We start from the raw sequence: 56,159 nt of genomic DNA on the forward strand, positions 1-56,159 counted from the left end.
GCAGCAGAAGGTCCAGAAGTCCAGGAGGAGGACCTTGCCGCGGAAGTCACCGAGGTGCAGGTCCTTGCCACCGGTGTTGAGCCAACCGCGACCGATCAACTCGGGAGCACGCGACAGGCGACGGGGTTGTGCTGTGGTCACGTGAGAAGTGAACAGCGTCCCGGGTGCGGCCTGTTCCCGGGCCCACCATGTGAGCGAACCACCCTTTCGTTTTGTTCGTTTCCCGCTAGAATGGGGCAATGACAGCGATCGCGGGAGAGCGGACCGTGCTACCACCGGACAGCCCGGAGGTCCTGTCGCCGTGGGTCCGTGCGCTGACGCAGGCCGCCGGGGGTCGTGCGACCCTCGTCGCGCCCGATGGATCAGCGCTGGAACTGCCCGCCGAGGTGTTCGAAGTCCTGCGCGATGTGGTCATGGCCATGTCGCAGGGGCTGGCGATCACCGTCGCGCCACAGCACACCGTGCTGACCACGAGCGAGGCCGCGCACCTGCTGGGGATCTCGCGGCCTACCCTCGTTCGGCTGTTGGAAGCGGGCGAGATCCCCTACGAGCAGCCGAACCGGCATCGCAGATTGCGCTTGGCGGATGTGCTCGCCTACCAAGACCGCGCACGGCGAGCACGGGCATCCGGCCTGGACGAGATGGTCCGCAGCGGCGAGGACAGCGGGATCTACGACCTGCCGTTAGACACCCCGTTCGAACGGACCCCACCGGACGACGACACCCAAGAGTGAGCTTTGTACCCCGCGTTCATCGACACCTGCGTGCTGCTGAAGCCCTACCTCTGTGACACGTTGCTGAGCATCGCCGAAGCTGGGCTCTACCGTCCACTGTGGTCTGCGGGCGTCCTGGAAGAACTAGCGAGGAACCTCAGCAGACGGGGGCTGTCGGACGTCCAGGTCGCGCACCGGCTCGACCAGATGAACCGGCACTTCCCGGACGCCGAGGTATCCGGCTACGCGGATCTCATCCCCGCGATGACGAACCACCCGAAGGACAGACACGTCCTCGCGGCGGCCGTCCGGGGTGGCGCCGCCTCGCTCGTGACCGAGAACCTGAAGGACTTCCCCCGTGGTGCGCTGACCCCGTACGGCGTCGCGGCTCTCCACCAGGACGAGTTCCTCCAAGATCAGCTGGACCTGGCCCCGTGGCGGGTTGTCGAGGCTCTCCGGCGGCAGGCATCCCGGTACCGCAGGGATCCGCGGTCGGTCGAGGACCTCCTCGGCATTCTGGGCGATGACAACCACAGGTGCACCGGCTTCACAGAGGAGGTCCGGCGCCTGATGGGCGTCGGCTCGTGATGCCGGCTCCGCGCTAAATCAGCTGAAGGCACGGCGGTGTCGGGGCTAGGTTCCGAGCGTGATCGACCACGGCATCAAGTACCACACGTTTCGGGTGAACCTCGTTCCTTCCGTGATCTCGCTGGCCAACCCGCCGTGGCAGCGGGAGGTGTGGGGGCGGCCGAGTGAGTTCGAGACCCTCGATGAAGTGGTGCACGTGTTGTTCGACGACTTCTGTGATGCGTGTGCGCCGGAGAAGTACCTGGGCGTGAGTCTGCGGACGGAGCGGGAAGTCGAGTTGATGCGGCAGGTCGGCGTCACCTACACGGCCGTTCAGGATGAGGTTGGTGGGTTGGCGCCGGATGAGGATTTCCTCGCGGATCCGGGGTGGCCGGAGGTGGTGGCCGCGGCGGGGAGGCTTGCGCCGGAGTTGGTCAAGAACGACATGCACGCGTTGATGTCGCTGCGCGAGGCGGGGCACCAGTGGCCGCCGGAGGTTGGGGCTGGTCGCGCACGCGTTGTGCCTGCTGTGGTCTTGTTGGCTTGCCCGACGTGGCAGCGGGAGGTGTGGGGTGCGTCCGCGAACCTCGATGAGCTGTTCGACTCGCCTGAGCGGTTTCTGGGCGACAGCCTGCGCACCGGGGAAGAGGTCGAGCTGACGAGGCAGTTGGGGGTGGCGTACTCGGCGGTGCGGGACGCGGCGTACCTCGACTCCGACGGGTGGACGGAGGTCGTGGCCGCGGCGGGGCGGTTGGCGCAGGTGATGGTGACCAGTGACCTGCAGGCGTTGGCGATGCTCGACGACTCGGGCCACCCGTGGCCGCCGGAGGTCAGCGGCGGGTGAGGTAGAGGTGATAGGTGCTGCCGTCGAGGCGGGAGCGGGTGGCGGACTCTTCGAGGAGGTCGTTGGTGGCTTCGTCGCCGATTTCGCCTCGTAGGGCCTGTTCGTTGGCGTCCCAGAGGTCGAACAGGCGGAGCCAGCGGTCGCCGGTGCCGGGATGTGGGGTGGCTGATTCGAGGGTCAGCCCCGCCTCCGCCAGAACGGCGGGCCAGTCGGCGGTGGTGTCCCGGGCGGTGAAGGCGAAGGGGGCTCCCGGGCGCAGGACGCGGTGGACTTCGGCGAAGGCGGCCGCGTGGTCGGGGGCGAAGTAGATCGCGTCGACGCTGAAGGCGGCGTCGGCTGATCCCGTTGGTAGGCCGAGGTTGTCGAATGCGACCTGGTGGAAGGACGCGGGAACGCCGAACGACGGGGCGCGGTCGGTGGCGTCGGCGACCGCGACGGCGCTGAAGTCGACGCCGACGAGGCGGCAGGAGAAGGCGCGGGCCAGCCACAGGCCGGGGCCGCCGCGGCCGCAGCCGAGGTCGACCAGGGTGCCCTCCGGTGGCAGGCGCAGCGAGCCGACCAGGTTGCCCGCCAGCCACCAGCCGAACGAGCTGGTGGCCTCCACCCCGGGCACCCACTCGGACCCGAACGCTTCCGCGAACAACCGTTGCGGCAGCGGGGAACGCGCCGCGGTGTGGAACCTGTCGTAGGTCATGACGATCTCCGCAACATCCGGGTGATGCCCGCGGCGACGGTGGTGGCGAGAATCCAGCCGAGGGCGATGAACACAGCCGATATCCACTGCGACGGCCCGTCGACCGTCCACTTGTTCTTGTGGCCGAAGTCGACGATCGGCACCAGCAGGTCCAGTGTGTACAGAACCGGGTTCCACACCAGGTGGTCGTCGGCGTTGGCCTCGTGCGGCACCGGGATCACCGAGAACCACAGCGTCCCGGCGATCAGGAACCCGAACAGCCACGCCAGCGCCCGCGTCGGCCGGTAGCCGTACCCGACCATCCAGCGCTGCAGCCAGCTCCACACCCGGATCCCCGGCGCGGCAAGCCTTGCGCCGTCGGCGAGGGCGCCGTAGCGGCGGCGTTGCTTCTCCACCAGGGCGGTCGCCGCGTGTTCCTCGTTGCCCGCCGCGCGCAGCATGTGCGCGAACTGCTCGTACGGGCCGGGCCGGTACACCTCGCGCATGCCGTGGCGCAGCCAGCGGAGCCTGCGTTCGACTTCGGCGTCGTCGTCGAGTTCGACCGGTGTCGCCAGGGCGTCGTAGCGGAAGTCCTCGAGCTCGATGCGGCCGCGCGCCTGCCAGAACACCTCGTTGTCGGCGAGGAAGGCGCAGCGGGCGTGCCGCAGGTCGACCTGGCCGTCGGGAGGACCGGCGACGTCGAGCCGCAGTTCCTGGGTCTGGATGCCGAAGGCGTTGAGCGCCACCGGGTTGCGGCCGTCACCCAGGTGCGAGCCGTGGAAGTTGGTCTCCCGCAGGATCTCCGCGCGCCGCATCCGGATCTCGCCGTGCGCCGCGAACGGCACGTCCCCGTCGGCGCAGATCAGGTCGCGGCCGATGTGCGACACGCGCAGGTCCAGCGAGGGCTTCGGCGACGAGTCGCGCGCGTAGCTGCCCGGCGCGAGCAGCCTGCTGCCGCGCAGGTCCAGGTTCGCCCCGACCTTCGCCCCCGGCAGCAGCACCGACCCGAACACCAGCAGCGACCGCCCGTCGAGGTTGCCGCCGACGGAGAACCGGCGGCCCTCCACGGCGTCGCCGTCGCGGTTGCTCAGCACGGCCCTGTCGAACAGCACACTGCCCTGCACCTGCACGTCCACCAGCCGGATCTGACCGGCGACCCGCGCGTCCCGCGCGTCGATCCCGCCGCGGACCTCGGTGCCGTCCAGGTGCAGCGCCCGGTCCGGGTACGGCCCCGGCGCCGGTCCCGGCCGCTCGGCGAACGGCTCGCGCCCGCCGGAGAGGTCGACCCTGGCGTGCGACAACCGCAGCGACCCGCCGATGTGCGCGTTGACGATGCGCACGGTCCCGGTGCTGGTGAAGTCCCGGTCCAGGTTCACGTTGCCGTCCACCCGGGACCGGTCGGCGACCAGGGTGGCGTTGGGGTCGAAGAACGGGTCGTCCGGCGGGACCGGGCGGGAGTGCTCGGTGCGCGGGGTGAGCCGGGCGCCGCGCAGGGAGAAGTCGCTGTCGACGCGGGCGCTGGGCAGGAACAGCTGGCCGTCGCAGCGGAACGGGGTGCCGGTGCGCGGGTCGGGTGTCAGGTGCAGGTTGCCGCCGACCTGCAGGCCGTTGCCGTTCATCGCGATGCCGCGCGGGTTGTCCAGGTGGGCGCCCGCGAAGTTGAGGTTGCCGCCGCTGCGCAGGCCGGGGATGCGGACCTCGCCGCGCGCGACCAGGTTCGGCGCCAGCAGCGCGCCCGCCAGGTGCAGCCGGTCGCCGTGCAGGGCGGGCCCGGTGCGCGGGGCGAGGGTGGTGCCGGACAGGACGAGGGTTCCGTGGATCTCGCCGTCGGTCAGGTCGAGGGTGCCCGCGATGACGGTGCCGCCGATGAACTGCAGGTCGTTGTCGCTGCGCAGGTTGCGGCCCTGCAGGCCGGGTAACCAGCAGTCGCGGAACTCGACGCCCGCGAGCCGGGCCTGGCGCATGTCCGGCGGTTGTTCGAACCGGCAGCGGACGAACTCCAGCAGGTACGGGAACTCCACCGCGCGCAGGTCGAGCGGTCCGACCAGGTACCGGTCGCTGACGCTGACCACCGGGACCGTCGTCGGCCGACGCCGCCGCAGGACCCCGCCGTTCTCCGGGTCGACCCGGCGCACGACCTCGGCGGCCTGCATGAGCGCCCACGCCGGGGGGTCGGGGGAGTGCGGGTCCAGCACACCCCCGACCTCGTCGGTCTCGCGTCCGGCCACGGCGCCCCCTTACCCCAGGGGGTCAACGAGCACCGGTGACGCTTGGTTCCCGCCGGATTACTCCGAGCGGTTGATCGGGTCCAACACCCGGGCGAGGAACGTCTTCGTCCGCTCCTGCGTCGGCGCCGCGATGACCTGCGACGGCGGGCCCTGCTCGACCACGACGCCGCCGTCCATGAACAGGACCTTGTCGGCGACCTCGCGGGCGAACTGCATCTCGTGCGTGACCACCAGCATCGTCATGCCCTCGTCGGCGAGCGTGCGCATCACCCCGAGCACCTCCCCGACCAGTTCGGGGTCCAGCGCGGAGGTGGGCTCGTCGAACAGCATCACCTCGGGGCCCATGGACAGCGCGCGGGCGATGGCCACCCGCTGCTGCTGGCCGCCGGAGAGCTGCGCGGGGTACGACCGGGCCTTGTCGGCCACGCCCACCTTCCGCAGGTTCTCCAGCGCCACCCGCTCGGCCTCGGCCTTGTCGCGCTTGAGCACCTTGCGCTGGGCGATGGTGAGGTTGTCGAGCACGCTCAGGTGCTGGAACAGGTTGAACTGCTGGAACACCATGCCGACCCGGCGGCGGGCGGCGTCGATGTCGCAGTCGGGGTCGGTGATCTCCACCCCGTTGACCACGATCGTGCCGCTGTTGGGCTGCTCGAGCAGGTTGACGCAGCGCAGCAGGGTGGACTTGCCCGAGCCGGAGGGCCCGATCACGCAGACGACCTCGCCCGGTTCGACCACCGCGTCGATGCCCTTGAGCACCTCGAGGTCGCCGAACGACTTGTGCAGGTCGCTGATCTGGACGGCGCTCACCTGGTCACCTGGCCTTCTGTTGCTTGGCTTCCAGCCGCCGCACCACGTACCCGAGCGGCAGGGTGATCACCAGGTAGGCGGCACCGGCCAGGACCAGCGGGGTGGAGTCGGCGTACTCGGTGGCCAGGTCGCCGCCGAACTTCGACAGCTCGGTGGTCAGCGAGGTCACGCCGAGCACGAACACCAGCGAGGAGTCCTTGAACAGCAGGATCAGCTCGTTGGTCAGCGGCGGGATCACGATCCGCAGCGCCTGCGGGATGATGATCGACACCATCGCCCTGGTGTGCGACATGCCCAGCGAGCGGGCCGCTTCCATCTGCCCGCGCGGGACGGCCTGGATGCCCGCGCGGAAGGTCTCGGCCATGTAGGCCGAGGCGACCAGCCCGAGCGCGACGGCGACCGTGCCGTACTGGTCGAACGGGAACTTCATGCCGGGGAAGGCGACCGGCAGGCCGAAGCCGAAGATGAGGAAGACGACCAGGGCGGGCAGGCCGCGGAAGACCTCGATGTAGGCCAGCGCCACGCCGCGGTACACCGCGATCGACGACAACCGCATCAGCGCCACGACCAGGCCGAGCACGAAGCCGACCACGTAGGCCGACAGCGTGTAGATGACCGTGTTCTTGAGCGCGATGGTGATCAGCTCGGGGAAGGCTTCCTTCGCCACGTCCAGGTCGGCGAAGTTCTCGGCCACCGCCTTCCAGTCGGCGGCGAAGACGACCAGGAGCACCAGGACGGCGAAGACGGCGTACTGCACGCCCCGGCTGATCCGCTGCCGCTTGCGCGGGCTGAGGCGGGCCCGGGTGACCGGGCCCACCTCCTGGCCGTGGCTCACTTGCCCGACGGGGTCGACTTGGGCTTGGAGCCCATCCACTGCTCGTACGACTTGGCCCAGGTGCCGTCCTTGATGGCGGCGTCGAGCGCCTCGTTGAGGGTCTTGAGCAGCTCGGGGTTGCCGCCCTTCTTCACCGCGATGCCGTACTGCGCGCCGGTCTCGATCTCGGCGCCGACCTCGTACTTGTCGCCGAGGCCCTGCTTCTTGAGCCACTCGTTGACCACGGGCAGGTCCTGCAGCACCGCGTCGACCTGACCGGCCTGGTAGGCCTGCAGCTGCTTGCCGGAGTCCTCGAACTCGACCGGGGTGAAGCCCTTCTCGGTGGCGTAGTCGAGGCTGGTGGTGCCGCGCTGCACGCCGAGCTTCTTGTCCTTGAGCTGGTCGAGGCTGGTGATGCCGGAGCCCTTGGGCACCATCAGCGCGATGACCTCGTCGAAGTACGGGTTGGTGAAGTCGAGGTTCTGCTTGCGCTCGTCGGTGATGGTCATACCGGCGGCGGCGACGTCGCACTTGCCCGAGTTCAGCGCGGCACCGCTCTTGATGACGTCGAACTGGATGTCGACGATCTCCTGGGTGACGCCGAGCTTCTTGGCGGCGAGGTCGACCATGTCGACGTCGAATCCGACCGTCTTGTCGCCCTGCTTGAACTGGAACGGCGGGTACGGCAGGTTCGTGCAGGTCTTGATCTTGCCTGCCTCGACGAGCTTGACCCCGTTGGCCGCGGTGTTGCCGCCGCTGGAACCGGTGGAGCCGCCGTCGGAGCTGCCGCAGGCCACGACCGCGAGTGCGAACGCGGGCAGCAGGGCGAGCACCTTCAGCTTGGATCGACGCGCCACGGTGTCACTCCTCATTCATCTCAGGTGCGAGGTGGGACGCATACTGCCATCCAGTGTCGGAACTGTGCACTACTCGTCGGTTTGTCACATGTACGCATCCTATTTGTTGCGTAGACGAGACACCGGACGCAATTCTTCCCGCTTCCACTGTTCCGAACCGCAAGATGCACGCCGATCACGCTGTCGAACCCCGGCCGGGGCGGCAGTGTGAGATCACCGGTTGAGTCCTCATCGCAACAGATCGCGAACAGTGGGCGCCAGGGGTGTTCGTCACCGGTTGCCACTACTCTTCCCGTACGTGGACGGTGATCTGCCCTACGAGCGCGTGGTTCCCGCCGACCGGTGGCTCGGCTCCCTCCTGGCTGGCGCGGTCGGCGACGCGTTAGGAGCGCCCGTCGAGTTCCTCTCCATAGACGAGATCCGCGCCCGCTTCGGCGAGGCGGGGGCGACCGGCTACGAAGAGGCCTACGGCGGCCGCGGCCGGATCACCGACGACACGCAGATGACGCTGTTCACGCTCGAGGCGATGATCCGCGGTCACCTCGGTCGACGCCTCATGTTCTTCGAGCAGCAGCCCGCGTCCGTCATCCAGCACGCCTACCAGCGCTGGTACCACACGCAGGGCACCCCCTGGCACCAAGCGGGCGGCTCTTACGCGATGGAGGCCGAGCCCGACGGGTGGCTCATCCGCGAGCGCGGGCTCTACCACCGCCGGGCTCCTGGGGCGACGGTTCTTACCGCCCTCAAGGGCTTCGCGGCAGGGGCTGACCGGGGCACGCTGTCGCACCGCATCAACGACTCGAAGGGCTGTGGCGCGGTCATGCGTGCGGCCCCGTGCGCGCTGTGGTCCGAAGACCCTCTAGACGCGTTCGTCGTCGCGGCCCAGTCCGGGGCTCTTACTCACGGACACCCCAGCGGCTACCTCACCGCAGGTGCGCTCGCCTTCATGGTGCACCGGCTGCTCGACGGCACCGACCTGCCGACCGCGATCGCCGAGGTCCGCGCCGAGCTGGTCACGTGGGAGGAGTCTGCGGAGACCGTGGCCGCCCTCGACGACGCGGTCGACATGGCCGGGCGGGGGCGCCCGAGCCCGGAGACGCTGGCCAAGCTCGGCGGCGGTTGGGTCGGCGAGGAGGCACTGGCCATCGGGGTGTGCGCCGCGCTGGTGTCCGACACGCTCCCCGAGGGGCTGCTGCTGGCGGTCAACCACTCCGGCGACAGCGACTCGACCGGCGCGATCTGCGGCAACCTGCTGGGCGCCGTGCACGGCGTCGACCAACTGCCCGACCAGTGGCTGGCCGGGCTGGAGCTGCGCGACGTGATCGAGGAACTCGGCCGCGACGCGCTGATCGAGTTCAGCCCGACCAACTCGCTGGCGGAGCCCGGCTGGCGGGAGCGCTACCCGGCCTGGTGAGTGGCGGCAATGGACTGACAAGCGGGGCTCCTTCGTGGACACTGGCCGCGCACCAGGACCGAGTGAGCGGGGAGCACGCGTGAGCCAGCCGGCGTTCGGCGGGGACGGATTCCAGACCGAGCAGGAGCTGCGCCGCTGGTCGGCCGATGTCGCGGCCAGAGCGGAGCGCTACCAGGTGATGCAGGCGGAGGTGGCCAGGGTTTCGGTCACCGAGACCTCGCGCGAGGACCTGGTGTCGGTGACCGTCGACGCCACCGGCGCGGTCACCGACCTGGTGATCAACGACCGGGCCGGTGAGCTGCCCGGCGCCGAGCTCTCGGCGTTGGTGCTCACCACCATGCGCACCGCCCAGTCCCGGATCACCGAGCGGGTCGCCGAGGTCATGGAGCGCACCGTCGGGGACGACCCGCAGACGGTCGCGGCGGTGGTCGGGTCCTACCGCGAGAGGTTCCCGGAACCGGAGCCGGACCCGGGGCGTCCAACCGCGAGCACCGTCGACGAGATGCGCCTGGGGCGGGTCGACGACGGTGAGGAGGCCCTCCGACCACCACCGACCCGCACGAACCGCCCAAGCCGTCCTGACGACGACCCGGATGACGACTGGGGCGGGTCCTCCATCCTGCGCTGAGAAGGAGTCCCACGGTGCCCGACGGATACGGCGTACTCATCGATGAACTCGGCGCGCACGCCGGTCGCCTCGACGCCCTCAACGACCGGTTGGACCAGGCGCTCGACGCCGCCAACCAGGTGCACCTCGGCAGCGACGCGTACGGGGTGATCTGCCAGTTCTTCGTGCCGATCGTGCAGGCGGTCAGCCAGCCTGCCGTCGACTCGGTCCGAGAGGCCGCCACCACCATGGACGCCACCGCGAGCGGCGTGCGCGAGACCGCCGGGTCCTACGGCAACACCGAGCGCGCCAACACCCAGCCCTTCTCTGGCGGTGCCCGGTGACCAACCCCTTAGTCGCCGCGCGCGAGGACTCCACCAAGAGCTACACCGGCATCGGGCTCGTCGAGTCCGCCGCCGACATCTACAACGGCGTGCAGAACGGGTCGTGGGTCGAGGGCGGTCTCGGCGCGCTCGGCGGCGGCCTGGAGGTGCTCTCGCTCGCGCTCGACCCGATCGGCACCCTCGGCCAGTACGCGATCTCCTGGGTCATCGAGCACGTCAAGCCCTTGCGCGACGCGCTGAACTGGCTCGCCGGTGACGCCGACCAGATCGCCGCGTACGCCCAGACCTGGAAGAATGTGTCCCAGGCGGTCGGCGCGGTGGCGACGGACTTCGGTACTGAGGTCAAGAACGGCACTTCAGCGTGGACGGGTCCGGCTGCGGACACCTATAGGTCGAACACCGCCGCCCAAGGCGAGCACATCACCGCTGCGGCGAGTGGCGCCGGGACGATCGGCACGGTCGTCGAGGTTGTTGGCGCGCTGGTCGGCGTAGTGCGCGGGATCGTGCGTGACCTGGTCGCCGAGTGCATCTCCACGCTGCTGATCCGCCTGCCGCAGTGGCTGGCGGAGGCCGGTCTGACGCTGGGCCTGGCGACCCCGCACATCGTGGCCTCGGTCGGGGCGCTGATCGCGAAGTGGGTCGGGCGGATCACCGACGTGATCACCAAGCTGGTCCGGTCGGTGGAGAAGCTGCGGCCGATCCTGGCGAAGCTGGGCGAGATCTGGGAGGCGATCAAGTCCGGGCTGCGCGGTCTGCGCACCACCCCGCGCGGTGCCGACACGCCTAACGCGCCCGACATGGTCCGCAACACCCCTGCGCCAGTAGACCCGCCGTCGACCACTGGGCAACCGGACCTGCCTACGCAGGCGACGCCCGACGCGCCGTCGACCTCAACTGCTCCGAGTGGATCGTCCACTCCGACCACCAGCACCAGCAGCGCGCCTCCCACGCCTTCCACTACTACGGCGCCCAGCGGCTCCACGGTCCCCAGCGGCTCCACCGTGCCTAGCGGTTCGACCGTGCCTAGCGGCTCCACGGTGCCCAGCGGTTCTTCGGCCACGCCGACCACCGGTGGTGGCGGGGGCGGCACGCCGCCGGTCAAGCCGACGACGCCGGGATCGTCCGGCCCGCACTGGACCGACACCGTGCGCGGCAAGTTCACCGACGCCGAGTGGGCCGACTTCAAGAAGGCGATGGACAAGCTCGGCGCCGACCCGAAGGCGGGCGACGTGCCCGGGTCGGGACAGCTGACACCGCACGAGCGGGACCTGATGGCGCGCGCGATGAAGGAGGTCGAGGTCACCAACGGCACGCTGATGCAGAAGGTGATCCCGGACGCCGACGTCGCCAACTACCTCAGCGGCAAGTACACCGAGGTGGGCGGCTTCGTCGCCCGCAACCAGGACGCCGGTGTGCTCAACACGCCAGCCGACCTGATCAACGGCAACCGGCTCGACTACGCGGGCACGCCCTACGACGTCTCGCAGCCCACCATCCACACCATCGAGTTCCCCGCGTCGGACGCCTCGCTCTACCGGACGCCGATCGGCGCGCCGTCGATGGACCCGTCGGTGCCCGGCGGTCTCGGCGCCACCGACCCGAGGGTGCTCGCCGCGCGCGACGACATGGTCAACGCGGTGGAGAACGCGGGCGTGAACCCCGACCGGTACAGCCCGTCGATCAACCAGTGGCCCTACACCGGCGCTGGCGTCACCGCGCACCCGACGATGGGGGTGCCGGAGTTCCAGATGAGCAGCCGGATGCCGATCCCCGACGGGGCGACCATCAACCAGTTCGACGCGGCGGGCAACAAGACGGTCGTGGCCGTGTATGACAGTGTGCTCGGGTGGGTGAAGCCCTGATGAGGTACACCGGACCGCGCTCCGGGGAGTTCGCGGTGGTGCGCGGCGTGACGCACCCGTGCACGTTCTCGCCGAACAACGACCGGGTCGTGCTCAAGACCAAGCAGGCGGACAACCCGGACGCGACGCTGTTCTCCTGGCACGACCGCTACGGCGGCTGGGTCGCCGACCTGACCGCCGCCGACTGCGACCGGGTGTACTCGGCCAGGTCCTACGGGAAGTGGCAGGGCCACCGGGTCGCCATCGAGTCCGTTGTGGACGGTGTGGCGGCGGTGACCTACGCCGACTCCAACGGCGGCTGGGCGGTCGAGCACGGCTTCACCGAGGTCGACCGGTACGAGTACCGCAGGGACGTGCCCGCCGCCGAACTCGGTGACGTGCACGAGGAGCAGCGGGACCTCGGGTTCGCCGGGTGGCGGGAGCGGACGTTCGGGTGACCGGGAGCTTGAGCGACCACGAGCGGGCCTTGACCGCGCGGGTCCACGCCGTCATCGCGCTGGCGCCGGACACCCCGCTGGTCAAGGTCCTGCCCCCGTGGGCCGTCGACCGCTACCTGCGCCACGAGGTGTCGGCAGGTGCGGTCGGTTCGCAGCCGCCCTTCGACTACCGCATCGTCGGCGGCACGGTCGGCAGGCTGCAGGACTGCGCGAACCTGCGGACCCCGCGCGACTTCCACCAGGCGTTCCGGCTGGACTACGCGGGCAGCCCGTTCCACCCGGACATGCCGGTGCTGCACACCATGGAGTTCATCGCCGAGCACCCGGACCGCTACGTCGTGCCGTTCGGCGCGCCCACCGGCACCCGCGAGCCCGGCTACGCGATGACCGAGGCTGCCCTGGCCGCGGGCGTCGACCCCAACACCGTCCGCACCGAGTTCGCCCCCTGGCCCTTCACCGGAACCGGCATCACCGGCGGCGGCCCGCTGGCCCTGCCCGAGTGGTGGCGGCAGCCCGGCCTCATCCCCGCAGGCAGCCGCATCACGGCCCACACCGCGAACGGCCCGCACCCCGTCGCCGTCTGGACCGCGTCGACCTGGACCCCCTTCCGCAAGGACTCGCGATGACCTACCAACGCCCCCGCACCGGAATCATCGCCACCCTCGACGGCCGCGAATACCCCGCCACCCTGGCCGAACAGGGCCAGGTCACGCTGCTGTCGACCGCGGACCCGGCCGACCCCCGCTTCACCCACACCCCCTCGGGCTGGCACAGCACGGTCCCCGCGGACACCCTGGACCGCCTGGACGAGGTCTCCACCCGAGCCGATCACCTGGGCCACCCGTGCCTGGTGGTCGGCATCTCCGCCCAGGGCTCCGCCGGCCTCTACTACCTGGGCCCCGACAAGTCCAAGGCCTCCGCCGACGGTTTCGTCCAGATCGACCCGGGCACGTGGGCCAAGAACGCCCCCGTCGCCGAGCTCACCAACTTCCGCGAACACCACGCCGACCTGCTCTTCACCACCTGGCTGACCCACCCTTGATGCGGGAGCGGTGGACGGAGGCCGAGGCGGTCGAGGAGCAGGAGCGGCTGCGGCACCAGGTCGTGGCCGTCGGCCCGACGGGGTTCGAGCCTGCGACAGCGACCGGGCTCGATGTGCACTACACCGAGAAAGCCCTGGTCGCGGCAGTCTGCACGATCGATCTCAAGACCGGTGAGCTCACCGAGTCGGCCACCTGCACCGGACCGGAGACCTTCCCCTACATCCCCGGCCTCTTCGCCTTCCGAGAGCTGCCTCTTCTCCTAAGAGCCCTCGACAAACTGACCACGGCCCCAGAGGTACTCGTCTGCGACGGGCAAGGCCTCGCCCACCCGCGCCGCTTCGGGTTGGCCTGCCACGCGGGGGTTCTTACCGGCATCCCGTCTCTAGGCGTCGGCAAGAACGCTCTAGGCGAGTTCAGCGCGCCTGGGCCGCTTAGAGGCGACTGGTCACCGCTGATCGACGCTGAAGAAACCGTGGGGCGCGCCTTGCGCACGCAGCCCAACGTCAAGCCGGTGTTCGTGTCCATTGGCCATCTGATGGACCTCGACACCGCCACCGACCTCGTGCTCACGCTGACGCCGAGGTACCGCCTGCCGGAGACGACCCGGCAGGCGGACCAACTGTCGCGGCGCTAGGCCTTCGCGTGCGCGTCGAGGATGTGCGCGACGGCCTCGGTGACCCGCTCGGCTTGTTTCACGTGAAGCCATTCGTCCGGGACGTGGGCGTTGCTGTCCGCGCCCAGGGCACCGGTGATCACGAACTGGGCCTCCGGGTACAGGTGCGCGAGCAGGCCCATGAACGGGATCGAGCCGCCCAGGCCCACCGTGCCCCAGGGGTTGCCGAAGATCTCGCCGGACAGGGCGTCGAGGGCGGACCGCAGCCAGGGCGCCAGCGGCGGGGCGTTCCAGCCGTTCGCGGCCTCGGTCCTGGTCAGCTCCACCGTGGCGCCGTAGGGCACGTCCGAGGTCAGCGCGTCGCGCACGGCCTCGAGGGCGGCCAGGGAGTCCGCGGTCGGCGGCAGCCGGAAGCTCAGCGTCAGCGTCGTGAACGGCCGCAGCACGTTGCCCGCGTCGACCGGCTCGGGGAAGCCGCTGGCGCCGATGACCGACAGGGTCGGCCGCCAGCCGTTGTTCAGGACCAGCTCGACCTCGTCGTCGTCCACCGGCCGGGTGTCACCGTGCAGGGGGAACAGGGTGCGGATCGTGCCGGGCGCGGCGGCCACCGAGCGCTGCGCCTCGGCCGCCCGGTCGTCCGGGATGTCGACGTGCATCTCCTTGAGCAGGACCTCGCCGGACTCGGCGTCCTCGATCCGGTCGAGCAGCCTGCGGATCACCCGGAACGAGCTCGGCACGACACCGCTGGCCAGACCGGAGTGCTGACCGGCGTCCAGCACGCGCACGGTCAGGTCCACCGACGCGAGGCCGCGCAGCGAGGTTGTCAGCCACAGACGCTCGTAGTCGTTGCCACCGGAGTCCAGGCACACGACCAGCGACACCCGGCCGAGCTGGTCCGCGAGGTGCTCGAGGTAGGCGGGCAGGTCGGGGCTGCCCGACTCCTCACCGGTCTCCAGCAGCACGACGCACCGGGCGTGGGAGCCACCGGCGGCGCGGACGGCCTCGATCGCCGCCGTGGCCGCGTAACCCGCGTAGCCGTCGTCCGCGGCACCGCGCCCGAAGAGCTTGCCGTCCCGCAGGACCGGCTTCCACGGGCCGAGGCCCTCGCCCCAACCACCCACGGGCGGCTGCTTGTCGAGGTGGCCGTAGAGCAGCACGGTGCCCTTGTCATCGCTGCTGGTGGCGGGCACGTCGAGCAGCAACACAGGGGTGCGGTCCGGCAGTTTCACCACATCGACTCGCGCGCCCTGGATGTCGCGCGCGGTGATCCACGCGCGCAGGTGCTCGATGGCACCGTCGAGGTGCCCGTTGGCGGCCCAGTTCTCGTCGAAGTTCGGGGAGAGGGCGGGTATGGCGACGAAGTCCGACAGGCTGGGCAGGATCTCTGCCTCCCACAACTCCCGGACGGTCTGCTGAGCTGCTGTCTTGTCCACGACCCGATACTGCCACCCATGGGCACCGGCGACCCCACCCGCTCGTCCCTCCTTAGGGGTTCATCAGGCGGGGGAGGGCAGGGTCGGAGTCGGCGCGCGGCCGGCCACAGTTCCCGCACCGCGCCGCGCGCCGCCCCTCGAATGTGACGCAGCTCACCGGCAGGTGGAGCAGTGGCCGCACCCGCGTTCGCCCGGTCCACTTGAGCTGCTCCGAACCCCGGCCACTGGGACCCCCTACCGTCGGTTGTCCGAGCGTTTTCGCAGCTCAACCCCACCCTGTGGACAAGTCGAGGCGCCGCGGGGCTCACTGCTGCACACTCTCCCGTGTCAGGATGTGAGAGCAACGCCGTCAGCGCCGACGGTGGCCAACGCCCCAACCCCATGGCGGTGGAATCGGCGGCGCGCCCGCATGCCGTCGCCACAAGCGACTGCGCGGCACAGACACGAGGAGAACGCGCATGTCGTCCCCAGAACAGTGGACGCACCCGGAACCCCGGGAGGGGCCCGCGGCCACGGCCGCCGCCCCCACAGCAGAGCAGGTGATCGCGGGTTTGCGTGCGACCAGTGAGGGTGGGCCAGAGTTGGTCCAACTGCTGACGCCAGAGGGCGAGCGGATCGAGAACCCCGAGTTCGACCGGTACGTCGCCGACGTCACCGCCGAGGACCTGCGCGCGCTCTACCGCGACATGGTCTTGGTGCGCCGGGCCGACCGCGAGGCCAACGCGCTGCAGCGGCAGGGCCAGCTCGGCATCTGGGTGCCGCTGCTGGGCCAGGAAGCCGCGCAGATCGGCGCGGGCCGCGCGCTGCGCGACACCGACATGGTGTTCCCGAGCTACCGCGAGCACGGCGTCGCCTGGTGCCGGGGCATCAGCCCCAAGGAGATCCTGGGGATCTTCCGCGGCACCGACCACGGCAGCTGGGACTCCAACGCCAAGCGCTTCCACCCCTACACCATCGTGATCGGCAACCAGGTGCTCAACGCCGCCGGTTACGCCATGGGGCAGCGGTTCGAGGGCAAGGTCGGCGACGGCGACAGCGAAGCGACCATGTGTTTCTTCGGCGACGGTGCCACCAGCCAGGGCGACGTGCACGAGGGCTTCGTGTGGGCGGCGGTGTACGACGCACCGCTGGTGTTCTTCTGCCAGAACAACCAGTGGGCGATCTCGGAGCCGACCGAGCGCCAGTCGCGGTTGCCGCTCTACCACCGCGCGCGCGGCTACGGCTTCCCCGGCATCCGGGTCGACGGCAACGACGTGCTCGCCACCCTCGCGGTGTCGCGGTGGGCGCTCGACGAGTGCAGGCACGGCAACGGCCCGGTGCTCATCGAGGCGTTCACCTACCGGATGGACGCGCACACCACGACCGACGACCCCACCCGCTACCGGCACTCCGACGAGTTGGAGGCCTGGAAGCTCAAGGACCCGATCGAGCGGGTCCGGGTGCACCTGGTCCGGCACGAGCACGCCGACCAGGACTTCTTCGACTCGGTCCAGGCCGACGCCGACGAACTGGCCGCCGACCTGCGCGAGTTCTGCTTCAGCATGCCGCACCCGCCGGTGAACCAGATGTTCGACCACGTCTACGCCGAGGCCAGCCCGTTCGTCGACGCCCAGCGCGACGAGTTCCTGGCCTACCAGGCCAACTTCGCCGGAGGTGAGCACTGATGGCCGCGCCCGTGTTGAACAAGAAGCCGGGGGCCGCCACGGCCACCCAGTCGCTGACCCTGGGCAAGGCGCTCAACCAGGGCCTGCGGGCGGCGATGGAGGCCGACCCCAAGGTGATCGTGATGGGTGAGGACGTCGGCAAGCTCGGCGGCGTCTTCCGCATCACCGACGGCCTGCAGAAGGACTTCGGCGAGCACCGCGTGCTGGACACGCCGCTGTCGGAGTCGGGCATCATCGGCGCCGCGGTGGGTCTGGCCGTGCGCGGGTTCCGCCCGGTCTGCGAGATCCAGTTCGACGGGTTCATCTTCCCGGGCTTCGACCAGATCGTGTCCCAGGTGGCGAAGCTGCACGCGCGCACCCTGGGCCGGGTGAAGGTGCCGCTGGTGATCCGGGTGCCCTTCGGCGGTGGCATCGGCGCGGTCGAGCACCACTCCGAGTCCCCCGAGTCGTACTTCGCGCACACCGCGGGTCTCAAGGTCGTGTCCTGCTCCAACGCCGTCGACGCCTACTGGATGATCCAGCAGGCCATCCAGTGCGACGACCCGGTGCTGTTCTTCGAGCCCAAGCGGTACTACCACTCCGGGTTCATGAAGGCCGAGGTCGACACCACCGTCGCGCCCGACCCCCTGTTCGCCTCCCGCGTGGTGCGCGCGGGCAGCACGGCCACCGTGGTCGCCTACGGCCCGTCGGTGAAGGTCGCGCTGGACGCGGCGACCGCGGCCGAGGAGGAGGGCCGCTCGCTGGAGGTCATCGACCTGCGCTCGCTGTCCCCGCTCGACCTGGGGCCGGTGTTCGAGTCCGTCCGCCGCACCGGTCGGCTCGTCGTGGTCAGCGAGGCGCCCTCGGAGGCGTCGCTGACCTCGGAGATCGCCGCGCGGGTGCAGCAGGAGTGCTTCTACTCGCTGGAGGCGCCGGTGCTGCGGGTGACCGGGTTCGACACCCCGTACCCCCCGGCCAAGCTCGAGGAGGAGTTCCTGCCGGACCTCGACCGGGTGCTCGACGCCGTCGACCGATCGCTGGCGTGGTGACCGATGCCTGAGTACAAGAGCTTCCCGCTGCCCGACACCGCCGAGGGCCTCACCGAGGCCGAGATCCTGAGCTGGCACGTGCAGCCGGGGGACACGGTGACGGTCAACCAGATCATCGTCGAGATCGAGACCGCGAAGGCCGCCGTCGAGCTGCCCTGCCCGTGGGCGGGGGTGGTCACCGAGCTGCACGTCCAGCCCGGCCAGACCGTCGAGGTGGGCACGCCGATCCTCACCGTCGACGTCGACCCGGGTGGCGCCGCGGCACCCACGCCCGCTCCGGCCGTCGCGGCGCCTGCCGCCGCCGACGGCGAGGAGGAGATGAAGCCGCTGGTCGGCTACGGCGCGAAGACGGTCACCGCCAAGCGGCGGGCCCGCAAGGGTCCGGCCGTCCCGGCGGAGCCCGCGGCCGCCGCGGCGCAGAGCACGGTCGCCGCCGCCTTCGAGCACCACCAGGGTCCGCTGCCGGACAGCCCCCCGCCCGCACTGCCGACGTTGCCGAAGGTGCCCGACACCCCGGCCGCGCTGGTGGACCTGCCGGGTGGATACGTGCCGCTGGCCAAGCCGCCGGTGCGCAAGCTGGCCAAGGACCTCGGCATCGACCTTCGGTCCCTCGCCGGTTCCGGCGACAGCGGCGTGATCACCCGCGCCGACGTCGAGCGGGCGGCGCAGGCCGCGGTGGCACCGGAGCCCACGCCCTCGACCAACGGGGTCGCGGTCCCGGCGCGCGGTGAGCGGCGGGTGCCGATCAAGGGCGTCCGCAAGGTCACCGCGCAGGCCATGGTCAGCAGCGCCTTCACCGCGCCGCACGTCACGGAGTTCCTGACCGTGGACGTCACGCCGATGATGGAGCTGCGGGCCAGGCTCAAGGACCACCCGGAGTTCCGCGGCGTCAAGGTCACCCCGCTGGTGTTCTGCGCCAAGGCCCTGGTGACCGCGATCAAGCGGACCCCGGAGGTCAACAGCGCCTGGGACGAGGCGGCGCAGGAGATCGTCTTCAAGGACTACGTGCACCTGGGCATCGCGGCAGCGACACCGCGCGGCCTGATCGTGCCCAAGATCCGCGACGCGGACACCCTGTCGCTGCGCGAGCTCGCGGTGGCCCTGGAGGCGCTGACCAGCACCGCCCGCGAGGGCAAGACCGCACCGGCGGACATGGTCAACGGCACCATCACGATCACCAACGTCGGCGTCTTCGGCGTCGACACCGGCACCCCGATCATCAACCCCGGCGAGTCGGCGATCCTGGCCTTCGGCGCCATCCGGGACACGCCGTGGGTGGTCGACGGGGAGATCAAGATCCGCAAGGTGTGCCAGCTGGCGTTGAGCTTCGACCACCGGTTGATCGACGGTCAGCAGGGTTCGGAGTTCCTGGCGGCGATCGGTGCACTGCTGGCCGACCCGGCGCTGGCGATCACGTACTGAACGAGGTCGTGACGGCCGTGGGGAGCTGGCTCCCCACGGCCGTTTCGCGTCTTCGGGAAGTTTCTCCTGCCGCGATGTCGAGAACCCGTGGCCCGCTCCGTCCCCGCGGTGACTGTGACCAGAATGGGTCGCACCAGCGTCGAGGAGAACCACGATGGCCAAGTACCTACTGCTCAAGCACTACCGCGGCGCACCGGCTCCGGCCAACGACGTGCCCATGGACCAGTGGACGCAGGAGGAGATCACCGCGCACGTGCAGTACATGCGCGATTTCGCCGAGCGCCTCGAGGCGACCGGTGAGTACGTCGACGGGCAGGCGCTGGCCCCCGAGGGCACGTTCGTCCGCTACGACGGCGAGGGCCGCCCTCCGGTCACCGACGGTCCGTTCGCCGAGACCAAGGACCTCATCGCGGGCTGGATGGTGATCGACGTCGACAGCTACGAGCGGGCCGTCGAGCTGGCGGGCGAGCTGTCGGCCGCGCCGGGTGCCGGTGGCAGGCCGATCCACGAGTGGCTTGAGCTGCGCCCGTTCCTGGCCGAGCCGCCCACCGTCACGGAATGAACGAGGCGCTGCTGCGCAGCCTGACGCCGAGCGTCATCGGGGTCCTCGTCCGCCGCGGAGCTGACTTCGCGGCGGCCGAGGACGCCGTGCAAGACGCCTTGGTGCAGGCTGTCCGCCTCTGGCCGAGCGACCCACCCCGCGACGCCAAGGGCTGGCTCATCACGGTCGCCTGGAACCGGTTCCTCGACGCCACCCGCGCCGACAACGCCCGACGTCGACGCGAGGACCAGGTCGAGCCCGCTCCCGAACCCGCCCCGGCGGTGGACGACACCCTGCAGCTCTACTTCCTCTGCGCCCATCCGTCCCTGACCCCGTCCTCCGCGGTGGCCCTCACGCTGCGCGCGGTCGGCGGCCTGACCACGCGGCAGATCGCCCAGGCCTACCTGGTCCCCGAAGCGACCATGGCCCAACGCATCAGCCGCGCCAAGCGCACGGTCTCCGCCGTCCGCTTGGACCAGCCCGGTGACGTGGCCACGGTTCTGCGCGTGCTCTACCTGGTCTTCAACGAGGGCTACTCCGGTGACGTCGACCTCGCGGCCGAGGCCATCCGCCTGGTCCGGCAACTGGCGGACGCGATCGACCACCCCGAGGTGGCCGGGCTGCTTGCGCTGATGCTGCTGCACCACGCCCGCCGCGCGGGCCGGACCGCCGCGGACGGGAGCCTGGTGCCGCTGGCCGCACAAGATCGCGGTCGGTGGGACACGGGCTTGATCGCCGAGGGCGTCGAGGTCCTGCAGGCGGCCCTGGCCAGGGACCGGCTGGGCGAGTTCCAGGCACAGGCGGCCATCGCGGCCCTGCACGCGGACGCGCTCACCGCCGACGAGACGGACTGGGTGCAGATCGTCGAGTGGTACGACGAGCTGCTGCGGTTGACCGACAGCCCGGTGGTGCGGCTCAACCGCGCGGTCGCGGTGGGTGAGGCCGACGGGGCACGCGCGGGACTCGCCGCGGTGGCCGGGCTGGAGTCGGTCCCGAGGTATGAGGCGGTGGCGGCCTACTTGCACGAGCGGGACGGGGACGCAGCCTTGGCGGCGCGGTTGTACGCGGAGGCCGCGCGGAATGCGTCGAGCTTGGCCGAACGGGAGTACCTGGTGCGGCAGGCAGCGCGGCTCAACGCAGGCTGAGTTATTCCTCGGTCGGGGTCCAGACGGCGCCGTCGACGAGGTTGCCCAGTCCCATCCAGACCAGGTTCATCAGCCAGGAGGCGACGACCTTCTCGGGGACGCCCGGGTGGTCGAGCCACCAGTCGGCCAGGGATTCGCCCGCGCCGACGAGGGCCGCGGCCAGTGCCTCGGTCGACTTGGTCGCGGACTCGTCGAGGCCGCGGCTGGTGGCCGAGCGCACGAGCAGGGCGTCGACCAGGGTGATCGCCCTGGACCGCATGGCCAGCAGCTCCTCGCTGAACGGCCCGCCCTGCGAGGTGGCCTGCCGGTGCAGCACCCGCCAGCTCTCGCGCTGGTCGCCGACGAAGCGGAAGAAGGCGCGCAGGCCGTGCCAGAGCTGCATGTCCGGGGGGAGCTCGGCGCGGACGCCGCCCGCGATGGCCTCCATCAGCAGCGAGGCCTCGCGCCGGATGCAGGCGGCGAACAGGTCTTCCTTGTGCCCGAGGTAGGCGTAGATCATCGGCTTGGAGACCCCGGCGACGTCGGAGATCTCGTCCATCGACGCGTTGTGGTAGCCGTGCTGGGAGAACACCCGGACGGCGGCGTCGAGGATCTGCCGCTCCCGGACCTCCCTGGGCAGCCGCTTCACGCGCGCCGGTCGACGCTGCTCGTCGACGCTCACGCCGTACCTCCCGCTCCGTCTTGCCCGGCAACCTACCCACCCGTAGCCTACCGTCCAGTAGGTACAGGAGGTGCCCATGCCCGACCTCGGTGCGCTCACGCCGACCGCACTCGTCGAACTCCTCGAACGGCTGACCCCCGAGGACGTCGCCGCGCTGGACATCGACGTCGATGCTATCGGTCGAGCGGTCGACCCGCGCCGACTTGGCCGCGACGACCTCACCGCCCTGCTGCGCACCCTCGGCCGGTTCCCCGAGTTCGCCCTGCCCCGGCCGTGAGCAAGCGACGGCGGTGGCACCGTCTGCCGCCCGCGACCGTGGTCGACCTCGACGGCCTCGCCGATGCCGTCGATCCCGGCAAGCTCACCGCCGGGCAGTTCGTGCAGCTCATGGAGGTCCTGCACATGCTGGGCGATGCCGGGACGGGCGTGGAGCTGTCGGGGATGCGCACCGAGACGTTCCTGCGCTTCCTAGGCCGGGCTTCTCGGGACCAGCTAGATGAGCTGACCGCGCATCTTGAGCTAAGACCCGTCGTGTTCGACGAGCTGTTTCGCCGGATGGCCGACCACCTGTCGTTGGAACGGGCAGGCGGGATCCGCGCTGTCATCCACTGGCGCTTCACCGGCCGCGACGGCGAAGACCGGTTCGAAACGGTGATCTCTGGCGGCCGCTGCACCACCGGGCCCGAACCGACCGCTGACCCCCGCGTCACCATCACCATCGACCCGGTCGACTTCCTCCGCGCCCTCACCGGCGCGGCCACCCTCCCGATGCTGTTCCTCTCCGGCCGGGTCAAGGTCAAAGGCGACATCGCCTTCGCTTCCGGTCTGATCAGCTACTTCGACTTACCTGACCTATAGGAGCGCCGTGATGGTTCCGGTGAGGTGGGGTTTGTCGTTGCGGGGGTTTCGTAGTTGGAAGTGGGTGCCATCGGTGTGGAGGGTGGGGGTGGCGGGGAGGAGTAGGGGGAGTTGGAAGCGGACGTCCACTTCGTAGGTTGGGGGGAGTTTGCCTTCGAGGGCGGCCAAACAGCGCGCTTTGGTCCACATGCCGTGGGCGATGGCTCGGGGGAAGCCGAAGGGGCGGGCGGTGAGCGGGTGTAGGTGGATGGGGTTCCGGTCGCCGGAGACTTGGGCGTAGCGGCGGCCGGTGTCGGCGGGGACCTGCCAGTGGGCAGTGGGGGGCAGGGGAGTGTCGTCGCGGGGGTGGGGGGTGCCGGAGCCTGGGCCGCGGCGGAGGTAGGTGCTGGTGGAGTTCCAGACCAGGGTGCCGCCGGTGTGGGCTTGGGCGATCATGTCGAACTGCGTGCCCTTGGGGTGTGGGCGGCGGTTCTCGACGTGCACGCTCAGGTCCAGGGTGTCCGTGACGAGCAACGGGCGGTGCTGGGTGATCCGGTTGGCGACGTGGACCGTGCCGATAAGCGGGTACGGGAAGTCGGCGTCGGTCATCAGCTTCACCTGCAGTGGGAACGCCAGCACGTGCGGGTAGGTCACGGGCAGCTCATCGGCTAACCGGAAACCGCATACCCGATTGTACTCAGCCAAGTGCTGCGCATCGACGCCTACGCGCAAACGTTCGTAAGAGCGGGTAGGAAGCTCGCCGCCCTTCTTAGTGAGCCCTGCCAACGCCTTCAAGTACAGCGAAGCCAACCGTGGCTCTTCCGCTAAGACCGGCATTCACGCCCCCAGGAGGCTCTGGCCGCACACCCGGACCACGTTGCCGTTGACCGCGCCCGACGCCGGGTTGGCATACCAGGCAATGGTTTCCGCGACGTCCACCGGCAGCCCTCCCTGCGACAGGCTGTTCATCCGCCTGCCCGCCTCGCGGATGAACAACGGCACGGCGGCGGTCATCTTCGTTTCGATGAAGCCGGGCGCGACGGCGTTGATGGTGATCCCACGAGAAGCCAGCACGGGCGCGTAGGCGTTCACCATCCCGATCACGCCTGCCTTGCTGGTGGCGTAGTTCGTCTGCCCGGTGTTACCCGCGATACCGGCGATAGAAGACACCCCGATGATTCGCCCGCCTTCACGCAAGACCCCGTCCGCGAGCAAGGCGTCGTTCACGCGCAACTGGCTGGACAAGTTCACTGCGAGCACGGCATCCCACGCGCCGTCCTTCATGTTGGCCAGCTTCTTGTCGCGGGTGATGCCAGCGTTGTGCACAACAATGTCGACACCACCGTGTCGGTTGCGTAGGTGGTCGACCAGCCGGGCCGGGGCATCCGCTGCCGTTATGTCGAGTTGCAACGTCGAGCCGCCAACGCGGTTCGCGACCGCGGCGAGTTCGTCCCCCTGGGCGGGGATGTCGAGGGCGACCACGTGCGCACCATCGCGACCCAGCACCTCGGCAATGGCAGCGCCGATGCCGCGGGACGCCCCAGTCACCAGGGCGACCTTGCCCGCCAATGGCGCCGCCCAGTCCTCTGGTTCAACCGCGTTTCCGCCGTGGGCACCAACCCGGATCACCTGCGCGTCAACGTAAGCGGACTTGCCAGACAGCAGGAAGCGCAAGGTAGACGCGATGTGCTCCTCAGCACCTGGCTCTACATAGACGAGCTGAGCCGTTGCCCCCCGCACGAGCTCTTTGCCCACCGACCGCACAAACCCCTCTAGAGCGCGCTGGGCGATGAGCTCGTCGGCACTGGCGGTCCGCTCCGGAGGCGTGCCCAGGACGACCACCCGCCCGCAGGTGCCTACCGCGCGCAGCACCGGGTGGAAGAAGTCGTACAGCTCGCGTAGTTGCGAGACGGAGTCGATACCCGTCGCGTCGAACACCAGCGCGCTATAGGTCTTGGGGCCAGCGGTTGTCAGCACCTCGATCCCGGCGGCCTTGCACACCGCACCGATCGGCTCGACCAGCCGCCCACCGGGCGCGGACCCGAGCAGCACCGGGCCGTCGAGCGCCGGGTCGCCCGCCCGGTGGCGGCGCAGCGGCGTCGGGTTCGGCAGGCCGAGCCGCTTGACCAGCACCCGACCGGGGCCGGAGTTGCTGAAGCGCTGGTAGCGGTCGGTCATCTGGCGCACCTCCACAATCTACTCCCGAGTAGGTTACGATGGTAGCGCAGCTGAGACCCCGCGTTCAGGAGGATGCGAATGGCCCCGAGTCGCGTGCGCCCAGTGGCGGTCCTTGGCGGGAACCGCATCCCCTTCGCCCGGTCGAACGGTCCTTACGCGCAGGCGTCCAACCAGGACATGTTCACCGCGGCGCTCGACGGGCTGGTCGCCAGGTTCGGGCTGCGCGGCCAGCGGCTCGGCGAAGTCGCGGCGGGCGCGGTCCTCAAGCACAGCCGCGATTTCAACCTCACCCGCGAGTGCGTGCTCGGCAGCAGCCTGTCCGCCGACACCCCGGCCTACGACGTCCAGCAGGCCTGCGGCACCGGCCTGCAGGCGATCATCCAGGTGGCGAACAAGATCGCGCTCGGGCAGATCGACTCGGCCGTCGCAGGCGGCGTCGACACCACCAGCGACGCGCCGTTGCAGGTCAACGAGGACCTCCGGCGGATCCTGATCTCGCTCAACAACGCCAAGACCGTCGGCCAGCGGCTGCGGCTGATCGCCAAGATCCGACCGGGCCACATCGTGCCGGACATCCCGCGCAACGCCGAGCCGCGCACCGGGTTGTCGATGGGCGAGCACGCCGCGCTGACCGCCAAGCGGTGGGGGATCAGCCGGGAGGCGCAGGACGAACTCGCCGCGGCCAGCCACCAGAAGTTGGCCGCCGCCTACGACCGCGGCTTCTTCGACGACCTGCTCACCCCGTTCCAGCGCCTGAACCGCGACCAGAACCTGCGCCCCGACTCGACGGCCGACAAGCTCGCCAAGCTGAAGCCCGTCTTCGGCGGCGAGGGTGCCACGATGACCGCGGGCAACTCCACCCCGCTCTCCGACGGCGCCTCGGCGGTGCTGCTGGCCAGCGAGCAGTGGGCCAAGGAGCACCGCATCCCGGTGCTGGCCCACCTGACCTTCACCGAGACCGCCGCCGTCGACTACGTCCACGGAGACGAGGGCCTGCTCATGGCCCCCGCCTACGCCGTGCCGCGGCTGCTGGCCCGCGCCGGGCTCGCCCTGGGAGACTTCGACTTCTACGAGATCCACGAGGCCTTCGCGTCCCAGGTCCTGGCGACGCTGGCCGCGTGGGAGGACGTCGAGTTCGCCAAGGACCGCCTCGGTCTGGCCGAACCGCTCGGCTCGATCGACCGGTCGAAGCTCAACGTCAACGGCTCCTCCCTGGCGGCAGGGCACCCCTTCGCCGCGACCGGCGGCCGGATCGTGGCGACCCTGGCCAAGCTGCTCGACGAGCGGGGGTCCGGCCGCGGCCTGATCTCGATCTGCGCGGCGGGCGGCCAGGGCGTCACCGCGATCCTGGAGAAGTAGCCTCCTCTACGCCTTTCTACTTCCAGCTCTAGAGAGACGTAGACCGACGAATCGCCGGGGCAAATATCGGGCTGGCCCTAGACGCGCCGATACGGTCGCGGGATGGACCCGGTGCGCAACCCCTTCGCCCCCGGCGCCGGGCAGCGCCCCCCGGAGTTGGCGGGCCGGGAGCGGGAGCTGCAGGCGTTCGAGGTCGTGCTCGAACGGGTCGCCAGGGGCAGGCCGGAGCGCAGTCTCGTGCTCACCGGGCTGCGCGGTGTCGGCAAGACGGTCCTGCTCGGCGAGCTGCGCTCGATGGCGGTCCGCCGGGGCTGGGGCGCGGGCAAGATCGAAGCCCGGCCGGACGCCGACCTGCGGCGCCCGCTCTCGGCCGCGCTGCACCGGGCGATCCGCGACCTGGCCGTGCGGCACCGGGCGCCGGAGCGGGTCGAGCAGGTGCTCGGCGTGCTCAAGGCGTTCGCGCTGAAGGCGAGCCCGGACGGCGCCAAGCTGCGCGAGCGCTGGCAGCCGGGCATCGATGTGCCCGCCGCCCAGGGCAGGGCTGACTCCGGCGACATCGAGATCGACCTGGTCGAGCTGTTCACCGAGGTCGCGGAGCTGGCCCAGGACGTCGGCACCGGTGTCGCGGTGCTGATCGACGAGATGCAGGACATCGGCGCCGACGACATCTCCGCCCTGTGCGCCGCCTGCCACGAGCTGTCCCAGTCCGGCGCGCCGCTGGTCGTGGTCGGCGCCGGGCTGCCGCACCTGCCCGCGGTGCTCTCGGCGAGCAAGTCCTATTCCGAGCGGCTGTTCCGCTACGTGCGCATCGACCGGCTCGACCGCGAGGACGCCGACCAGGCCGTGCTGGTGCCGGTCGACCGGGAGCGGGCCGAGATCACCCCGGACGCCCTGGCCGCGCTGTTCGAGCGCTCCGGCGGGTACCCGTACTTCATCCAGGCCTTCGGCAAGGCCGCGTGGGACGCAGCGCCAGCCGACCCGATCACCGCCGAGGACGTGCTGGTCGCCGCGCCGGAGGCCGAGGCGGAGTTGGCGGTGGGGTTCTTCGGCTCCCGCTACGAGCGCGCGACGCCCGCCGAGCGGGAGTACCTGCGGGCGATGGCCGAGCTGACCGACGGCAAGGACGAGAGCTCCGGGACCTCCGACATCGCGGTGTTCCTCGGCCGCAAGCCCTCGTCCCTCTCGCCCGCGCGCGACAGCCTGATCAAGAAGGGCCTGGTCTACTCCGCCGAGCGCGGCCGGATCGCCTTCACCGTGCCGCACTTCGGCCGCTACCTGCTGGGGATGGAGGAGTGACGCCGGTTCTGGCGCACTCTTCTCCTATCTAGCCGATTCCCTAGAAAGACCACTACACCGCGATCGGTGATCGCGGTGCGCCCGCGCGCGTTAGCACAGTGTTCGCCAGGTCACAAGAAACCGGACACTATCCGGTGAGCTTCAGGTCACCGCCGATGATTCGTCGGTGTGTGCCCCAGTTCACCGGACAGACGCGTGCAATCTCGGCCCCTAGCGTGCATACTTAGGTCATGCCACTCAGCCAGAGCGGCTACCGAGGTCCTTAGAGGGGATGCAAGAGCAATGAACGTGACCGCGAAGATCCGTGCCCGCCGCGCCGAGGCCCGGACGCGCAAGGCCGTGAACCGCGCGATCGACCAGGCCGCCACGCCGGCGATGCGCCACGAGCTGATCGCCCTGGCGCAGACCCAGAACGTCTGGCGCTGACCCACGAGCTGGGGCTGGAGATGTGATGCAGGGCACATCTCCAGCCCGTTGTAACACCACCGGGGCTCTTCACGATGTTCCGGTTGACCCCGTAGCGCTGGCGGACCCCCGACCTGGCAGCGCTACGGGGTTTCCTTATTTCCCAGGGCTTTCGCCCATTCCCGCCAGGCGGACCCCACCGCCGCCGCCACCGGTCCACCCCGCGCTCGGCCGCCGGGTGAAGTGGCCCGGTTCGACGGGCAGCGAACGGCACCCGATCCGCGCCAGGGCATCGCCCGCGCCGCCGAGCGCACCGGCCCGCGGTCGATCATTGGTCGCCCTAGAGCGACCAACGGAGAGTGACCGTATTTCGCCAATCACCATGGGATTGCTCTGTGCGGATGAACCGGACACCGGCACCGAGCGTCGTCGCACTGCTCCGCCTGGATTGCCTGGTCCGTGCCGGATTGGGCCAAGTGCGCCACCACTACTCCACCCGTTCAGTTCTACAGCCGACGGATGGCGGTTGTCGTAGGCCATCCGCAGTAGCAGTGGGTCATGACATCACCCGATAGGTGAGGCGGATCACAAGGATGCCGCTCACCGACGAACACGCTCCGCTTACCGTCTACTACCCAGTAGTTACCTGCCCGGCACCGTTCGACCGGGAAACTGATCGGTAATCGCAGTACCACGAAGGAGCCTGACACCTTGGCCGTGACAGGAACGGAGTCCGTGGGCACGGACGTCCGCCGCACCCTGCACCTCACCTTCGAAGACCCGGCACTGCAGGTGCCGCCCATGCCACACCACTACGTGGACCGGGCCACCAGTGCCGACGCCGCCGAACCGCACGCGCGCCGCACCCGCCTGCACGACAGAGCGCTGGTGCTCGCCGAACGGTTGCTCGGCGGCTGGGCGCCGACGCTGCACCGGGCGATGTTGCTGGTCGCCTGCGTCGTCGTGGCGCTCGGCGTGCTCGCCGTCGTCGCCGGGGTCGTGCCAGCACTGCTGAGCGCGGCGCTGCTGGTGCTGATGACCGTCCTGCGCCAGCGCTGATCGATGCCGGAAGGGGCGGGTCCGCGCCGGGACCCGCCCCTTCCCCACCTCAGGGCAGCCGCTCGGGTCAGTGCGCGCCGACCGGCCGCAGCTTCGCCGAGTCCTCGTCGACGTGGTAGTCGGCGGGCTCGGTCTGGTCGATGCCGTTGAACACCTTGAGCTTGCGGGCCAGCAGGGTGATCAGCACCGCCACCACCAGGTTTGCCACCAGCGCAACGAACCCGACGTAGATCTGCACCGTCGTGCCACCGAACGGGTGCCAGCCGAACAGGTTCAGCTCACCGAGCTTGAGCGCGGACGCGCCGAAGTGCTTTCGCTTGCCGTCGGCGCTGGGGATGGTGAAGAGCATGATCATTCCCCAGCCCATCCCGGCGATCCACCCGCCGACCAGGCCCCAGATGTGGAACCAGCGGGTGTAGAGCGCGATCGCCACCGCTGGCAGCGTCTGCAGGATCATCACGCCGCCGATGAGCTGCAGGTCGATGGAGAACTGCGGATCGATGAACAGCACGAAGGCCACCGCGCCGAACTTGACCACCAGCGAGGCGAACTTGGCCTGCTTGGCCTCGTCCTTCGGGGTGGCGTCGCGGCGGATGTACTCCTTGTAGATGTTGCGGGTCCACAGGTTCGCCGCCGCGATGGACATGATCGCCGCGGGCACCAGGGCGCCGATGCCGATCGCGGCGAAGGCGACGCCCGCGAACCAGGACGGGAACTGCCCGGCGAACAGGTTCGGGATGATCGTGTTCGTGTCCGGGTTGCCGGTCGCCTGGTTCACCAGCGGCTTGGTCCCCGCGGCGATGGCCACGAAACCCAGCAGTGCCAACAGGCCCAGCAGCAACGAGTACGCGGGCAGCGCGGACATGTTGCGCTTGATCACGTTGCGGCCGCGCGAGGCGAGCACGCCGGTGAGCGAGTGCGGGTAGAGGAACAGCGCCAGCGCCGAACCGAGGGCCAGCGTCGCGTACTGCAACTGGTTGTTGGCGTTGAGCAGCAGCCCGTCGCCTGGGGCAGGCGTCGCCTTGAACTTCTCGTCGGCCGCCTGGAAGATCTCGCCCCACCCGCCGAGCTTGATCGGCAGGTACACCACGGCGACGACGATCACGACGTAGACCAGGATGTCCTTGACGAAGGCGATCAGCGCGGGCGCCCGCAGGCCGGACTGGTAGGTGTAGACCGCCAGGATGACGAACGCGATCAGCAGCGGCAGGTGCCCGACGATGCCGGACCCGTTGAGCCCCAACGTGCGCAGCACCGCCTCCAGCCCGACCAGCTGCAGCGCGATGTAGGGCATGGTCGCCACGATGCCGGTGATCGCCACCAGCAGCGCGAGCACCGAGGAGCCGTAGCGGCCGCGGACGAAGTCGGCGGGTGTCACGTACCCGCGGGCGCGCGACACCGACCAGATCCGCAGCAACGGCATGAACGCCAGCGGGTAGAGGATCACGGTGTAGGGCAGGGCGAAGAAGCCTGCCGCCCCGGCGCTGAACATCAGCGCCGGCACCGCGACGAAGGTGTAGGCCGTGTAGACGTCACCGCCGATGAGGAACCAGGTGATCCACGACCCGAACTTGCGCCCGCCGAGGCCCCACTCGTCGAGGTGGTCGAGGGTGGTGCCCGCCTTCCACTTGGCCGCGACGAAGCCGAGCACGGTCACCAGGCCGAACAGGACGACGAAGACGATCAGCTCGGTCCACTTCATCGGCCCGCTCCCTCGTCCAGGGTGTCCACGTCGCGGTCGGTGCCGCGCGCCGGGACCGTCGGCTTGTCCTTGGTCTTGGCGAACACGATCGCGGTCGCCAGCACGCCGAGCGCGACGCCCGCGAGCTGGAACCAGTAGAAGAACGGCAGGCCCAGCAGCGCGGGCCCGGTCCGGTTGAAGATCGGGGTGATCAGCAGGGCGAGTGGGATCAGCAGCAGCAGGTTCCAGTTGCTCCAGCGGATGCCGGAGCGGCCGGGTTGTGTCATCGGGGCCTCGCTCTCCGTGACGGGGTGATGCCGCGACACCCTATGGCCAGACACCGGGTCCCGTCACCAGGTAACTCGGTGTGGGTCCATTTGGCCCTTTGTTGGCGACCGATCGCCGTTGTCCACCGCCGCTCTCCACAGGCTGTGCACAACCCTGTCCACAGCTTGTGGACAACTCTGCGGCGGCTGTGACATGTGGGACTGGTGGGTAGGACCAGGGGATGGCTCAGTTGTCCCCAGGGTGTTCCCAGGTCAGTCCACAGCCGAGGCGACCCGGGCGGCGAGCTCGTCGCCGACGATCAGCAGGCACGGCAGGCACCGGGTGCCTTCATGCGAGCGGGTGACCCTGGCGTAGGGGACGGTGTGCTGGCAGGCCGCCTCGATGAAGCTCGCGGGCCGCTCACCAGCGGGGAAGGCGTGCACGCGGTCGTCGTACCCGGAGCGCTGCCAGCGCCACCCGCGCACGGCGTGCTGTTCGACCACTGGCCCTCCCCTCCTCGGTGTGCGCACACCATCCCAGAACGGACACCGGCGTGCTGTGACCCACCGAACACGCACACGAAAAATCGGCCCCCACCACGCACGTGGTGAGGGCCGATTTCTGTGTATTGAGGACTAGCCCAAGCGCTGCTTGAGGGACTCGAGCTCGTCCCGAAGCGGGGTGGGCAGCTTGTCGCCGATCTTGTCGAACCACTCCTCGATCAGCGGCAGCTCCGCGCGCCACTCCTCGGCCGAGACCTCGAGCGCGGCCTCGATGTCGGCGCGGTCGCCGTCGACACCGTCCAGGTCGAGCTCGTCGGCGGTGGGCACCCAGCCGATCGGGGTCTCCCGCGCGGCGGCCTTGCCCTCGATCCGCTCGATGGCCCACTTCAGGATCCGGCTGTTCTCGCCGAACCCGGGCCACAGGAAGCGCTTGTCGTCGCCGCGGCGGAACCAGTTGACGTAGAAGATCTTCGGCAGCTTGGTCGCGTCGGCGCGCTTGCCGGTCTCGATCCAGTGGTTGAAGTAGTCACCGGCGTTGTAGCCGATGAACGGCAGCATCGCCATCGGGTCGCGGCGCACGACGCCGACCGCGCCGACCGCGGCGGCGGTGGTCTCGCTGGAGAGCGTGGCGCCCATGAAGGTGCCGTGCTGCCAGTCGCGGGACTCGGTCACCAGCGGGATGGTCGTGGCCCGGCGGCCGCCGAAGAAGATCGCCGAGATCGGCACGCCCTGCGGGTCGTCCCACTCGGCGGCCTTGGTGTCGCACTGGTCGATCGGGGTGCAGTAGCGCGAGTTCGGGTGCGCCGCCTTCTCCTCCGACCCCGGGGTCCAGTCGGCCTTCTTCCACGACGTGAGGTGCTCCGGCGCCTCGCCGATGCCCTCCCACCAGATGTCACCGTCGTCGGTCAGGGCGACGTTGGTGAACAGGGAGTTGCCCTTGGCGATGGTGCGCATCGCGTTCGGGTTGGTGTGGTAGTCGGTACCCGGTGCCACGCCGAAGAAACCGTTCTCCGGGTTGACCGCGTAGAGGCGGCCGTCGGCGCCGAAGCGCATCCAGGCGATGTCGTCGCCGATGGTCTCGACCTTCCACCCCGGGATGGTCGGCTCCAGCATGGCGAGGTTGGTCTTGCCGCAGGCGCTGGGGAAGGCCGCGGCGACGAAGTAGACCTTGTCCTCCGGCGAGGTCAGCTTCAGGATCAGCATGTGCTCGGCGAGCCAGCCCTCGTCGCGGCCGATGACCGAGGCGATGCGCAGCGAGTAGCACTTCTTGCCCAGCAGCGCGTTGCCGCCGTACCCGGAGCCGTAGCTCCAGATCAGCCGCTCCTCCGGGAAGTGCACGATGTACTTGGTGTCGTTGCACGGCCACGCGACGTCGGCCTGGCCCGGCTCGAGCGGGGCGCCGATGGAGTGCAGCGCGGGCACGAAGTCGCGCTCGGTGCCGTCGGCGTCGATGAAGCGGTCGAGCGCCTTGGTGCCCATCCGGGTCATGATCTTCATCGAGACCACGACGTACTCGGAATCGGTGATCTCCACGCCCAGCATCGGGTTCTCCGCGTTGAGCGGTCCCATGCAGAACGGGATCACGTACATGGTGCGACCGCGCATCGACCCGCGGTAGAGCTCGGTCATGACCGACTTCATCTCGGCCGGGTCCATCCAGTTGTTGGTGGGACCGGCGTCGGCTTCGTCGACCGAGCAGATGTAGGTGCGCTCCTCGACCCGAGCGACGTCGTTGGGGTCGGAGGCCGCGTAGAACGAGTTCGGCTTCTTGTCCAGGCGGGTGAACGTGCCCGCGTCGACCAGCTTGTCGGTGAGCCGGGTCCACTCGTCCTCGGACCCGTCGACCCACACCACCTGCTCGGGGGCGGTCAGCTCGGCGACCTCGCGCACCCACGCCAGGAGTCGTTTGTGCGTCGTCGGTGCCTGGTCAACGCCAGGGATTGTCACTGCCGTCATCTCGCCTCGTCTCCTGACTGAACGCCGAAATGCCGATCAGGACACCACCGACCTGACCGGGGACGGCGGCGTCCTAACCGAATGGCTGAGCCCCCGCCCATGTCGAGCGGGTGCGTGCCGTGAAGGAATGCATATGAGGCTAGCGGGGTGACGGCGAGGTAACCGATACCTTGCCTGTCGGTTCTCTCACAAGAACGATAAGGGAATCGATTCAGTACCCACTTGCGAGGCCGCAAATCGACCAATCGGACGTTCGGATACCGGACAGTCGTGACTCACAGTGAGATCACCCCCGACTGACCTGGGCAAACGGGGCTGAACAAGCGAGATCCCGGCACGGAGAGCCGTGCCGGGATCTCACTGAGCGTGGTTCAGATTACAGGGTGGGCAGCGTCTCGCCGCACCCCGGTAACGCGCGGGCTCAGCCCTGCCAGGCGGCGTCCGAGCCGGAGGCGGTGGGCGCGGCACCGGCCGAGTCGGACTCGTAGGAACCGTCGGCGTTGATGTGCCCGGTCTCCACGGTGGTCCACTCCTCGTCACCGGTGTGCTGCGCGACGGTCACGTCACCGTCGGCCTCGATGACGACGGCCTCGTCGGCCGAGCCGTCACCGTCGTTGTCGGTGAACGCGTAGGTGTTGCCCTGCTCGTCGGTGACCACGGCGGTGTCGTTGGTGCCGTCGCCGTCCGCGTCGTACTGGGCCGCGCCCGCGGTCACCTCGCCGGACTGGGTGTCGACGGTGATCTCGCCGCCGGAGCCGGAGTTGACCGGGGTGGCGGCGTCGTCGCCGGAGTCGTGCGAGGGGGACTTCGAGCCGTGGTCGTCGGCGCCGTCGCCGCCGGGGGCGTTGACCGAGTCGGCGTCGGACTCGGTCCACTCGCCGGAGGTCTCGTTGTACTCGGCCGCGGCGAGCACGTTGCCCTGCTCGTCGAGCTGCACCGCGGTGTCGGCGGTGCCGTCGCCGTCGGTGTCGGCGAAGGCGATGTAGCCGTCTTCGGTCTGGACCACGGCGGTGTCGTTGTCGCCGTCCTGGTCGTAGTCGAAGTTCTCCTGGACCTCGTACTCCTCGCCACCGACCTCGACGGTCAACTCGTCGTGGCCCGCGTCTGCGGCGGTGTCGGTCGCGGTGTCATCGGCGCCGGTCTCGTCAACGTACACGGGTAGCCCCCTCTGGCTGATCCCTTGGCGGGATGGTCAATGGCTTGTTGTTGGCGGTATGACTGACGCTTCGCCCCGCTGGTTCCCGGCGTTACGACGTTAGTTCTTGTCGCGAACGGACCGGATACCGGCAAGGAGCCTCTCCGCCCGTTCCTGCCCGGCGACCACGTCTGTCAGGCGCTTGTTTACCACGGTGACGCGCTTCTGCCGCTCGCTCACGTCAAGTCGTAATGCTTTGTCGACCTCGCGCAGCTGCTCCTCGATCCCGGTGATCCGCTTGCCGAGCGCCTCGTCGAGGGCAAGGGAGAGCTGGGATTCCGCGTCGATCAGCTGCTCGGACACCAACTGGTCCAATGTGGACCGGGCGTCGGCGATGGAATCGTTGAGCCACAGCTTCATGTGCTGCTTGTCCGCGGTGTGCTTGCGGGTGCGGGCGATCCACCAGCCCGCGCCGAGGCCGATGACGATGGTCGGCACCAGCAGGATCGGCGCGGCGATCGCGCCAGCCAGCGGGATGACCGCCATCTTGCCCGCGCCGATGCCGCCGGAGACGCCCATGAACACCAGCAGCTTGTCCTCGGCGGTCGGCAACCGCTTCTCCGCGGCGCGCAGCACCACTTGCGACGTTCCGCTGCGGGCGAACTGGGCCCGGATGACGGCGAGCTCGTCCTCGCTGAACAGTTCACTGAGGACGGAGTCGGCGACCTGGTTGAGCCGGGCGCTCACCGACTCGGAGACCTTGCCGCTGACCATCTGCATCGCGGCGTCGACCTGTCCCGGCAGCTCCTTGAGCCGGTCGCGGTCGGCCACATCGATCGCTTGGCGGAACCAGGCCTGCACGTCGCGCATCTGCCTGCTCACGTCGTGCGCGTTCTCCAGCCGGGCCCGCTGCACCTCACCGCGCAGCTTCACCTGCCAGCCGCGGGTGGAGGAGCGGCGTTCTGCGGTGAGCTCGTCCTTGCGCGCCCGCAACGCCTCCGCCTCGGCCTCCCCGGTGGTCAGCGCCCGGCGCTCGTTCTCCAGGTTGACCTTCAGCTCACCGAGCGCGGACGACAGGGCACGCAGGGTGTTCGCCTCGCCCAGCATCGCCGAGCGGCCCACCAGCAGCGACTGCAACGACTCGACCAACTGCGGGATCCCGGAGCGCTCCTTGAGCATGTCGGCGGAATCCGGGTTGGGCGCTTTGGCCGCCATCTCGAACATGCGCGAGGACACCGGGTGGAAGGTGGCGTCCTTGAAGCGCGGAGCGTGTTCGGCCAGCAACGCCTGGTTGGCCTCGAGCACCTGCCGCCAGCCCCGGTATGCGTCCACTTTGGACAGGACGAAGACCACCGTCTCGACCCGGTCGCCGACCCCGGCCAGGAAGCTGAGCTCGCCGACGGTGAACGGCGCGGAGGCGTCCACGACGAACAGCAGCGCGGTGGCCGACGCGGCCGCCTCGACGGCGAGCTCGCCGTGCACCGAGTCCAGCCCGCCGACCCCGGGGGTGTCGACCACGACCAGCTTCTCCAGCAGCGGCACCGGCCCGTCCACCTCGACGTAGCGCGGCGGCAGCTCCCCGTCCGGCAGCTCGTGCGCCGCCGACACCCAGTTGACCAGCTTGGCCAGGTCCACCGGCACCGGCGCCAGCTGACCGGGGTAGCAGGCCCGCGCCGACCACTCCTCGGCGTGGCCGAACACCAGGTAGGTCGCCGTCGCGACGTCCGCGTCGACCGGGGACAGCCCCGTCGTCTCGATCATGGCGTTGACCAGCGAGCTCTTGCCCCGGTTGGTCTCACCGACGACCACAACCGACGGCTTCTTGCGGCGCCGGGCGCGGATCTGCTCGACCCACTGCGCCGACTCGGGCGCGACCTCGCGCAGCAGGGTGAGCAGCTGCTCCCTGGTCTGCGCGACCTGCTTGGGCAGCGACAGCTTCGGCTGGGTCATGCGGTGGCGGCCTTGCCGGTGTAGACGGTCACGATCGGCGGCCGCAGCACCTGCCCGCGATCGCTGAACCCCACCACCTCGGTCTCCGCGACCGTCCCCTGCAGACCCTCGTCCTCGGTCACCAGCGTGCCCCCCGCCTCGTGGTGCGCCGGGTCGAACCGGTCCCCGTCCGGCCGCAACGCCACCACCCCGACGTCGGCCAGCCCCTCCTCGATCCGCTCGGCCACCCCGGAACTGCGGGCCCGGTCGTGGGCGTAGAGGGCCAGCGAGACCAGCGCCAGCCGCTCGGCGATCGCCTGGTCGTACACCTCCGGCGCGATGCTCACCAGCGCGGGCTCCACCCGGAAGTCGTCACTGAGCTCCTCCTGCGCCACCACGTCGACAACCTCCCGATCCACCTCGGCGATCACCGCGGCCCGCACCTCGATCGTCGAGTCCTCGTCTTTGCGCTTGCCCTTGAACCAGGACGCCATTCCGCCTCACCCAGCCTGTCCGCACCCGTGTAGCGCCGAATCGTATAGCCAGCCGACGCCCCGTCCCGGCTGTTCCGGACACCGGCCAGGAGCCGATCCGGGCCGTGACCTGGGTCACCAAGATCCAGATCGGCGGGCAGCCGGACGTTGAACGGGGTGGGGGGCGGAGGCGTCCGCTCCCCGTGCTCCACCAGCTCGCTCGAACACCGAATCGAGCCCGGAAGAACGGAGCCGGCATGACCGGCAGCGTTTCACGCCGAGGCGCCTGGCCCGAGTCCCCACTCGGGCGGGCAGGCCGGGCAGTCCCAGCCGGGACCGTGCGCCCACCCGCACCCGAGCCCCACCCGCGACCGCTGGAGGAGGAGTTCGAGGGTTTCGTCGCGAGCACTTACGACACCGTCTTCCGAACGGCGTGGCGCAAGAGCGGAGATCGCGACCAGAGCCAGGACTTCACCCAAGAAGCGTTCCTGCGGCTGTGGAAGCACCGGGTGGATACCGGTAACCACGTTTGGACCGCGCCCTACGCGATCCAGACCGTCAAGAACATCGTGCTCGACCACCATCGGCGACAGCGCGGCACTGTCGTCCCAATAGTGGCCGAGCACCTCAGCGACCACCCCAGCAACGAGGACACCTACGACTGGGAGTTGTCGCTGAGCAACGCGGTTCGCAACGCTTTCGACCACTTGCCCGCCCGGCAAAGACAGGTCGTCGAATCGGTTGTCCTGCACGGGGTCACGCCCGGCGAACTGGCGCGGACGATGGGCCTGGACCGGCAGACCGTGTACGACTACAAGCGGATGGGCTTGCGGAAACTCGCGAGGTTGCTCTCCGGAAGAACAGAATAGGCGAAAGAGAAGAGGAGCCATGGGCGTTGACCAGCGGTCAGGCCGCCCGCCCCTCACCGAGCACGAGCGCGGGGACCAGGTGCGCGAAGTAGTCGCAGCGGTCCGGGCGCTCGCCGAACTCGGCCGCGTTGGGCAGGTCGGCAGCCGCGCCGACCTGCCCTGCGCAGGGGCTGCTCGCGGTGTCGAGCAGTGGGTGGACGAAGAACTCGTCCGCGCGGAACTCGCGGACGCCGAGCGCGCGGCGCTCGCGGGCGACGGTTGTAGCGCCCGCCGGGTCGCCGAGCTCTACCAAACACTCCACGAGTTCGACCGGTCGATCGCCTGGTGGCGAACGGCAGCCGAACTCGGCGACGAGGACGCCGCCGACTACGTGCGGTACACCCTCGACTGACCCGAGCGACCGGAGCACAACGCACCGAATGCGGTTGTCGGGACCGCAATCACCCCCCGAGATCACCGGGGCACCAGACCATGGGTGGCTTTCGCTTTCTCCCGCGAAAGCCACCCATTTTGTTTCCCCGAATCGTCCAGATCGCCGACCGGATTTCGTTGAGAGGAGTAGTTGCTCCCCCAGCGAGAGGACCAGGATGACCCGACCGGCACCCACCTCGACCATGTCGGACGATCGCGAGTGGACGATGGTCGCCGAACGGTTCGTGGTCGTGTTGTGAACCGGTCAGCCCCCGGTTTGGGCCTTGAGTTGTTGCCAGATGAGGAAGTACGCGCGGTGCACGACGTGGGCCACGCGGCTCTGGGCGGGGGTGGCGCCGAAGGAGGCGAAGGAGCGCCACCACCCCGCGCGCTCCAGGGCGTACGCGGAGTGCTCGTTGTGCGGGCGGCCTTTCATGCCCAGCTGCTCGCCGATGTCGGCGTTGCTGCCGACCCGCAGCACCTCCTCCGCCAGGTCCTCCGGCATGTTCACCGCGCCAGAGGTCACCAGCGTCAGCGCCTCCAGCAGCCGCAGCTGGTGGGCCTCGGGCTTGGCCAGCAGGACCTCGATGGCGTCGTGCACGCGTTGGCGCTCGCCGGGGTCGCCTGAGGCGTGGGCGAGGGCGGTGACCGAGGCCAGGGCCGCGGCCGCCTTGATGCCGTCGGCGCGGGCGCGGAAGACGGCGTCGAGGCGGGAGCGGACGCCCGCTAGGCCGGAGGCGTCGAGGAGGGTGCGGCGCAGGGCTCCCGCGGTGAGGTCGGGGGCGGCGCGCAGGGCGTCGACGGCGCGGCGGATGCCGTAGAGGTCGAGGGTCTCCAGCAGCCGGACGCGGGTGCCGGTCGGGACGTCGCACTCCCAGGTGGTGAAGATGTCCGCCGAGATCAGCATGGTCTCCCAGGTCGCGTCGTCGAGCTGGGCGAGCTGGCGCAGGGCGTCGGCGTCGGCCGAGGTGAAGCCGCCGGATTCGGCGGACTCGGCGATCAGGCCGATGACCGGGATGACGTCGGCGACCCGGGGCTTGAGGGTGGCGGCCTGCTTCTCGGCGAGCAGGGTGGCCGCCTTCCACACGTCGCCGTCGCTGCCGGTGACCGACTCCGGGGTGATCGTGTCGGCCTTGTTCAGCACGGCGATCGCGTTGACCGGACCGGCCTCGCGGCTGGCGGTGGCGGCGGTGAACGCGGCGAGGGCCTGCTGGTCGTCGGCGCGCACGCCCTGGGTCACCACGTACAGCACCGCCTCGGCACCGGCGACGGCGTTGCGGGAGGTCTCGTCGAGGTCGTCGTCGGAGTCCTCATCGGAGTCCGCGCCGTCCTCGGCGTCCTTGCTGTGCTTGGCCGCGCCGAGCAGCTGCTCGGTGCGCTTGACCGAGGCCAGGTCGAGCGAGCCCAGCCCGGGGGTGTCGATCACCGTGAGGTCGCGCAGCACGGCGTTGGTCAGGTAGGCCTCCAGGTGCGAGACCTTGTCGAAGTCGACCTCGAGGTCGTTGGGGATCATGCCGCCGATGTCGAAGGGCAGCACCTGCTTGGTGCCGTCGAAGAACACCAGCTCCACCCGGTCGACCGTGCCGTACTGGAACCGGGTGACCAACCGGGTGCACTCGCCGACGTCGGTCGGCGCGACCCGGCGGCCGATCAGCGCGTTGACCAGCGTCGACTTGCCCGACTTGATCCGGCCCGCGACCGCGACCTGCAGCGGGGCGGAGAGCCTGCGCAGCACCTCCCGGAACCCGGCCGCGGTGCGCGCGGACACCTGCGGCTGCAGGCGCTGGCACAGGTTGGCCACCGCGGCCGACAGCGGCCCGGCGAGGTGCTGCTCGGTCGTGCTCGACAAATCCCCGTCCTCCCTCACTCGCCCGGGGAATCGTGCCATGCGCGGCGGCCGGGCGTGGTCGAACGCCCCGCTCAGCCTGCGGGCGGACGCGCCAATGCGACGGCGGGCGGACGCGGCCCGGCACCGGGAGTGCTTACGCTCGCACCGTGCGGAGGCTCAGTCTGTGGATGAAGGCGCACCCCATCGCCGGGGACAGCGTCATCGCCGCGCTGCTCGCCGCCCTGGAGCTGGTCTCGCTGTTCGCCATGCCCGGCGGCGTGCACCCGGCGGTGTTCTGGCTGGTCGGGGCCGCCCTGCTGGGGCCGCTGGTGATCCGCAGGCGCGACCCGCTGCTGGCCGCGTACCTCATCCTGGCCGCCGGGTTCGCCCAGCTGGTGACCCACGGCCCCAACCCGCAGGGGTTCGACGCGCGGATCCGGGTGGCCGACATCGCCCTGGGCATCGCGCTGTACACGACCGTGGCCTACGTCGGGCGCAAGCAGGGCGCGCTGTACGTGCTGTGGCTGGCGATCGGCATCGCGGCCTGGGCGACGTGGCGGATGGACCTGCCGGAGTCGATCCTGCCGACCCTGGTCATCGTGGTGATCTTCGCGTTCTGCTGGGTGCTCGGCGAGTTCTCCGGGGCGCGGCGGGCCTACCACCTGGAGGTCGAGCGGCGGCTGGCCCTGCTGGAGACCGAACGCGACCAGCAGGCCAGGATCGCCGTCGGCCAGGAGCGGGCCCGCATCGCCCGCGAGCTGCACGACGTGGTGGCGCACGCGGTGAGTGTGATCGTGGTGCACGCCGACGGCGCCGCCTACGCGGTGCGCTCCCAACCGGAGGTGGCCGAGCGGGCCATCCGCACCATCTCCGCGACCGGCCGCGAGGCGCTCACCGAGCTGCGCCGCCTGCTCGGCGTCCTGCGCAGCGAGGACAGCGAGACCGACCGCACCCCGCAGCCGGGCACCCAGTCCATCTCGGACCTGGCCGAACGGGTCCGCACGATCGGCGTCCCCGTCCTGCTCGACCTCACCGGCGAGCTCGACGACCTGCCTGCCGGGGTCGGCCTCGGCATCTACCGGATCGTGCAGGAAGCGCTCACCAACACGATCAAGCACGCGGGCCCCGGCGCCACCGCCGCCGTCCACGTCCGCCGGGTGGGCGACCGGGTGGAACTCGACATCACCGACCGCGGCCCGGGCAGCCCCCGGCACGGGCTCACCCCGGGCGGCAACGGACTCATCGGCATGCGCGAACGCGCCAACGTCTTCGGCGGAACGCTCCAGGCGGGCCCGCACACCGAGGGCGGTTGGCGGGTGCGCGCGGTGCTGCCGGTAACGACCGCGTGAGGAAGGGCTACGTTGGGTCGCGTGATCAGGGTTGTGCTGGTGGACGACCAGGAGCTGATGCGGGTCGGGTTCCGCATGGTGCTCGGCGCGCAGGAGGACATGGAGGTCGTCGGCGAGGCGGGTAACGGCCGAGTCGCGATCCAACTGGCCGAACAGCTGCGCCCCGACGTCGTCCTCATGGACGTCCGCATGCCCGTGCTCGACGGCGTCGAGGCGACCAAGGTCATCACCGAGGCGGGCACCTCGAAGGTGCTGGTCATGACCACCTTCGACCTCGACGAGTACGCGCTCTCCGCCCTGCGCAACGGCGCCAGCGGCTTCCTGCTCAAGGACACACCCCCCGACCACCTGGTTTCGGCACTGCGATCAGTGGCCAGCGGCGACGCCGTCGTGTCGCCGAGCGTGACCCGCCGGTTGCTCGACCGGTTCCTGGGCCCCGGCGGCGGTGAACTGCGCGACGCCTCGGTGCTCGACGTGCTGACCGAGCGGGAACGGGAGGTGCTGGTGCTGATGGCCCAGGGCCTGTCGAACACCGAGATCGCCCGCAAGCTGTTCCTGTCCGAAGCAACGGTGAAGACCCACGTCGGCCGCGTACTGGCCAAACTAGAACTCCGCGACCGAGTACAGGCGGTGGTCCTGGCCTACGAAACCGGCCTAGTCCGCCCCGGCGACGTCTGACCCGCTGCCCGATCGGCTGACCCCCAGCCACCCGCCTGCCCTCGACCTGGGCCTCCAGTTGTCCACAACCCACCCCGCCATCCACAGCTTGTCGCCACCCCCTCCCGCGGCCCCGACCCCGGGTAGACTGGCACCGGGGACGCCCCCCAGAGGTGCGGTGGGGGATCGGACTCGCGGGGAGGATCTCCGCTTGCGGGTGGGCGGTCAGGGGTCGGGTCCACTCCGGGCAGACCCGCCCACACTCGCGCCCCGCCTGACCCTGGCTGCACTTCCATGGGACCACCGCCGGGCTGCCCACCCCAGCCGCACGTCTGCCGGGGCTCCCAACTACCGGCCCATCCGTCCCTGGCAGTCACCCGACCAGCTGATCCTCGCCCGCCGATCGCCCTCGACCTGGGCGCCCAGTTGTCCACAACCCACCCCGCCATCCACAGCTTGTCGCCACCCCCCTCCGCGGCCCCGACCCCGGGTAGACTGGCACCGGGGACGCCCCCCAGAGGTGCGGTGGGGGACCGGACTCGCGGGGAGGATCCCCGATTGCGGGGCGGAGGCGGCCGGGAGGGTGCGGGCTGCGGATGGGGGCCGGGGCCGCGAGGGTCTGTTTGTCCTGGGCGGTCGCGAAGGGGCTTGGTGGAGGTGCGAGGTCGACCGGCGCGGGTGGGCGGTCAGCGGTAGGGGGTTGGGTCCACTGTGGTCGGGTCGATGCCGGGTTTGACGACGGCGTCGAACCAGCGGCCCCAGTCGGGTTGGGTGCCGTCTAGGTCGGTGAAGCCGTATTCGCGCATGAGGGTCCAGCTGGCCATGGTGCGGCCGGCGAATCGGGACACGTCTGGGTCTGCGGCGAGGGCGGCGATGGCGCGGCCGATGTAGCGGGGGGATTCGGCGAGGATGTAGTTGGGGTCGACCTTGACGCCTTCGCGCCAGGTGGCTTCGGTGACGCCGAAGTGTTCGAGCATCATTTCGGAGCGGAGGAAGCCGGGGGTGACCGACAGGCCGGTCGCGCCGTGTGGGGCCAGTTCGGCGGCCAGCCAGCGGCCGATGGCGCGGACGCCGGATTTCACCAGGTAGTAGGGGATGCCGACCGGGCCGGGGTAGTCCTCGACGTCGCCGTCGGTGACCTCGACGACGAGGCCGCCGGGGCGGGAGACCACCAGGGGCAGCAGGCGGTGCAGGGTGATCAGGTGGGTGTCGAGGCCGTTGCGCACGACGCCGAGGCCCTTGTCCAGGTCGGACTCCCACCAGGGGGTGCCGAACTCGACGAACGGGTCGCCGCCCCAGACGTCGTCGACCAGGACGTCGAGGTGGCCGTGGTCGGCGGCGATCCGGTCCCGCAGCGCGTCCACATCGGACACCGAGGTGAAGTCGCAGCGGACCGGGATCCCCATCCCGCCCTCGGCGTCGACCAGTTCGGCGGTCTCCTCGATCGTCTCGGTGCGGCGCATCGGCGACGCCGATTCGCGGGTCGTGCGGCCGGTGACGTACACCGTCGCCCCCGCCGCGCCGAGTTCGACGGCGATACCGCGGCCGCAACCGCGGGTCGCGCCGGTGACCAGAGCGACCTTCCCCTGCAGCGTCATCCCTTACCTCCCTCGTCCCGCGCGGCCCAGGCCCCCAGAACCGCGTCCACGTCTTCACCGAGCCGGTCGGCCAACGTCCCGTGTGGCCGGACCGACCAGTCGATCGATACCCCGTTGACCAGTGACAGCAGGACCCGCACGGCGACCTCGGCGCGGGGCGCGCCAGGCAACTGCCCGGCCGCGCGGTCGAACGCGCGGGCCAGTTCGGCGCGGATCACCTCGAAGTGCGTGGCGAGTTTGCCGCGCAGCACCGGGTCGATCAGGTCGTGGCCGAGTTGACCGAGGTGGTTGGCCGCGGTGCTCGCGTCGCCGAGCGACAGGAACGTGCCGACGGCGGCTGCCCGCAGGGCGGCGACCGGGTCGGCGTGCGCCTCGGCCACCGTCCGCATGGTGACGGCCACCTCGGCGGTCGCGTTGTCGAAGACCGCCCGCACCAGCCGGTCCTTGGAGCCGAACCGGGTGGCCACCGTGCCCACTGAGACCTGGGCCTCCTCGGCCACCTGGGCCAGGGTGAACCCCGGCCCGACCCGGCCGATGACCCGGTGCGCGGCGTCGAGGACCCGCTGGTCGGAGATGGTCTTGGGCCGGGCCACCCGGTTATTGAACCACGGTTCATTAACCCTGTCACCCATCCGGACCGGGCAGGCGGATCAGGGTCCACTCAGGGTCGTCACCGATATCGGCGCTCTCAGGATCACGAGAGGCTACGCCTGTGAGTTGACCCGGTGGGGGGACCACAGGACGACGCGGGAACAGGGTCGCGACGGCCACTCTTAGGGCAAGACGCGGGGGACGCGCTGCGGGGGCAGGGCGCACACAGCATTCGCTAGAAGGAGAACACCATGATCGAGGCAGTCGGCCTCACCAAGAGTTACGGCAAGACGCTCGCCGTCGACAACCTGTCGTTCTCGGTCCCGACCGGGCGGGTCACCGGCTTCCTCGGTCCCAACGGCGCGGGCAAGTCGACCACGATGCGGATGATCCTCGGCCTGGACGCCCCGACCGGGGGTTCGGCGCTCATCGACGGCAAGCGCTACCGCGACCTGCACCAGCCGCTGCGCACCGTCGGCGCCCTGCTGGACGCGAAGTGGGTGCACCCCAACCGGTCCGCCCGCGCGCACCTGCAGTGGCTGGCCCGGTCGAACCAGTTGCCCGCCAAGCGGGTGGACGAGGTCCTGGAGCTCGTGGGCCTCACCGCCGTCGCGGGCAAGCGCGCTGGCGGGTTCTCCTTGGGCATGTCCCAGCGGCTCGGCATCGCCGCCGCGCTGCTGGGCGACCCGCAGGTGCTGCTGTTCGACGAACCGGTCAACGGCCTGGACCCCGAGGGCATCCTCTGGATCCGCAAGTTCATGCACCGGCTCGCCGAGGAGGGCCGCACGGTCTTCGTCTCCAGCCACCTGCTCTCGGAGATGGCGCTCACCGCGCAGGAACTGGTGGTGATCGGCCGCGGCAAGCTGATCTCGCAGAGCTCCACAGAGGACTTCGTCGCGCAGGCGACCGAGAACACCGTGCGGGTGCGCGGTCCGCAGCTCGGCGCGCTGCGCTCGGCGCTGGGCAAGGCGGGGGTGTCCATCCGGGACGAGGGCGAGAGCCTGGTCGTGTCCGGGATGGACTGCGCCGACATCGGTGAGCTGGCCGCGCGGACGCAGACCGTGCTGCACGAGCTCAGCCCGCAGCGCGGTTCGCTCGAAGAGGCGTTCATGCAGCTGACCGGCGATTCCGTCGAGTACCACACCGAGATCGCCGACGGTCCCACCCCGGCGACCCTCGTGCCCGCGGGGAAGTGACGACATGACCCTGCTCGCTGTCGAACGGATCAAGCTGTTCACCACCCGCTCGCCGTGGTGGTGCACCCTCATCGCCCTGGTGCTGACCATCGGCTTCGGCGCGCTGATGGCGGGCACCTCCGAGGACAACATCGCGCCGCTGACCATCGCCGCCACCCAGTTCGGCTACACCTTCGGGCTGGTCGTGGTGATGGTGATGGCCGCGCTGGCGATCACCACCGAGTACCGCTTCTCCACCATCCGGGCCACCTTCCTCGCCGTGCCCAACCGGCCGTCCGCGCTGGTGGCCAAGGCGACCGTGGTCGCCGTGCTGGCCGTGGTCATCGGTGAGATCGCCGCGTTCGGCTCGTGGGGGATCGCGGGCCTGATCAAGCCGGACGTCGACCTGGCGATCAACACCGCTTACGAGTGGCGCGCGGTCGCGGGCGTAGGCCTGGTCTACGGCATCTCCGCGGTCGTCGCGGTCGCCGTCGGCGTGCTGCTGCGGCACTCCGCGGGCGCCATCGCGGTGCTGCTGATCTGGAACCAGCTGGTCGAGCCGCTGGTGCAGCTCATCCCCAAGGTCGGCGACGACATCCACAAGTGGATGCCGTTCAACGTGGCCAACAAGCTGATCACCGGCAACCCGGACCCGACCGCCCGCGACATCATGCAGGGCCCGCCGCCCTCGGACGCGGTGCTCGGCCCGTGGCCCGCGCTGGCCGCTTTCGCCGCCTTCGCCGTGGTGCTCTTCGGCATCGCGCTGGTGGTCGCCAACCGGAGGGACGCCTGATGACCACCCTGCTCGCGACCGAGCGGATCAAGCTGTTCACCACCCGCTCCCCTTGGTGGTCCGCGGTGCTGGCGCTCGGCCTCACCATGGGCTTCGCCGGGCTGGTCGCGCTCAACCACAGCGGCGGGCCGCTGAGCGTGGAGCACAGCCAGTTCGGCATGCAGTTCGGCCTGATGGTCATCACCGTGATGGCGGCGCTGGCGATCACCACCGAGTACCGCTTCGCCACCATCCGGGCCACGTTCCAGGCGGTGCCCAACCGCACCGCCGCGCTGCTGGCCAAGACCACCGTCGTCGCCGCGCTGGCCGCGCTGCTCGGCGAGGTGGCCGCGTTCGGTTCCTGGGCCACCGTCAAGGTCATCGACGGCGGCGGGCCGGAGCTGTCGATCACGACCGGCGCCGACTGGCGGATGGTCGCCGGGGTCGGCCTGGTGTTCGCCATCACCGCGGTCATCGCGATCGCGGTCGGCACGCTGGTCCACCAGTCGGCTGGCGCGATCTCGATCCTGCTGATCTGGCCGCTGCTGGTGGAGAACCTGGTGCAGCTGATCCCGCGGGTCGGCGACGACATCCACGACTGGATGCCGTTCACCGTGGCGAACCGGTTCCTCAACGGCCCCGGTCCGGACGCGCCGCTGAGCGCGTGGGGCTCGCTGATCTACTTCGCGGCCGTTGGCGGCGTGCTGCTGCTGATCGCCATCGCCGCAGCGAACAAGCGCGACGCCTAACGCGAACCGCTGACATAGAGGTCCGCCGGTCATTCGGGGAGCGGCGGACACATCGGGGAACGGGAGCCCTGGTCACCTTGGGGAAGGTGGCCAGGGCTCCCGCACGTGGTCTGCGCGCGCGGGGGATTGGTGCCAAGATCGGCCCCATGATCGAGGCGACCGGGCTGACGAAGCACTACGGCCGCACCGTCGCGGTCGACAACCTGTCCTTCACCGTCAGCGAGGGTCGGGTGGCCGGCTTCCTCGGCCCGAACGGCGCAGGCAAGTCGACGACGATGCGGATGATCCTCGGCTTGGACAAACCGACCGCCGGTGACGTGCGCATCGACGGGCAGCACTACTACGACCTGCACCAGCCGCTGCGCACCGTCGGCGCCCTGCTGGACGCGAAGTGGGTGCACCCCAACCGATCCGCGCGTGCGCACCTGCGGTGGATGGCCGCGGCGACGAAGCTGCCGCGCTCCCGCGTCGACCACGTGCTGGAGCTGGTCGGGCTCGGCGCGGTCGCCAACAAGAACGCGGGCGGCTTCTCCCTCGGCATGTCCCAGCGCCTGGGCATCGCCGCCGCGCTGCTCGGCGACCCGCGGGTGCTGCTGTTCGACGAACCGGTCAACGGGCTCGACCCCGAGGGCATCCTCTGGATCCGCAAGTTCATGCACCAACTGGCCGACGAGGGCCGCACCGTCTTCGTCTCCAGCCACCTGCTCTCGGAGATGGCGCAGACCGCGCAGGACCTCGTGGTGATCGGCCGGGGCAAGCTGATCTACCAGGGCACCGTCGACGAGTTCATCGCCAACGCCACCGAGAGCACCGTGCTGGTGCGCAGCCCGACGCTGGAGAAGCTGGGTGAGCACCTGCTCGCCGCTGGCGCGGGGATCAGCGACGACGGTGACGCGCTGCGGGTGTCCGGGATGGACAGTGCGACGATCGGCGAACTGGCCGCGGCCCGCCAGATCACCCTGCACGAGCTGAGCCCGCAGGTCGGCTCGCTCGAGCAGGCGTTCATCCACCTGACCGGCGACACCGTCGAGTACCGCACCGAGGAACCGGCGGTGGGCGCCGCCGAGGAAGGGCCGACGGCATGAGCCTGCTGGAAGCGGAGCGGATCAAGCTGGTCACCACCCGCTCGCCGTGGTGGTGCGGGCTGCTGGCGATCGTGCTGCCGGTGGGGCTCACCGCGCTGATCGCCACCCAGGCGGGCGGTCCCGGCTCAGACGAGTTCACCGCGAGCGGGACCCAGCTGCTGACCAGCCTCGGCCGCTCGGTGGTGATGGTGATGGCGGCGCTGTCGATCACCAGCGAGTACCGCTTCGGCACCATCCGCGGCACGTTCCAGGCGGTGCCCAACCGGGCGGCCGCGTTGCTGGCCAAGACCCTGGTGACCGCGGTCCCCGCGGTGCTCATCGGCGCCGTGGTCGGCTTCGGCAGCTGGGCGGTGTTCCGGCTGATCCACCCGGATCCGGGGCTGGCACTGGATTCCGCGGCCGACTGGCGCGCGGTCGCTGGCCAGCCGCTGGTGTTCGGCCTCACCGCGGTGCTCTCGCTCGGCGTCGGCATCCTGATCCGCCAGACCGCGGGCGCGGTCGCGGTGCTGCTGGTGTACTCGCTGCTGGTGGAGGGCCTGGTCGGGCTGATCCCGAAGATCGGCGACGACATCCAGCACTGGCTGCCGTTCTTCGCCGCCGACCGGTTCCTCGGTCTGCAGGCCGACGACCCGCGCCTGCGGGATCTGCCGCTGGGCCCGTGGGGTTACCTGGCCTATTTCGCCGCGGTCGCGGTCGCCGTGCTGGTCGCCGGAATCTTGTCGGCGCGGCGCCGGGATGCCTGAAGGACTTCCGACCCTGGCGGCAGGGCGCGGAGTTTCCTACAACAAGCAGCAGGATTAAGACCACGTTAAGTAGGTGTGAGCCCAACCACACGTTGCGGACTTCAGTCGGCTCCCGGGGTCAGATGGACTCAAGGACCCGTCTCGGAACCCATGGAGGTGGACCTTGACGGTGCTTGACGCCAGCACGGACGACGGCCTCAACAGCGGCGCGGGCGGATCAGCGAGCGCGCCCCGGCAGCGGCGGCGGTCCGCACCCGCCGGGTACGGCCTGCACGTCGAACCGATGATCGGCCTGGAGTGGTCGGAAGCGCTCGAACAGCCCGGCGGTCCGCCTGCCACCGCGCCTGCCGACGCCCGCCGGGCGTGGGTGCACCGCGCGCCGGAACCCCAGGTCATCGCGCTCTACCGGGCCGTGGTGGCCGCCGATCCCGCGTTACCCGCGCCCTGGTGGCTGCGCGCGGTCGCGGCGGGTGAGCTCACCTCCCGGCGGGAGGGGTTCGCCGTCGAGGACCGGGTGGCCAAGCTGCTCGACGCCAGACCGGGCTGGATCTTCGTCCCCTGGGGCGTCGACGGCGACTCGGGCTACTGGGAGTACATGCCCTCCGAGCGCGCGCTGGCCGAACCGGGGATGCCGACCACGCTGGCGCACACTCACCGGCACCCGGGGTGGATCGACGTGATCCCGGTGCACGCGGGTCGGGCGCCCGCGTCGATCCGGGTGCACGGGCTGGCCGACCTGCGGGCCAACCTGTCCCGACTGGAGTCCCTGCGACCGTGGAACCGGCCGGATGGCACCCTGAGCGGGTGACACCGACCGACCAGGTTCCCCGCAAGCGCACCGTCGTCAGCTTCGTCAACCGCGCGGGCCGGATGACGGTGGGGCAGGCCCGAGCCTGGGAGCGGTCGTGGCCGGATCTGGGCAAGCACGTCGCCGAGCTGCCCGACGGCCCGCTGGACACGGCTGGCTGGTTCGACCGGGACGCCCCCGTGCTGCTGGAGATCGGTTCCGGGATGGGCGAGACGACCTCGCAGCTGGCGCAGGCCGCGCCGGAGCTCAACTACCTGGCGATCGATGTGTACGAGCCGGGCCTGGCGCAGTTGATCCTGCGCGCGGAAGCGATGGGGCTGACCAACCTGCGAATGCTGCGCGGTGACGCGGTCGTGCTGCTGACCGACCACGTCGCCGCGGCGTCGCTGTCGGGCGTGCGGATCTTCTTCCCGGACCCGTGGCCGAAGAAGAAGCACAACAAGCGGCGGTTGGTGCAGCCGGAGTTCATCGCGCTGATCGCCGCGCGGCTGGTCCCCGGCGGCACGGTGCACCTGGCCACCGACTGGGCCGAGTACGCCGACCAGATGCTCGAGGTGCTCTCCGGGGAGCCGCTGCTGCGCAACCGCTTCGACGGCTGGGCGCCCCGCCCGGACTGGCGGCCGGTGACGAAGTTCGAGGCCAGGGCCCGGGAAGAGGGGCGAATCAGTCGCGACCTCATCTTCGAACGAGTGAATGACTAACGGTCAGTTACGTCGTCTCCCGCAGGACCACACGTCCGAGTAGTCGAGGCCGTCGGTTCCCGTACCGATATCCAGTGATGTGACCGCCCTGCGCGACGAGCCCGCCCCGACCGTAGCCCGCACCACCGCGCCGCTCACCGCGCCAGCCCCGACGGGCGCACCCGCCCAGTCCGGCCCGGTCGCCTTCGCCGCGACCGCGGTGCCCGAGCCGCCCACCGTGGTCACCACCCCGGTGGCCCCGCCGACCCGGATCCCGCCCGCCCGGTCGACGGCGACGCCGCTCTACGACGCGGCCGAGCGGTTCCTGCGCGCTTTCCACGAGGCGCGGCCCAAGGCGGGCCCGATCGACGCCCGGCTGGCCAAGGTCCGCGCCGAGATCGCCGCGACGTGCACCTACCGGCACACCCCGGCCGAGCTCGCCTACGGTGCCCGGCTGGCGTTGCGCGAGAGCGGCTGGTGCCCGGAGAGCATCCCGTGGCGCGGGTTGCTGGTCCGCGACCTGCGCGAGGTGCGCACCGCGGCCGACGTCGCCGCCGAGTGCTTCCGGCACCTGCGGATGGCCGCGGGCGGCGGCAGCATCCGGCCGGTGGTCAGCGTGTTCGCGCCGGACTCGCCGTGGCGGCCCGGCCCGCGCATCCGCAACGACCAACTGGTCCGCTACGCCGGGTACCGCGAGCCGTCGCACGTGCTCGGTGACCGCAGGTACGTCGACTTCACCACCGGCGTCTGCAAGCTCGGCTGGCGCCCGCCGACCCCGCGCGGCCGGTTCGACCTGCTGCCGCTGGTGATCGAGTCCGGTACCGACGGCGTTCGGCTGTTCCCGATCCCGCGCGACGCCGTGCTCGAAGTCCGGCTGACGCACCCCGAGCTGCCCTGGTTCGCCGAACTCGGTCTGCGCTGGCACGCGGTGCCGGTCATCGCCAACACCCGGCTGAGCATCGGCGGCATCGACTACCCGGCCGCGCCCTACAACGGCGTCTACATCTGCCGCGCCATCGGTGAGGACGTCCTCGGCGAGGACGCCGCCTACGGGCTCGCCGCGGCGGTCGCCGAGCGGCTCGGGCTCGACACCTCCCGCGAGCGCACCCTCTGGCGCGACCGCGCGGCGCTGGAGCTCAACCGCGCGGTCCTGCACTCCTTCGACAAGGCGGGCGTGAGCATCGAGCACTCGGCCGATGTCTACCTGCCCGCGGGCGACCACGGGGACCGCCCGGCCTTCGTCCGCTAGGCGGTCGGTACCGGTTCCCGCTCCTGGGCCGGGTCGGCGGGCGGCGGGGTGGGTGCCTTCCTCGGCGCGATGACCACCTTGTCCGGCGCGCCCTCGAGCACACCGCCCGCGGGGTCGTCGCCGGGGAAGCGGCGGGCCAGGTCGCGCTCGGGGTGGTAGATCTCGCGGATGATGATCACGCAGATCAGCACCACGGCCAGGTCGCGCAGCACCACCGTGCCGAGGAACCACTCCTCCGGCAGGCCCTTGTTGCTCTCGCCCAGGTAGTACATCATCCGCGGCACCCAGACCAGGGCGTCGATGGTCATCCAGGCCAGCAGCAACTTCCACCTGGGCAGCGCCAGGATCGCCAGCGGGACCAGCCACAGGCTGTACTGCGGGCTCCACACCTTGTTGGTCAGCAGGAACGCGGCCACCACCAGGAACGACAGCTGCGCGACCCTGGGCCGGGTCTTGGCGTGCAGCCCGATGAACCCGATGCCCACGCAGCAGGCCACGAACAGCAGCGCGCTGACCAGGTTCAGCCAGGTCGGCGACTCGCCGAAGGGCACTTGGCCGTCGAAGCCCTCCCAGCCGGTGAACTTCATCAGCACGTTGTAGATCGAGTCCGGGTCGGCGCCGCGCTCGGAGTTGCGCCGGAAGAACTCCCACCAGCCCTGCCGGTACTGCTCCGGGATGATCAACCAGGCGTTGCAGATCCCCCAGGTGAACGCGGCCAGACCGGCGGTGCTCCACCAGTCGCGCATCTTGCCCGAGCGCAGGCACAGGATCAGCAGCGGACCGAGCAGGAACGCCGGGTACAGCTTCGCCGCGGCGCCGAGTCCGATGAGGATGCCCGCCATCCCGGTCCGCTTGCGCGACCAGGCCAGCAGGGCGGCCGCGGCGAACGCGGTGGCCAGGGTGTCGAAGTTGGTGAACGCGTGCACCGCCACCAGCGGGGACAACGCGATGAAGGCGACGTCCCACGGTCTATGTCGGGCCGTTCGACCGGTCGTCCAGATGGTGATCAACCACGCGATGGACAGCCACAGCGCGCTGATCGTGAAGTAGATGACCACCGGCAGCGCCGTGGGCAACCACCCCTGCGCGGCGAGCTCCACGTACCCGTGGGTCAGCTTGGCGTTGACCCACTGGAACATGCCGGTCAGCACCGGGTACTCCATGTACCGCAGCTGCTGGGTGGGCTTGCCCTCGTCGTCGTACCAGGACGTCTTGTAGGGGAAGGTGTCCGGTTTGTCCAGCCGCTCGGCGGTGTAGAGCGGGACGATGTCGGAGTAGCACATCGCCACGAACGGCCGGTTGGACCGCCAGTCCAGTTCGAGCTTCTCGCCGGAGTTGTACTGCTGCACGCAGGCGGCCTTGGTGAACCAGCCCAGCGCCAGCCCGACCACCGCGAGCAGCAGCGCCACCCGCAGCGGGGTCCAGAACCAGTGCCTGCCCACCACGGCGTGCTTGCCGAGCGGGCCGCCGATGGGACCGGTCGCGCCCCTGCCGATCGACTCGGACCAGGACGGGCGCACCCGCTCCTGCTCGCTGAGCGTCGCGGTGTCGGCCACCTGGCCGCCGGTGGGTACGACCATGACCGGGGACTCGCCTGCGGCTCCGGGCTCAGCCGACGGCTCTGACCCGGTCGCTACCGGTCGCTCGGCCTCGTCTGGCCGCTCTGGATCGCCTGGCACGCGGCGATGCTACGGCCTTCGGTGTGCGGACGGGGTAGGGCGGCGGGCGGAAAACGCCCTGGCGCGCCCGTTCGCGAGCAGGTGTCTCGGGGCTCGAAACTCCTGGTGGACCCCAGGAACGACCCAGGGCCGCGGACCAGGTGGTCCGCGGCCCTGGACCGCTAGTTGTTGCCCGGTAGTGGGACGTCGGTCCCGGTCGGGTTGGGTGGTGTCGGTTTCGTCGGCCGCGTCCTGGTCGTGGTGGCCGACGGGTCCGGGTCCTCGGTTTCGGTGGTCGTGGTGACCACCGGCGGCGGCACGTCCGTTGTCGTGGTCGGCGGGGTGTTCTCCGTCGGCTTCGGCTTGGACTCGCTGGTCTGGGTCGGCTTCTCCGCCTCACCGATGGCCACGAACCGGGGGAAGTTCTCCTTCGGCGCGTCCGCGAGGTAGGCGTTCATGAACTTCTGCCAGACCTTGCCCGGCAGGCCGGAGCCGTAGACCGTCTTGCCGCCCGCGTCCTTGAGCGGCGCGCCGCTCTCCGCGCTCAGCGCCACCGCGACCGACACCTGCGGGGTGTAGCCGACCATCCACGCCTTCGCGTTGTCGGCGGTCTCCACGCCCTGCGGGTTGGTGTACTGGTGGGTGCCGGTCTTGCCCGCGCACGGCCGGTCCTTGGCGCACTCGATCTTCGAGGACTTCGGGATCGGCAGCAGCGACTCGGTGACGTTGCGGGCGATCTTGGCGTTGTTGTCCGGGTTGTTCGGGTCGAACGCCAGGCTCTCGGCGTAGGAGGGCTCGCCGGAGGCCTCCCAGGCGGTGGCGCCGTCCGGGTACTCGATCTTGGCGACCAGGTGCGTCGGCCTGCGCACGCCGCCGGAGGCGAAGGTCGCGTACGCGCCAGCCATGTCCCTGGCGCTGACCCGGGTCATGCCACCGCCGATGGCGATGTTGAGGTCGAGCGCCTTGGACAGGTCCGCGGTGATGCCCGCTTCCTTGGCCGCCTCGGCCACGCCCGCCGGTTTCACGTCGTTGTAGACCATGTCGCTGAACACCACGTTCAGCGACTCCTTCATGGCCTGGGCGACCGTGCACTCACCGCAACCGGGCTTGCTCGCGTTCTTGACGACCTTCGACCCGCCGAAGCTCTTGGGCGTGCTGTCGTACATCTCCTGCAGGCCCTTGCCCATCTTCAGCAGCCCGACCAGGTCGAACGGCTTGAACGCCGACCCCGGTTCCTGCTTGATGTTGGCCCAGTTCGTGCCGTTGGGGTCGCTGCCGGGGTAGTAGGCGAGGATCCCGCCGGTCTTCGGGTCGACCGCGACCGTGCCCATGTGCATGTTCGCGGGCTGGTTGGCCATCACCTGGCTGACCGACTCCTCCAGCAGCTGCTGCGCGCGGGGGTCGATGGTCGTGGTGATCTTGTAGCCGTTCTGCTTGAGCCGCGCCTCGTCGTAGCCGAGGTCCTCCAGCTCCGCGGCCACCAGGAACGGGATCTTCGCCCGCGGCCCGGTCAGCGCGGCCTGCTTGTTGGCCTCGGGGTCGAGCGGGGTCGGGAAGGCCGCCGAGGCCTTCTCCTCCTGCGACATCCAGCCGTTCTCCACCATCCGGCCGGAGACGTAGTCGTAGCGCCGCTGCTGGTACTCCGGCAGCTTCGACTTGGCCGGGGTCTGGATCATGCCCGCGAGCAGCGCCGCCTGCGGGCGGGTGACCTGGCGCAGGTCGTCGACGCCGTAGTAGGCCTTCGCCGCGGCGGCAATACCGTAGGCGCCCCGGCCGAAGTACACCGTGTTGAGGTACGCGGTGATGATGTACTTCTTGTCGTAGGTCTTGTTCATCTTGTAGGCCTTCACGACCTCGACCCACTTGCGGGAGAGCGTGGGGTCGTCGTTGCCGCTGGCCTGCTTGATGTACTGCTGGCTGATCGTCGAACCACCGCCGCCGCCACCGGTGGCGTTGTTCCACACCGCGCGCATGATGCCGCCGATGTCGAACCCGGAGTTGGTCTCGAAGGTCTGGTCCTCGGCCGCGTAGACGGCGTGCTTGATGTCGTCGGGGATGTCCTCCGGCTTGAGCATCACCCGGTTCGCGCCGGACCCGGCGATCTTCGACATCTCCTCGCCGTTGTTGTAGAGCAGGGTGACGACCTTGGCCTGGCTGGCCGCCACGTCCTCCGGGTTGTCCACGTCGACGAGCTGGTAGGTGATGAAGAAGGCCAGGATCGGACCGATGATCATCAGGGCCGCGGCGACGTAGATCGTGCGCCGCACCCGCCGCCAGATCTTCTTCTTGCGCATGGCGCGCAGTTCCTCTTCGGTCGGACCGGTGTCCTCGTCGTCGGGACCGTCGGCGTAGCCCTCCTCCAACTCGGGCTCGCGGTGGGTCAGCAGCTGCGGCTCGGACCGGACCTGGCCCTGACCGGGCGCCTTGGTCATGAACACCGTCGGCGCCTCGCCGGGACCGGGTCGCCCGCCGGGGCCGATCGCGACGGTCTGGTCGGCGGAGCGGTTCGGGTCGGCACCGGCCCCCGGCCTCGCCATGGCCATGGTCGGGTCGGCCGGGCCGGGACCACCGGGCCTGCGCGGACCACCGGGGACGCCCATCACCGCCGTGGGTCCCGCCGGGCCGGGCCCGCCAGGACCAGGACCGCCGGGGCCACCAGGCCCACCGGGGCCGCGCTGACCGGGGCCAGGCCCACCAGGCCCGCGACCGCCGGGACCACCGACCGGACCAGGCCCACCGGGTGCACCTTGACCGGGCCCACCAGGGCCGGGGCGGCCGGGCCCGCGACCGCCGGGGGCTCCCGTCGGCGCGGGACCACCCGGACCGGGGCCCGCTTGACCGCGACCGGCTGGCGCGTCCTGGCGGCCACCGCCGCGGTTGTCCTGCTGCCCGCCGTCGCCGTCGTCCTCCCAGAGCGGGCTCCAGAATCCGGTGCGCTCCTCGGACTGACCGGCGGGTTGCCCCGCCTTGGCGCGGCCCGCGTCCGGCTCGTCGCCGGTCGGCCACTGCGGCTCCGGCCGTCGGCGCTGGTCACTGTGGTCGTTCACGAAAAAGCCTCCCAGACCGGCATCCCGGGGCGGGACGTCGTTCGGTGGTCACGCGCGGCAACGCACAGGTGCTCGCGGGGGACATGGTCACGCAA

The 56,159-nt window shown here is 70.3% G+C and carries 57 protein-coding genes (1 of these 57 only partly in view); 34 read left to right on the top strand and 23 right to left on the bottom strand.

The window, feature by feature from the left end:
• Positions 1-141, bottom strand: the 5' portion of a protein-coding gene (locus JOD54_RS05790) for a thioredoxin domain-containing protein (protein ID WP_204457016.1). 9 nt of this gene lie to the left of the window's left edge; 141 of the gene's 150 nt are visible here — the first part of the coding sequence; the start codon lies at positions 139-141; the stop codon falls past the left edge of the window.
• Positions 142-239: 98 nt separating this feature from the next.
• Between JOD54_RS05790 and JOD54_RS05795 the strand changes: the two genes are divergently transcribed.
• The 3 genes from JOD54_RS05795 to JOD54_RS05805 are packed head-to-tail and all read left to right on the top strand — an operon-like array spanning position 240 to position 2,124.
• Positions 240-734, top strand: a complete 495-nt coding sequence (locus tag JOD54_RS05795; protein WP_204449545.1) for a helix-turn-helix domain-containing protein — start codon at positions 240-242, stop codon at positions 732-734.
• A gap of 3 nt (positions 735-737) precedes the next feature.
• Positions 738-1,301 (top strand): PIN domain-containing protein, encoded by a 564-nt coding sequence (locus JOD54_RS05800; RefSeq protein WP_204449546.1) that lies wholly within the window; start codon positions 738-740, stop codon positions 1,299-1,301.
• A 58-nt stretch (positions 1,302-1,359) separates the two neighbouring features.
• Positions 1,360-2,124 (top strand): SCO4402 family protein, encoded by a 765-nt coding sequence (locus JOD54_RS05805; protein ID WP_204449547.1) that lies wholly within the window; start codon positions 1,360-1,362, stop codon positions 2,122-2,124.
• Here JOD54_RS05805 and JOD54_RS05810 read toward each other — a convergent pair.
• From JOD54_RS05810 to JOD54_RS05830, 5 genes are read right to left on the bottom strand one after another with little or no spacing between them, the layout of a single operon-like run.
• Complete coding sequence (locus JOD54_RS05810; RefSeq protein ID WP_204449548.1) at positions 2,111-2,818, bottom strand: class I SAM-dependent methyltransferase; 708 nt, start codon at positions 2,816-2,818, stop codon at positions 2,111-2,113. The genes JOD54_RS05805 and JOD54_RS05810 overlap by 14 nt on opposite strands.
• Positions 2,815-5,025, bottom strand: coding sequence for a translocation/assembly module TamB domain-containing protein (locus JOD54_RS05815; protein WP_307859855.1), 2,211 nt, complete (start codon positions 5,023-5,025; stop codon positions 2,815-2,817). The genes JOD54_RS05810 and JOD54_RS05815 overlap by 4 nt, the downstream gene beginning before the upstream one ends.
• A 57-nt stretch (positions 5,026-5,082) precedes the next feature.
• Complete coding sequence (locus JOD54_RS05820) at positions 5,083-5,832, bottom strand: amino acid ABC transporter ATP-binding protein (protein WP_204449549.1); 750 nt, start codon at positions 5,830-5,832, stop codon at positions 5,083-5,085.
• 4 nt (positions 5,833-5,836) lie between these two features.
• Entirely contained in the window at positions 5,837-6,667 is an 831-nt protein-coding gene (locus tag JOD54_RS05825; RefSeq protein WP_307859856.1) for an amino acid ABC transporter permease, read from the bottom strand.
• Positions 6,664-7,503 carry an ABC transporter substrate-binding protein gene (locus JOD54_RS05830; RefSeq protein ID WP_204449550.1) on the bottom strand — a complete coding sequence of 280 codons (840 nt, stop codon included), beginning with the start codon at positions 7,501-7,503 and terminating at the stop codon, positions 6,664-6,666. The genes JOD54_RS05825 and JOD54_RS05830 overlap by 4 nt, the downstream gene beginning before the upstream one ends.
• Before the next feature lie 298 nt (positions 7,504-7,801).
• On the opposite strand from JOD54_RS05830, the gene JOD54_RS05835 reads away from it, so the two are divergent.
• The 8 genes from JOD54_RS05835 to JOD54_RS05870 all read left to right on the top strand — a co-directional run bounded on the left by JOD54_RS05835 (position 7,802) and on the right by JOD54_RS05870 (position 13,844).
• Positions 7,802-8,917, top strand: coding sequence for an ADP-ribosylglycohydrolase family protein (locus JOD54_RS05835; protein WP_307859857.1), 1,116 nt, complete (start codon positions 7,802-7,804; stop codon positions 8,915-8,917).
• A 79-nt stretch (positions 8,918-8,996) separates the two neighbouring features.
• Positions 8,997-9,545 carry a YbaB/EbfC family nucleoid-associated protein gene (locus JOD54_RS05840; RefSeq protein ID WP_307859858.1) on the top strand — a complete coding sequence of 183 codons (549 nt, stop codon included), beginning with the start codon at positions 8,997-8,999 and terminating at the stop codon, positions 9,543-9,545.
• Positions 9,546-9,559: 14 nt separating this feature from the next.
• Positions 9,560-9,868, top strand: a complete 309-nt coding sequence (locus tag JOD54_RS05845) for a type VII secretion target (RefSeq protein WP_204449552.1) — start codon at positions 9,560-9,562, stop codon at positions 9,866-9,868.
• Positions 9,865-11,730, top strand: coding sequence for a WXG100 family type VII secretion target (locus JOD54_RS05850; protein WP_204449553.1), 1,866 nt, complete (start codon positions 9,865-9,867; stop codon positions 11,728-11,730). The genes JOD54_RS05845 and JOD54_RS05850 overlap by 4 nt, the downstream gene beginning before the upstream one ends.
• Positions 11,730-12,167, top strand: a complete 438-nt coding sequence (locus JOD54_RS05855) for a hypothetical protein (RefSeq protein WP_204449554.1) — start codon at positions 11,730-11,732, stop codon at positions 12,165-12,167. The genes JOD54_RS05850 and JOD54_RS05855 overlap by 1 nt, the downstream gene beginning before the upstream one ends.
• On the top strand, positions 12,164-12,793 hold the full coding sequence (locus tag JOD54_RS05860) for a hypothetical protein (protein WP_204449555.1): 630 nt from the start codon (positions 12,164-12,166) through the stop codon (positions 12,791-12,793). Before JOD54_RS05855 ends, JOD54_RS05860 begins: the two co-directional genes overlap by 4 nt.
• Positions 12,790-13,209 (top strand): hypothetical protein, encoded by a 420-nt coding sequence (locus JOD54_RS05865; RefSeq protein WP_204449556.1) that lies wholly within the window; start codon positions 12,790-12,792, stop codon positions 13,207-13,209. Before JOD54_RS05860 ends, JOD54_RS05865 begins: the two co-directional genes overlap by 4 nt.
• The gene (locus JOD54_RS05870) at positions 13,209-13,844 is read left to right on the top strand and encodes an endonuclease V (protein WP_204449557.1); all 636 of its coding nucleotides are present in this window, start codon (positions 13,209-13,211) and stop codon (positions 13,842-13,844) included. Before JOD54_RS05865 ends, JOD54_RS05870 begins: the two co-directional genes overlap by 1 nt.
• On the opposite strand, the gene JOD54_RS05875 is transcribed toward JOD54_RS05870, so the two are convergent.
• Positions 13,841-15,256 carry a M20/M25/M40 family metallo-hydrolase gene (locus JOD54_RS05875; RefSeq protein WP_204449558.1) on the bottom strand — a complete coding sequence of 472 codons (1,416 nt, stop codon included), beginning with the start codon at positions 15,254-15,256 and terminating at the stop codon, positions 13,841-13,843. The two genes, JOD54_RS05870 and JOD54_RS05875, sit on opposite strands and share 4 nt — an antisense overlap.
• 458 nt (positions 15,257-15,714) lie before the next feature.
• On the opposite strand from JOD54_RS05875, the gene pdhA reads away from it, so the two are divergent.
• The 5 genes from pdhA (at position 15,715) to JOD54_RS05900 (ending at position 21,056) form a co-directional block, all read left to right on the top strand.
• The gene (gene pdhA / locus JOD54_RS05880) at positions 15,715-16,920 is read left to right on the top strand and encodes a pyruvate dehydrogenase (acetyl-transferring) E1 component subunit alpha (RefSeq protein ID WP_204449559.1); all 1,206 of its coding nucleotides are present in this window, start codon (positions 15,715-15,717) and stop codon (positions 16,918-16,920) included.
• Positions 16,920-17,948, top strand: coding sequence for an alpha-ketoacid dehydrogenase subunit beta (locus JOD54_RS05885; protein WP_204449560.1), 1,029 nt, complete (start codon positions 16,920-16,922; stop codon positions 17,946-17,948). The genes pdhA and JOD54_RS05885 overlap by 1 nt, the downstream gene beginning before the upstream one ends.
• Positions 17,949-17,951: 3 nt before the next feature.
• Positions 17,952-19,370, top strand: coding sequence for a dihydrolipoamide acetyltransferase family protein (locus tag JOD54_RS05890; protein ID WP_204449561.1), 1,419 nt, complete (start codon positions 17,952-17,954; stop codon positions 19,368-19,370).
• A gap of 154 nt (positions 19,371-19,524) precedes the next feature.
• Positions 19,525-19,932: a YciI family protein gene (locus JOD54_RS05895; RefSeq protein ID WP_204449562.1), complete on the top strand. Its 408-nt coding sequence runs from the start codon at positions 19,525-19,527 to the stop codon at positions 19,930-19,932.
• The gene (locus JOD54_RS05900) at positions 19,929-21,056 is read left to right on the top strand and encodes an RNA polymerase sigma factor (RefSeq protein WP_204449563.1); all 1,128 of its coding nucleotides are present in this window, start codon (positions 19,929-19,931) and stop codon (positions 21,054-21,056) included. Before JOD54_RS05895 ends, JOD54_RS05900 begins: the two co-directional genes overlap by 4 nt.
• A 1-nt stretch (position 21,057) precedes the next feature.
• On the opposite strand, the gene JOD54_RS05905 is transcribed toward JOD54_RS05900, so the two are convergent.
• Positions 21,058-21,717 (bottom strand): TetR/AcrR family transcriptional regulator, encoded by a 660-nt coding sequence (locus JOD54_RS05905; protein ID WP_204449564.1) that lies wholly within the window; start codon positions 21,715-21,717, stop codon positions 21,058-21,060.
• A 76-nt stretch (positions 21,718-21,793) separates the two neighbouring features.
• Between JOD54_RS05905 and JOD54_RS05910 the strand changes: the two genes are divergently transcribed.
• Positions 21,794-21,994: a hypothetical protein gene (locus tag JOD54_RS05910; protein ID WP_204449565.1), complete on the top strand. Its 201-nt coding sequence runs from the start codon at positions 21,794-21,796 to the stop codon at positions 21,992-21,994.
• Positions 21,991-22,575, top strand: a complete 585-nt coding sequence (locus tag JOD54_RS05915) for an SCP2 sterol-binding domain-containing protein (protein WP_307859859.1) — start codon at positions 21,991-21,993, stop codon at positions 22,573-22,575. The genes JOD54_RS05910 and JOD54_RS05915 overlap by 4 nt, the downstream gene beginning before the upstream one ends.
• On the opposite strand, the gene JOD54_RS05920 is transcribed toward JOD54_RS05915, so the two are convergent.
• Positions 22,570-23,391, bottom strand: coding sequence for a MaoC/PaaZ C-terminal domain-containing protein (locus tag JOD54_RS05920; RefSeq protein WP_204449566.1), 822 nt, complete (start codon positions 23,389-23,391; stop codon positions 22,570-22,572). The genes JOD54_RS05915 and JOD54_RS05920 overlap by 6 nt on opposite strands.
• Positions 23,392-24,732: a 3-oxoacyl-ACP reductase gene (locus JOD54_RS05925; protein ID WP_204449567.1), complete on the bottom strand. Its 1,341-nt coding sequence runs from the start codon at positions 24,730-24,732 to the stop codon at positions 23,392-23,394.
• A 72-nt stretch (positions 24,733-24,804) separates the two neighbouring features.
• On the opposite strand from JOD54_RS05925, the gene JOD54_RS05930 reads away from it, so the two are divergent.
• From JOD54_RS05930 to JOD54_RS05945, 4 genes are all read left to right on the top strand, one after another.
• Positions 24,805-26,091, top strand: a complete 1,287-nt coding sequence (locus JOD54_RS05930) for an acetyl-CoA C-acetyltransferase (protein WP_372440264.1) — start codon at positions 24,805-24,807, stop codon at positions 26,089-26,091.
• A 102-nt stretch (positions 26,092-26,193) separates the two neighbouring features.
• On the top strand, positions 26,194-27,387 hold the full coding sequence (locus JOD54_RS05935) for an ATP-binding protein (protein WP_204449569.1): 1,194 nt from the start codon (positions 26,194-26,196) through the stop codon (positions 27,385-27,387).
• A gap of 288 nt (positions 27,388-27,675) precedes the next feature.
• Positions 27,676-27,813, top strand: coding sequence for a hypothetical protein (locus JOD54_RS05940; RefSeq protein WP_204457018.1), 138 nt, complete (start codon positions 27,676-27,678; stop codon positions 27,811-27,813).
• 714 nt (positions 27,814-28,527) lie between these two features.
• Positions 28,528-28,851 (top strand): hypothetical protein, encoded by a 324-nt coding sequence (locus JOD54_RS05945; RefSeq protein ID WP_204449570.1) that lies wholly within the window; start codon positions 28,528-28,530, stop codon positions 28,849-28,851.
• A 67-nt stretch (positions 28,852-28,918) separates the two neighbouring features.
• On the opposite strand, the gene mctP is transcribed toward JOD54_RS05945, so the two are convergent.
• The 7 genes from mctP to grpE all read right to left on the bottom strand — a co-directional run bounded on the left by mctP (position 28,919) and on the right by grpE (position 36,816).
• Positions 28,919-30,553, bottom strand: a complete 1,635-nt coding sequence (mctP, locus tag JOD54_RS05950; protein ID WP_204449571.1) for a monocarboxylate uptake permease MctP — start codon at positions 30,551-30,553, stop codon at positions 28,919-28,921.
• Positions 30,550-30,819 (bottom strand): DUF3311 domain-containing protein, encoded by a 270-nt coding sequence (locus JOD54_RS05955; RefSeq protein ID WP_204449572.1) that lies wholly within the window; start codon positions 30,817-30,819, stop codon positions 30,550-30,552. Before JOD54_RS05955 ends, mctP begins: the two co-directional genes overlap by 4 nt.
• Positions 30,820-31,071: 252 nt before the next feature.
• A complete protein-coding gene (locus JOD54_RS05960) occupies positions 31,072-31,302 on the bottom strand; it encodes a hypothetical protein (protein ID WP_204449573.1) in 231 nt (76 codons plus the stop codon).
• A 132-nt stretch (positions 31,303-31,434) separates the two neighbouring features.
• Positions 31,435-33,258, bottom strand: a complete 1,824-nt coding sequence (locus JOD54_RS05965) for a phosphoenolpyruvate carboxykinase (GTP) (protein ID WP_204449574.1) — start codon at positions 33,256-33,258, stop codon at positions 31,435-31,437.
• 421 nt (positions 33,259-33,679) lie between these two features.
• Positions 33,680-34,414 carry a DUF6802 family protein gene (locus JOD54_RS05970; protein WP_204449575.1) on the bottom strand — a complete coding sequence of 245 codons (735 nt, stop codon included), beginning with the start codon at positions 34,412-34,414 and terminating at the stop codon, positions 33,680-33,682.
• A gap of 99 nt (positions 34,415-34,513) precedes the next feature.
• On the bottom strand, positions 34,514-36,343 hold the full coding sequence (locus JOD54_RS05975) for a dynamin family protein (RefSeq protein WP_204449576.1): 1,830 nt from the start codon (positions 36,341-36,343) through the stop codon (positions 34,514-34,516).
• Positions 36,340-36,816: a nucleotide exchange factor GrpE gene (grpE, locus tag JOD54_RS05980; protein ID WP_204449577.1), complete on the bottom strand. Its 477-nt coding sequence runs from the start codon at positions 36,814-36,816 to the stop codon at positions 36,340-36,342. Before grpE ends, JOD54_RS05975 begins: the two co-directional genes overlap by 4 nt.
• 236 nt (positions 36,817-37,052) lie before the next feature.
• Here grpE and JOD54_RS05985 point away from each other — a divergent pair, with 236 nt between their 5' ends.
• A complete protein-coding gene (locus JOD54_RS05985; protein WP_204449578.1) occupies positions 37,053-37,664 on the top strand; it encodes an RNA polymerase sigma factor in 612 nt (203 codons plus the stop codon).
• A 19-nt stretch (positions 37,665-37,683) separates the two neighbouring features.
• The gene (locus JOD54_RS05990) at positions 37,684-38,055 is read left to right on the top strand and encodes a hypothetical protein (RefSeq protein ID WP_204449579.1); all 372 of its coding nucleotides are present in this window, start codon (positions 37,684-37,686) and stop codon (positions 38,053-38,055) included.
• A gap of 285 nt (positions 38,056-38,340) precedes the next feature.
• Here JOD54_RS05990 and JOD54_RS05995 read toward each other — a convergent pair whose 3' ends face one another.
• Positions 38,341-39,963 (bottom strand): dynamin family protein, encoded by a 1,623-nt coding sequence (locus JOD54_RS05995; RefSeq protein WP_372440267.1) that lies wholly within the window; start codon positions 39,961-39,963, stop codon positions 38,341-38,343.
• A gap of 128 nt (positions 39,964-40,091) precedes the next feature.
• Between JOD54_RS05995 and JOD54_RS06000 the strand changes: the two genes are divergently transcribed.
• The gene (locus JOD54_RS06000; protein WP_204456108.1) at positions 40,092-41,252 is read left to right on the top strand and encodes a sensor histidine kinase; all 1,161 of its coding nucleotides are present in this window, start codon (positions 40,092-40,094) and stop codon (positions 41,250-41,252) included.
• Between the two features lie 21 nt (positions 41,253-41,273).
• Positions 41,274-41,930, top strand: a complete 657-nt coding sequence (locus tag JOD54_RS06005; protein ID WP_204449581.1) for a response regulator — start codon at positions 41,274-41,276, stop codon at positions 41,928-41,930.
• Between the two features lie 665 nt (positions 41,931-42,595).
• On the opposite strand, the gene JOD54_RS06010 is transcribed toward JOD54_RS06005, so the two are convergent.
• Together JOD54_RS06010 and JOD54_RS06015 are read right to left on the bottom strand one after the other, a co-directional pair.
• Positions 42,596-43,507: an SDR family oxidoreductase gene (locus tag JOD54_RS06010; protein WP_204449582.1), complete on the bottom strand. Its 912-nt coding sequence runs from the start codon at positions 43,505-43,507 to the stop codon at positions 42,596-42,598.
• Positions 43,504-44,100: a TetR/AcrR family transcriptional regulator gene (locus JOD54_RS06015; RefSeq protein WP_204449583.1), complete on the bottom strand. Its 597-nt coding sequence runs from the start codon at positions 44,098-44,100 to the stop codon at positions 43,504-43,506. The genes JOD54_RS06010 and JOD54_RS06015 overlap by 4 nt, the downstream gene beginning before the upstream one ends.
• 249 nt (positions 44,101-44,349) lie before the next feature.
• Between JOD54_RS06015 and JOD54_RS06020 the strand changes: the two genes are divergently transcribed.
• The 8 genes from JOD54_RS06020 (at position 44,350) to JOD54_RS06055 (ending at position 51,359) form a co-directional block, all read left to right on the top strand.
• Positions 44,350-45,294 (top strand): ABC transporter ATP-binding protein, encoded by a 945-nt coding sequence (locus tag JOD54_RS06020; protein WP_204449584.1) that lies wholly within the window; start codon positions 44,350-44,352, stop codon positions 45,292-45,294.
• A gap of 4 nt (positions 45,295-45,298) precedes the next feature.
• A complete protein-coding gene (locus JOD54_RS06025; protein WP_204449585.1) occupies positions 45,299-46,066 on the top strand; it encodes a hypothetical protein in 768 nt (255 codons plus the stop codon).
• The gene (locus JOD54_RS06030) at positions 46,066-46,794 is read left to right on the top strand and encodes a hypothetical protein (RefSeq protein WP_204449586.1); all 729 of its coding nucleotides are present in this window, start codon (positions 46,066-46,068) and stop codon (positions 46,792-46,794) included. The genes JOD54_RS06025 and JOD54_RS06030 overlap by 1 nt, the downstream gene beginning before the upstream one ends.
• 146 nt (positions 46,795-46,940) lie before the next feature.
• On the top strand, positions 46,941-47,879 hold the full coding sequence (locus JOD54_RS06035) for an ABC transporter ATP-binding protein (protein WP_204449587.1): 939 nt from the start codon (positions 46,941-46,943) through the stop codon (positions 47,877-47,879).
• A complete protein-coding gene (locus JOD54_RS06040; protein WP_204449588.1) occupies positions 47,876-48,622 on the top strand; it encodes a hypothetical protein in 747 nt (248 codons plus the stop codon). The genes JOD54_RS06035 and JOD54_RS06040 overlap by 4 nt, the downstream gene beginning before the upstream one ends.
• Positions 48,623-48,785: 163 nt before the next feature.
• Positions 48,786-49,430: a hypothetical protein gene (locus tag JOD54_RS06045; RefSeq protein ID WP_372440268.1), complete on the top strand. Its 645-nt coding sequence runs from the start codon at positions 48,786-48,788 to the stop codon at positions 49,428-49,430.
• A 62-nt stretch (positions 49,431-49,492) separates the two neighbouring features.
• Complete coding sequence (gene trmB, locus JOD54_RS06050) at positions 49,493-50,131, top strand: tRNA (guanosine(46)-N7)-methyltransferase TrmB (RefSeq protein WP_443602178.1); 639 nt, start codon at positions 49,493-49,495, stop codon at positions 50,129-50,131.
• A 79-nt stretch (positions 50,132-50,210) separates the two neighbouring features.
• Positions 50,211-51,359 (top strand): nitric oxide synthase oxygenase, encoded by a 1,149-nt coding sequence (locus JOD54_RS06055; protein ID WP_307859861.1) that lies wholly within the window; start codon positions 50,211-50,213, stop codon positions 51,357-51,359.
• Here JOD54_RS06055 and JOD54_RS06060 read toward each other — a convergent pair.
• From JOD54_RS06060 to JOD54_RS34960, 3 genes are all read right to left on the bottom strand, one after another.
• Entirely contained in the window at positions 51,356-52,939 is a 1,584-nt protein-coding gene (locus tag JOD54_RS06060) for a glycosyltransferase family 87 protein (protein WP_204456111.1), read from the bottom strand. The two genes, JOD54_RS06055 and JOD54_RS06060, sit on opposite strands and share 4 nt — an antisense overlap.
• Positions 52,940-53,199: 260 nt before the next feature.
• Entirely contained in the window at positions 53,200-55,617 is a 2,418-nt protein-coding gene (locus JOD54_RS06065; RefSeq protein WP_204449590.1) for a transglycosylase domain-containing protein, read from the bottom strand.
• Entirely contained in the window at positions 55,617-55,886 is a 270-nt protein-coding gene (locus JOD54_RS34960; RefSeq protein WP_204449591.1) for a hypothetical protein, read from the bottom strand. Before JOD54_RS34960 ends, JOD54_RS06065 begins: the two co-directional genes overlap by 1 nt.
• Between the last annotated feature and the right edge of the window lie 273 nt (positions 55,887-56,159).

The organism is Actinokineospora baliensis, from assembly GCF_016907695.1.
Lineage (GTDB): Bacteria > Actinomycetota > Actinomycetes > Mycobacteriales > Pseudonocardiaceae > Actinokineospora > Actinokineospora baliensis.

Excerpts from the sequence above, each read along its gene's own strand:
- JOD54_RS05930 (WP_372440264.1), top strand. The coding sequence starts at position 24,805 with ATGCGAATGGCCCCGAGTCGCGTGCGCCCAGTGGCGGTCCTTGGCGGG.
- JOD54_RS05870 (WP_204449557.1), top strand. The coding sequence starts at position 13,209 with ATGCGGGAGCGGTGGACGGAGGCCGAGGCGGTCGAGGAGCAGGAGCGG.
- JOD54_RS05895 (WP_204449562.1), top strand. The coding sequence starts at position 19,525 with ATGGCCAAGTACCTACTGCTCAAGCACTACCGCGGCGCACCGGCTCCG.
- JOD54_RS05865 (WP_204449556.1), top strand. The coding sequence starts at position 12,790 with ATGACCTACCAACGCCCCCGCACCGGAATCATCGCCACCCTCGACGGC.
- JOD54_RS06025 (WP_204449585.1), top strand. The coding sequence starts at position 45,299 with ATGACCCTGCTCGCTGTCGAACGGATCAAGCTGTTCACCACCCGCTCG.
- JOD54_RS05965 (WP_204449574.1), bottom strand. The coding sequence starts at position 33,258 with ATGACGGCAGTGACAATCCCTGGCGTTGACCAGGCACCGACGACGCAC.
- JOD54_RS05925 (WP_204449567.1), bottom strand. The coding sequence starts at position 24,732 with ATGACCGACCGCTACCAGCGCTTCAGCAACTCCGGCCCCGGTCGGGTG.
- JOD54_RS06040 (WP_204449588.1), top strand. The coding sequence starts at position 47,876 with ATGAGCCTGCTGGAAGCGGAGCGGATCAAGCTGGTCACCACCCGCTCG.
- grpE (WP_204449577.1), bottom strand. The coding sequence starts at position 36,816 with ATGGCGTCCTGGTTCAAGGGCAAGCGCAAAGACGAGGACTCGACGATC.
- JOD54_RS06060 (WP_204456111.1), bottom strand. The coding sequence starts at position 52,939 with ATGGTCGTACCCACCGGCGGCCAGGTGGCCGACACCGCGACGCTCAGC.
- JOD54_RS05795 (WP_204449545.1), top strand. The coding sequence starts at position 240 with ATGACAGCGATCGCGGGAGAGCGGACCGTGCTACCACCGGACAGCCCG.
- JOD54_RS05990 (WP_204449579.1), top strand. The coding sequence starts at position 37,684 with ATGGGCGTTGACCAGCGGTCAGGCCGCCCGCCCCTCACCGAGCACGAG.
- JOD54_RS05975 (WP_204449576.1), bottom strand. The coding sequence starts at position 36,343 with ATGACCCAGCCGAAGCTGTCGCTGCCCAAGCAGGTCGCGCAGACCAGG.
- JOD54_RS05920 (WP_204449566.1), bottom strand. The coding sequence starts at position 23,391 with ATGCCGGTCTTAGCGGAAGAGCCACGGTTGGCTTCGCTGTACTTGAAG.
- JOD54_RS05885 (WP_204449560.1), top strand. The coding sequence starts at position 16,920 with ATGGCCGCGCCCGTGTTGAACAAGAAGCCGGGGGCCGCCACGGCCACC.
- JOD54_RS05935 (WP_204449569.1), top strand. The coding sequence starts at position 26,194 with ATGGACCCGGTGCGCAACCCCTTCGCCCCCGGCGCCGGGCAGCGCCCC.
- JOD54_RS05855 (WP_204449554.1), top strand. The coding sequence starts at position 11,730 with ATGAGGTACACCGGACCGCGCTCCGGGGAGTTCGCGGTGGTGCGCGGC.
- JOD54_RS05955 (WP_204449572.1), bottom strand. The coding sequence starts at position 30,819 with ATGACACAACCCGGCCGCTCCGGCATCCGCTGGAGCAACTGGAACCTG.
- JOD54_RS06030 (WP_204449586.1), top strand. The coding sequence starts at position 46,066 with ATGACCACCCTGCTCGCGACCGAGCGGATCAAGCTGTTCACCACCCGC.
- trmB (WP_443602178.1), top strand. The coding sequence starts at position 49,493 with ATGACGGTGGGGCAGGCCCGAGCCTGGGAGCGGTCGTGGCCGGATCTG.
- JOD54_RS05810 (WP_204449548.1), bottom strand. The coding sequence starts at position 2,818 with ATGACCTACGACAGGTTCCACACCGCGGCGCGTTCCCCGCTGCCGCAA.
- JOD54_RS05995 (WP_372440267.1), bottom strand. The coding sequence starts at position 39,963 with ATGGCACGATTCCCCGGGCGAGTGAGGGAGGACGGGGATTTGTCGAGC.
- pdhA (WP_204449559.1), top strand. The coding sequence starts at position 15,715 with ATGTCGTCCCCAGAACAGTGGACGCACCCGGAACCCCGGGAGGGGCCC.
- JOD54_RS06020 (WP_204449584.1), top strand. The coding sequence starts at position 44,350 with ATGATCGAGGCAGTCGGCCTCACCAAGAGTTACGGCAAGACGCTCGCC.
- JOD54_RS06035 (WP_204449587.1), top strand. The coding sequence starts at position 46,941 with ATGATCGAGGCGACCGGGCTGACGAAGCACTACGGCCGCACCGTCGCG.
- JOD54_RS05890 (WP_204449561.1), top strand. The coding sequence starts at position 17,952 with ATGCCTGAGTACAAGAGCTTCCCGCTGCCCGACACCGCCGAGGGCCTC.
- JOD54_RS06065 (WP_204449590.1), bottom strand. The coding sequence starts at position 55,617 with ATGGGCGTCCCCGGTGGTCCGCGCAGGCCCGGTGGTCCCGGCCCGGCC.
- JOD54_RS06010 (WP_204449582.1), bottom strand. The coding sequence starts at position 43,507 with ATGACGCTGCAGGGGAAGGTCGCTCTGGTCACCGGCGCGACCCGCGGT.
- JOD54_RS06000 (WP_204456108.1), top strand. The coding sequence starts at position 40,092 with ATGAAGGCGCACCCCATCGCCGGGGACAGCGTCATCGCCGCGCTGCTC.
- JOD54_RS05985 (WP_204449578.1), top strand. The coding sequence starts at position 37,053 with ATGACCGGCAGCGTTTCACGCCGAGGCGCCTGGCCCGAGTCCCCACTC.
- JOD54_RS05910 (WP_204449565.1), top strand. The coding sequence starts at position 21,794 with ATGCCCGACCTCGGTGCGCTCACGCCGACCGCACTCGTCGAACTCCTC.
- JOD54_RS05900 (WP_204449563.1), top strand. The coding sequence starts at position 19,929 with ATGAACGAGGCGCTGCTGCGCAGCCTGACGCCGAGCGTCATCGGGGTC.
- mctP (WP_204449571.1), bottom strand. The coding sequence starts at position 30,553 with ATGAAGTGGACCGAGCTGATCGTCTTCGTCGTCCTGTTCGGCCTGGTG.